Genomic DNA, 57,671 nt, shown 5'->3' on the forward strand with positions numbered 1-57,671 from the left:
CGCTCGGGAATTTCGAAGCCCAATCTGTTCGCGCAGCAGCGGCAGTATTCGTCGTCCACCGCTCACCGACGCCCACGCTCATCATCCTCTGCATGAGCGACGAGAGAGTTCGTCACGGCTGCCCCGGGGTGGTCAGAACATGAAGGAGCTTTCCCCGCAGCTCGGCAACCAGACCCACCGGAATGTCACTGGACGGCGGAAAAGCCGGATGAATATGAGGCAAACTGCTCCAGACGGCCTCGTCATGGGTCAGATGGACATAAACCATGAAAAGCGTCTGAATGTTGACCTCCGCAAGGGCTGTCCGCAGCTCCCCCCGTCCTGGAGCGGCAGCGCGCGATCGTCCTCAGCCCGCTTGATGGCATCTCTTAGCATTCTTCTCTCACCCTCCATGGCCCACCCTTTCCGGTGGCGCCGGACATTTGTTTGTAAGCATACACTAACTTGTTATGTAGGTCTCGTGCTTCTTGCCGAGGGGTTTCCGGATTCTGCTGCTGCGAGAAGCCACCAGCGACAATAATCCGGCTTATGCGTTTTTTCTGACGCCATATACTACGCAAATTGCTTGCATATTGGATTCCATCAGGCTAATGTCGTTTTCACTCGCATCGGCTTGGTACCAAGACAGTCATCGGGAACGCCTCAGCATGCTGACACACCATCGCTTCACGGCCGTAGCCGGGGCAACGCGTCGATGGGTGCTTGCCATCGGGAACTTCGACGGCGTGCACCGCGGGCATCAGGCGCTTCTGTCCCAGGCGGTGGCGACCGCAGCCGGCTTGGCCGCGGGCTCTGCGATCCTGACTTTCTCCCCACACCCGCGCCGCGTCCTCAACCCGGCGTTGGAGCCGCAGGTCCTGACCACGACGGAGGAAAAGCTTCGTCTCGTTGCGCAACATGGCCTGGACGGCACGTTCGTGTGTGCTTTCAATCGTGCAGTCGCCGGCATGCCCGCTGAATTATTTGTGGAGCAGGTGCTCGTGCACGGACTTGGCGTGGTTCATGTCATCGTCGGCGAGGACTACCGCTTCGGCGCACGGCGGATGGGCGACGTCGAGTGCCTGCGACGCTTGGGTGCGGCCCATGGGTTCGGCGTTACCACCGTCGCCCCGGTCCGTGACGAAGACGGGAAGGTCATCTCGTCCAGCCGTGTGCGCGCCGCTCTGAGTGGCGGGCAGGTGGCCGCTGCCACGCAGCTGCTCGGACGCCCTTGGGACATCACCGGTCATGGCGTGCCACTCCATGGCATCCTGTCGATCCCGCTCGGTGATTATCAGCAGCCCGGCGACGGCGTCTATTCGGTGCGCATCGCCGAAGCCTGTGGTGATGCCATGGATTGGGAGGCCGCCCCCGAAAGCTCGGCCTGGATTTCGTCCTCCTCTGGGGACGACCGGCTGCACGTCACACTTCCGGCGAACCTCTTCACGGCGACCGCATTTCGCATCCGTTTCCTCGACCGGCTGTCCAAGGATGCACCTGCCGGCCTCATGGCGAATTCACCGATGGAGACCGCGGGTTCCTGGAGAACCGTGCCGCACGGCCTCATCCACCGGATCAGCCCGCCGAGATCGATGGCCGGCCTCTGAACTCGAGTTTCTCGGTCACACTCTGTCGTTTCCTCCCCAGAGTGTACACTTCGGCCGGGCGCCTAGCGCCCGGCCTTTTTTCGTAATACGCGTAGACAATGCTATTGATTCTTACGCAGATAAGTTTGAATCTGCTGTTCTTCACGTGAAGCACGCAAGATACGAGCGGGGAGGACAGAGGGTGGCATCGGATCGGAAGGTCGCCGTGGTCACCGGCGCAAGCCGGGGCGCAGGTGCAGGCATCGCGCGCGCGCTGGGCGCGGCGGGATTCACAGTCTACGTCACCGGTCGCACCTTGGAAGAGGGGTCTGCGCCGCTGCCGGGAACGATCGGTGCCACGGCCCGGGCGGTTACCGCGGCCGGCGGGCGCGGTATCCCCATGGCAGTGGACCACGCCGACGACGACCAAGTGCGCGCCCTGTTCGAGCATGTGCGCACAGAATCCGGCCGGCTCGATGTTCTCGTGAACAACGTGGCGGACTTGCACGACGCGCTGATCACCCGGGCGGCTTCTGGGAGCGCCCACTTGAACTGGTGAACATCCTCGACGTTGGACTGCGGTCGCACTATGTCGCGAGCTTTTACGCCGCTCCGTTGATGATCCGGACCGGCGGGGCGCTGATTGCCTTCACCTCCTCGTTCGGCTCGGTCTGCTACATGCACGGCCCGGCCTATGGCGCGCAGAAGGCTGGGATCGACAAGTTCGCCGCCGACATGGGCGTGGACCTGAAGGATCACGGTGTCGCCACCCTGTCGATCTGGATGGGCCCGCTGATCACGGAGCGCTCCACCCGCTCCGTGCAGGAGCGCCCCGACCAGTACGTCACCTTTATGGAATCCGCCGAGACGCCCGAATTTACGGGGCGGATCATTGCGGCCGTGCACGCCGATCCTGAACGCATGACTCTCACGGGAAGCACCCAGATCGGCGCCGAACTGGCACGACGGTATGGACTGTCCGACGAAGGGGGCCGCACCCCTCCGTCCTACCGCGATGCGCTCGGCGCACCGCGCGTCCCGCACCCGGCCATCGTGCGTTGACCAGCGAGGGTGATCGATGACCAACCCGACTCTCGAACAGCGCGTCGCAGCACTGGAAGATGTGGCCGCGATCCAGGCATTGAAGTGGCGATACCTGCGCGCCTGCGACGACAAGCGCCCGGACGACGTGCGCGATTGCTTCCTACCCGACGCCGTAATCGACTTCGAAGGGTTTCCGCTCTTCACCAACCGGGAGTCCTTCGTCGACACTTTCCGGCAGCTCGGCTGCCGGCCCAGCATCGTGGACATGCATCACGGGCAGAATCCCGTTGTCGAGTTGACCGGGCCGGACACGGCCCATGGCTTCTTCGACTGTTATTTCTTCCAGATCGACACGGTGACTCGCCGGCTCGTTCAACTCGCCGTGAGCTATGACGATTCTCTCGTCCGCCGCGACGGCCGGTGGTGGATCGCCCGTACGGTCAGCCGCCGCCGGTCAATGCTCGTGCAAGCGATCGGCGAGGACCTTGTCGGCCGTTTCGCCATCGTCGGCCGCTCCGACGAGGCCGGCCCGCCTCCGCCGCCGCGCTGATGCGGGCGTAGCGCAGCGCTTGCCGGCGAAGAGATCGTACAAAGAATGTTCACCACCTCGGAGATGCGGATGCTCATCACTGTACTCCCTGAGTGAGGTGGCTTCACTCAGGGAGGCCCTGAGTATTTTAATTTCCAGAAATCAAGCTGATAAATAGAAACGCTCCCTACTGCTGGTCATATCAAAGATATCACGCTGTTCAGTATGGTGCGGACCAGTTCAGTTTGGCGTGTCACTCCTGTTTTCGAAAATATCGTACGCAGATGTGCGCGTGCCGTATTGCGGCGGATGTTGAGTTGTTCGGCGGCTTCGTCCAGCGACAAACCATTCGCAAGCAACAGCGCCAGTGCCGTTTCCGCAGGCGTCAGGTCGAAGAGTTGGCGCACGATCCGCTCGTAGGACGCCTGCCCACGCCGTTCCGGATCGCGGATGAACAGCGCCGCTGCCGGATATCGCTTGCCCTCGGACCATTCGGTGAGTGGCACGTTGCGGATCAGGATGCCCAGCTTGCCGCGCCCCGATGGGCGCGTGATCGACAGCGCCTCCACCACCGACACGGACGTCGATGCCGAGCGCCCCAGTATTTCGTTGATCAGGCGCTTCAGCTCCTTGTGCTCCTGCCCGGCCTCCGCGGCCAGAGTGCTGCCGCTCAGCCGCAGCCCATCGCGCTCCGAAAGGATGTCCTCGGCGATCCGATTCATACGCAGGATGTTGCCGTTCTCGTCCAGAATCACGGTTCCGATCAAGAGCCGGTCCATGGTGCCCACATACAGGCGCCGTTCGGACTCCAGCGCGTCCAGGCGACTGTGCAGGCTGACAGAGCGCCGCAGGTGCGGCAGCATCAGGCGGCACAGCGCGCGGTCCGCCGCCGAGAAATCCGGCTGCCCGGCCCCGAGCGATACCCGGAACCGGCAATGGATACCCTCGTCCGTATACAGGTCGGCGCCAAGGATGTTGCCGATTCCCAGAGGCTCGAGGTATTCGCGAAAGAAGGCACTGGACCGCCACGCCTGCGATCCGACGATCTCTTCCGCCGTGACCACCGTGTTCGCCGGCAGATTGAGGAAGGGATCAAGCGTAAAATAGGTCTCGTTGTACGCCTCGGTCATCTCGGTGGACACCGCCTCCCCGGAGTTCACCATCAGCCCGCCACCCTTGTCCGTCGGATTGCGCAAAACGAAGGTGGAATAGCGCGCGTTCAGGTCGATCCGGATGCGGTCCAGGAAACTCTTCCACGGAACGGTCTCAATGGGGCCCTTGATAGCACAGTCCGACAAGGTCGCTGAAGGCGTCGAGGGACAACTCGTCAGCGGAGCGCGGTTCGCACACGCGTCCTTCGTCCATGGGTGTCACGTCCTTGAAGCGAACGCCCCGGCCGCACAAAGGCTCAAGGGCGAATGGAACCGGCTGCGAGTGTAGCTGCCTTGTGCGCAGTCGAACAGGTTCAGCATGCCGCATTCGGTTCAGACCATCCTATCCCGTGCCACCGGATAGTCCGCTTGGACGATGATTTCCCGTCCTGATCGATGGGAGAGTCGGGGCGCAGCGGGCCGGCCATCGCCATCGTCCTCAGTATATCGCGCCAAAAGGTTTTTCGGCCGCAGGCAGGACCTCCATGCGGCGATCGGGTCCACTGGCCACCCGACGGCGCCGGAGTTCTCCACACAGGAAGGGTAGGGATCCACAGTGAGCAGCGACAAGAACGGCACGATGTACGACGTGATCGTGGTCGGCTCGGGCGCTGGTGCGCTTCTGGGCGCGATCCGGGCGACCGAGTGCGGCCTCCGAACGCTGGTGATCGAGAAGACCGATCGGGTTGGCGGCACGTCAGCGATCTCCGGCGGCGGCATCTGGATTCCATGCAACGACGATCAGCGAAGCGCCGGCATCGAAGACACGTTGGACGATGCCTTCCGCTATGTGAAAGCCTGCGCGCGCGGCATGGTCAAAGACGACCGAATCCTCGCCTATGTCGAGACGGCGCGGGTGATGGCCCGCTACCTGGGTGAGCTTGGCGTGCCCTATCGCTGCATGCCGCTGTATGCCGACTACTACCCATCCCTTCCCGGTGCCCGCCCCGGCGGGCGGACCATGGACGTCGTGGATTTCGACGCGGCGACTCTGGGGCTCGACGGGCTGGCCCTGCTCCGTCCAGGCAATCCGGGCCAGCAGATGTTCGGGCGCATCAGCCTCAACACGTTCGACGCCCACACCATCCTTTCCCGGGGACCCGGTTCGACCTGGACGGTGGTGAAGAATATTCTGCGCTATGCCACCGACTATCCCTGGCGACGGAAGAGCCGGCTGGATCGCCGCATGACCGGCGGGCAGGCGCTGGTCGCCGGGCTGCTGGCCGTGGCACGGCGGCGCGGGGTGGCGATCCGGACCGGCAGCGCGTTGCGGTCCGTCATCGTCGAGCAGGGCTCCGTCACCGGTGTGATCCTGGACCACGCACACGGCGAGGAACAGGTGCTGGCGCGGCGCGGCGTGCTGCTCGCCGCCGGCGGCTTTGAACGCAACCAGGCCATGCGCGAGCAGTTCCTGCCGAAGCCTACGCAGCAGGGGTGGACGGCCACACCGGTCGGCGGCAACACCGGCGACGCCATCCGTGCCGGCGAAGCGGCTGGGGGGGTGCTGGATCTGATGAATCTGAGCTGGGGGTGCCCGACCATCGAGGTGCCTGGCGAGGAAAAATTCCGCGGTCTCTTCGTCGAACGCTCGATGCCCGGCTGCATTGTCGTCAACGCCAGGGGCGAGCGTTTCGTCAATGAATCCTGCCCCTACCCCGAGTTCCAGCAGGCGATGCTCGCCGACCACGCGACGACGGGTGGCGCCGTGCCGGCCTGGATCGTCTTCGATGCGCGCTTCCGCGCGCGCTACCCGATGGGCCCGCTCATGCCCAAGGCGGCGATGCCGGACGCCCGCGTCCCGAGCCACTGGTGGGGCACGGTTGTCTGGAAGGCGGACACGCTGGAGGCGCTCGCCCGGCAGATCGGCATCGCCCCCGACGGCCTGCGCCACAGCGCCGACCGCATGGCCACATTCGCCCGTAGCGGCGAGGACGAAGACTTCGACCGCGGCGGCAACGTCTTCGACCGCTACTACGGCGACGTCAATGTTCGGCCCAACCCCAACCTCGCACCCGTCGATCAGACACCGTTCTACGCCATGAAGCTGTGGCCGGGCGACATCGGCACCAAGGGTGGCCTGCTGACCGACCGCGACGCCCGCGTGCTCGACCGCGAGGGCCGGGCCATTCCCGGACTCTACTGCGTCGGCAACAACAGCGCGTCGGTGATGGGCCCCTCCTATCCGGGCGCGGGATCGACGCTGGGGCCGGCGATGACATTCGCGTGGCGCGCGGTGGCCGACATGCTTGGCGAGCCGATCCCGCTACAGCGCTCCGATCTGCTTGAGACCAATCTAGAGGCGTGCGCATGAGCACGCGATCCGTGCCAACGGACACCGTCACGGAGATCCTGCCGCCGTTGCTGATCGGGCCGGACGATGACCCGGGGTGGCAGACCGAAGCCGAGGTGGTGGTCGTCGGCTGGGGCGCCGCCGGCGCTTGTGCGGCGATCGAAGCCCGCGATGCCGGGGCGCGTGTGCTGGTGATCGACCGATTCGAAGGCGGCGGCGCCAGCGCCATCTCGGGCGGCGTCGTCTATGCCGGCGGCGGCACGCGTCACCAGCGCGACGCCGGCTACAGCGATACGCCGGAAGCCATGTTCGACTATCTGCGGCGCGAGGTTGACGGGGTGGTCGGCGACGCGACGCTGCGCCGTTTCTGTGATGAAAGCGTCACCAACCTCGAATGGCTGGAGCGACAGGGGGTAATTTTCGGCTCCACAATGCCGCCGTACAAGACCTCCTATCCGCCCGACGGCGCGTTCCTCTATTTCTCCGGCAACGAAGCGGTGCCTGCCTATCGGGGCTCCTATGGAGAGCCGGCGCCGCGCGGCCACCGCGCCGTGGCGCGTGGCCAGTCCGGCGAGGCGCTGTACGCGGCCTTGAAGAAGGCCACGCTGGCGAGCGGTGCCGAGACGATGACCCAGGCCGCCGTGCGCCGCCTGGTGTGCGAACGGACCGTCGACGGCCAGCCGGGGCGGGTGATCGGCGTCGAGGTGATGCGGCTGCCGCCGGGCGATCCACGCAGTCTCCGCCACGCGGCCCTCGAACGGCAAGCCGCGCGCTGGCGGCTCTATCGGCCAGCGAAGGCCGAGGCGTGCCGCCGCGAGGCCGCGCGCATCGAGCGCGAGGCGGCGCGTCCGGTACTGATCCGTGCGACGCGCGCGGTCGTGCTCTCCACCGGCGGCTTCATCTTCAATCCGGACCTGTGGCGCCAGCACGCGCCACACACCATCGGCGGCCTGCCGATCGGCGGGGCCGGCTGCGACGGAAGCGGCCTGCGCCTCGGTCTCTCCGTCGCGGCGGCGGCGCAGGCGCTGGGCAACATCTCGTGCTGGCGTTTCATTACACCGCCCGCCGATTGGCCGAAAGGGATCGTTATCAATGGCCGTGGCGAGCGCTTCTGCAATGAGCAGGTCTACGGCGCCACGTTTGGCCACGCCGTGGTCGAGGAGCAAGACGGCAAGGCGTGGCTGATCATCGACTCTGCGCTGCGGCGCAAGTCGATCCGTCAGTGCCTGTTCGGCGGCCTATGGGGGTTCCAATCGCTGCCGGCGCTGGTGATGATGCTGTTGGGCGCGACCAAGGCCAGGACACCGGAGGAACTCGCCATCCGCATCGGCGCCGACCCGGCAACCCTGCGGGACAGCATCGCCACCGCCAACGCGGCAGCGCACGGCATGACCGAAGACCCCGTGGGGAAATCGGCGGACACGCGCCACGCGTTGAAGGGCACCCTGTACGCCATGGACATCTCGCTGGCTGCGCCGACGCTGCCGATGGCGGTGCTGACGCTCGGCGGGCTGGTGGTCGATGAGGACACCGGACAAGTCTGCGACAAAAGCGGCGGTGGAATCCCCGGTCTCTACGCCGCGGGTCGAACGGCGCTGGGATTGCCATCGTCACGCTACGTCAGCGGGTTGTCGCTGTCCGACTGCGTATTCTCCGGCCGTCGGGCCGGGCGGGCCGCCGCCGTCGCCGACCGCCCGCCCCGGCGCTCCCCCCTGTTTGCCACGACGACGTGAAAGAAGACGCATGTTCCTGAGAGATATCCTGGTGTATGTGGACGATTCGACGGGCGTGTCTGTGCGGGTCGAGACAGCCGCCGCTTTGGCCGCGGCCCACGGCTCGCGCCTTACCGGCTTCCACGTGCGACCGACCATCGAGATCCCCTATCTGGCGCGGTCCTTCAATGGTCCAGGACTGGCAGAGGCGCTGGCCAAGGCGGCCGACACGCTATCCGGCGAGGCCCATGGCCTGTTTACGCGGCATGCCGCCAGCCATTCCGACACCCGCTGGGAAGACCTGACCGGTTCGGTGGTCGATGTGGTGGCCGCCCCGCGCCCGCTGCAGCGATCTGATCGTCCTCGGCCCGTCGGAAATCGATCAGCCGAGCGGCAGGCGTATGAGCGGTCAGATCATCCAGGCGTCCGGTACGCCGGTGCTGATGGTGCCGGAGCGTCCGGCGGTGGCGACGGTGGGGCAGCGCGTGCTGGTCGCCTGGAACTCCAGTCCGGAATCGATCCGTGCCGTCCGCAGCGCGCTCCCGATCTTGAAAGCCGCCGCGTCCGTCGAGGTGCTGGTCGTCCTGGCCGGAGAACCGGATACGGCCTTCCAGATGCCCGGCCGACCTCTGGTGGACTATCTCTCGCAGCACGGAGTCGCCGCGACCGTCAAGGTGATGAAGCTCGACGATGTCCATGGTGTCGGCGGGTCCATCCTGGCGCGCGCCGAGGGCACCGGCGCCGACCTGATCGTTATGGGTGCCTTCGGCCGGTCCCGTCTGCGCGAAGCAATGATCGGCAGCACCACGGGAAGGCTGCTCACCCAGTCCTCTGTTCCGATGCTGGTCGCGCACTGAGGCGGCGCTCGACGGAGCGGAGCCCATCCGTCCACTCCGTCTGCATTTCCCGGTTCAATGCGTGTTGACGCCGTGATAAGTTAGTATTTACTTACAATTGGCGCTGCGCCGTTTCCCGGGACAAATCTCGGCAAGAGTTCTTAAACACGTAGGGGGAAGCATGCCTGACACCACCCTTCAGGAGACCGGCTCTCCTATAACGTTCGGTCACGTCAATCTGCATTACCGCCGCAGGGAGGACGGACCGGCAGCAGCCCGCCTGATGGAAACCCTGGGGCTTACGCTGACCCAGACACTGCCCCTGCCGAACGGCAGCGAGTTCTATCGCTTCACCGTAAACCGTGCGGAGCCCAATCGAGGCGACGGTATCGTTTTTCTCAGTCTCCTGCCCGAACCGTTGGCGGCCCTCATGGACGTCATCCGGCAGAAGCTCGATGTGGGCGGGATCGACGAGCATCCCGCTGTCGCTGCCGCCCGCCAGGGGCAAGCCCGCGATCCCGAGCAGAACCTTCATGTCGGCTTTCTCATTCCCTCGCTCAACGCGGTCGAGGAGCGAATGGCGCAACTGGCACAGCTCGCCGAAACCGATCCGGCGTTGAAGGGCCGCCTGAAGTTCCTGGTCAATCGCGCTCCACCGGGCGACCAGGAGATCGACCGCCGCCTGGATGAATCACCGCTCTACCGAGGGGTCACACGGTACACATTCGGCCGGAACGGGGTGCAGGCTTTCGTTGAAACCGATCTTCTCGTCGGCGGACCGCTGGGCGATGCCTTCGTCTTCGAACTCGATTACGTGTTCCCCGGACACGAATTCCACATCCTCTCCGTGGTCGAGTTGGGCGCAGCGCGCGACTGACCTCTGGACATGAACGAACGGGCATGGGATCGGCCACTGCCGCTTCCTTCTGCCAGCTGGACAAAATCTGGAGACCCCGATGCTGGACACTGCCGAAACGATGGTGGCAGACGATGGCGCTCTGCCCATCAAAGATCATGATGGGCTGCGTAAGAGCCTTCTCGACGCGAACCTCCCCACCCTGCTGATGGTCTACATCACCTTCACCCAGGACGAGGAGTATCTGGAGCGCTTCTCGCCGTACATCCGCTCGATATACTCGCCCGAGCCGACAAATATTCCAGATGGACTCGCCGAGGATCTGCGCCAGCGTCTCTTTGACCTGCTGACCGCCGCGACACCGCCGAAACGAAAGGCACTGGATCGCGAATTCATGCGCAAGATGATGAGCATCAGTGTCGGCGAGGTGGTCGATCCCGAATTCATCCCCGTCCTACACGACCAGATGGGCTTCGAGCCTTCCGTACCGCGCAAGGAATTGCCGGATCGGGTTCATCCACCCTCCGATTTCCACGTTGTCGTCATCGGCGCCGGCATGACTGGCATCGCCGCCGGCGTGAAGCTGGGCGAGGCCGGTTATAACTACACGATTTTCGAGAAAAATGCCGAGGTCGGCGGCACCTGGTGGGAGAATGTCTATCCAGGCGTCGGCGTCGACACGCCGAGCCACTTCTACTCCTATTCGTTCGAACTGAACCCCAACTGGAGCCACTATCACCCCAAGGGACCGGAAATCCACCGCTACCTGACCGGGGTCGCTGACAAGTACGGCATCCGCAAGAACATCCGCTTCGAGACGCGCGTCATCGGCGCCGTCTGGGACGAAGCGGCACATGTTTGGCACGTGTCGATCCGGAACAAGGATGGCGTGGCGACCACGGTCCGGGCGAACGCCGTCATCCTCGCCCACGGCCTGTTGAACCGCTGGTCGATGCCCAAGATTCCCGGGCTCGAAACCTTCAAGGGGCCAGCCATGCATACCGCCGGCTGGGATCCGCGAGTCGACCTCAAAGGCAAGAAAATTGCCGTGATCGGCACGGGCGCCAGCGCCGCGCAGCTTGCGCCCGCCGTCGCACCGATCGCCGAACATGTGACGGTCTTTCAACGCTCCAAGCACTGGGTCCTGAACAACCCGGACATCAATGCGGACGTAACACCGGGTGTGCAGTTCGCTTTGCGCGAAATCCCGCATTATAAGGAATGGTTCCGCTTTCGCGTTTACTGGTTCACCGGCGATGGGCTATACGGCAATGTCTGCCAGGATGACAACTGGCCTGACAAGTCGATGTCAATCTCCGCACAGAACGAAGGTGCGCGGCAGTATGCCTTGGCGTATCTTAATCACAAGCTGGCCGACCGGCCCGATCTGCGGGAAAAGCTCACCCCCGATTATCCGATTTTTGGCAAACGTATTATCCTGGATGCCGACGGCGGTTGGATCGACACTCTGAAACGGCCGAACGTTACGTTGGAAACGCGCGGCATCGATCATATCGAAGAGGATGCGGTCGTCTTGAAGGACGGTACGCGGGTGGCGGCCGACGTTCTGGCACTGGCGACCGGCTTCGATATTGCCAAAATCATCGGCTCCTTGACGATCAAGGGACAGGGTGGTCGCGATCTAGGAGCCGAATGGGGCGACGACAATCCACGCGCCTATCTCGGGGTGGTGGCGCCTGGCTATCCCAACTTCTTCTTCACCCTGGGGCCAAACAGCGCACCGAACCACGCCGCCGGTGTGAATATGGTTATCGAATGCCAGATCAACTATATCATCGAATCCCTGGATCTGATGATTGCCAAGGGCGCAAAGGAGATTGTCCCGACCGAATCTGCGTGCGCGGCATGGAACGAGAAGGTCGAACGTCAGATGACCAAGATGATCTGGACGCATCCGAAGGCCCGCAGCTACTATCTGAACAGCGCTGGACGTAACATTATCTCCTGCCCATTTCGTCTGGTGGATTATTGGACCTGGATGCGCCATCCGGACCTTGAGGCGTTCGAAATCACATAACCATTGGGATCCAGACGCAGCATCGCTCAGCGGCGATAGCAGCGGACATGCCTCATGCTGGGAGCGGCTCGCTCGACGGTAAGTTACCGCTCCCGGCGATTGGGCCAGCGGCGTGGCTTCGACCAGCAGCAGCTGTGTCTGCTGCTTCGAACAGCTCAGGCCATCTGCACGCGTAGCTGTGAAACCTGTTGCCCAGCCGCTCCCAGACACAGGGCTGATCGTCGCCGAAGCCACTGGAGCCGGTGCCGGCTCAATATGCGCCGTCAGCTCCGGCACGGCCTTGAACAGGCGCCCGACAGCGCCTCGACCGAGGCCGAACCGCCTTTGGCGGCGGTCTCGAAGGCGGTGGTGCGGACGGTGACGAGACTTTCACCGGGTAGGATGACGGAGATGGCGGCGACGTCCAGCAGCGCCGCGACGCGCGGCAGGAGGTTCTTGCCGACCGAGGTGGCGCCGGCCAGGACGTGGCCGTAACCGCTCTTGGCGGTGGCGACCACCAGCGGTGGACGATCTCGGTCGCCTTGCCGGCTTCCTTGCACCGCACGGCTTCTTCGACGGCGATCTCGTCGAACGGGTTCATGCTCATCTTCACGTTGTAGTCGACGACCCGCTTCACGGGGACAAGGACCTTTATGGTTTGCATCCTTATGCGGCTCTGATGTCAGCGAGGAAGCGATCGATCTCCTGTTGGAGGTCGCCCGCCTACCGCGCAAGATCGTTGGAGGCGTTCAACACCTCTCCCGCCACGGTCTTGGTGGTGTCGGTCTTCGCCGCGGCGACGACCAGACCGTCATAAGGTGCCAGTATGCCTTGTCCGCCGGAAAAGCGCGGCGTGCTGCGCAGACGTCCATCCTCCCCGACCAGGAAGGTGTCTCCGGTTTCTCCCATGCCATCGCTCGCCTGCATGATGCGGTCGAGCCCACCCGCCTCGATCCGGAACACGAGCGTCGCCAGGATCTGCTGGCTGCCGTCCGGAAGCCGCAAGGCGACCGGTGCCGCCAGAAAGGCGGAGGCGGCTTTGCCGATGGCATGGGGCGAGAAATCGGCGATCATCGCCGCGCCGGCCAAGTCGCCCGCCTTGATGCGGTTCACCAGGACTCACGCCCTGTTCTTTCCCAAATAATTCTTCACTTCGCCGACGATGCCGCGGCGGAAAACGAGGACGCAGACGACGAAGATGCAGCCGATCACCACCGGCACCGGCAGGCTGGTGGCGGCAAGGTAGCTTTCCAGCGTCACCACCAGCCCGGCGCCGACCACCGGCCCGAGCAAGGTGCCCATGCCGCCCAGCAGCGTCATCAGCACCACCTCGCCCGACATCTGCCACGTCACGTCGGTCAGGCTGGCAAGCTGGAACACGATGGCCTTGGTTCCGCCGGCCAGACCCGCCAACGAGGCGGACAGCACGAAGGCGACCAGCTTGTAGCGGTCGGTGCGGTAGCCGAGCGACACCGCGCGCGGCTCGTTCTCGCGGATCGCCTTCAGCACCTGCCCGAAGGGCGAGTGGACGGTACGCCAGATCAGCGCGAAGCCGGCGAGGAAGATCGCCAGCACGGTGTAGTACATGGTCAGCGGCTGCTTGAGGTCGAACAGCCCGAACAGGGTGCCGCGCGGCACGCCCTGGATGCCGTCCTCGCCATGGGTGAAGGGCAGCTGCAGCGCCAGGAAGAAGATCATCTGGCTCAGCGCCAGCGTGATCATGGCGAAATAGATGCCCTGCCGGCGGATGGCGATCAGGCCGAAGACCAGACCCATCGCCCCGGCCACCGCGGTGGCGGCGAGCAGACCGAACTCCGGCGCCCAGCCCCAGACCTTCACCGTATGGGCGGCGATGTAGGCCGCGCCGCCGAAGAAGGCGGCATGGCCGAAGCTGAGCAGGCCGGCGAAGCCGATCAGCAGGTTGAAGGCGCAGGCGAACAATGCGAAGCACAGCACCTTCATCAGGAAGACGGGATACAGCACGAAGGGCGCCGCGACGGCGACCGCCAGCAGGACGGCGGCGATCAGGACGGGGCCGGTGCCGCGGGAGGCCCCGCGCATGGCGATGGTGGTGGCGTTGCTGGCGACGGTCATGGATCAGCGCTCCCGTCCGAAGAGGCCCGCGGGCTTGATGAGAAGAACGATCGCCATCACGACGAACACGACGATGTTGGAGGCCTCCGGATAGAAGACCTTGGTCAGCCCCTCCAGCAGCCCCAGCCCCAGGCCGGTGACGATGGCGCCCAGGATGGAGCCCATGCCGCCGATCACCACCACCGCGAAGACGATGATGATCAGGTTGGTCCCCATCAGCGGCGACACCTGATAGATCGGCGCCGCCAGCACGCCGGCCAGCCCGGCCAGCGCCACGCCGAAGCCGTAGGTCAGCGACACCATCACCGGCACGTTGATGCCGAAGGCCTGGACCAGCGTCGGGTTCTCCGTCGCCGCGCGCAGATAGGCGCCCAACTTGGTGCGCTCGATGGCGAACCAGGTGCCGAAGCAGACGGTGAGCGAGGCGACGACCACCCAGGCGCGATAGTTGGGCAGGAACATGAAGCCCAGGTTCTGCCCGCCCTGGAGGGCGGCGGGGATCGGGTAGGGCTGGCCCGACACGCCGTACTGGTGGCGGAACGCCCCTTCCAGGATCAGCGCCAGCCCGAAGGTCAGCAGCAGGCCGTAGAGATGGTCCAGCTTGTAGAGCCGCGACAGCATCGACTTCTCCAGCGCGATGCCCAGCAGCCCGACCGCCACCGGCGCCAGCACCAGCGCCCCCCAATAGCCGATCCCGGCATAGGTCAGCAGCAGCCACGCCACGAAGGCGCCGACCATGTACAGCGCGCCATGGGCGAAGTTGATGACGTTCAACATGCCGAAGATCACCGCCAGCCCGAGGCTGAGCAGCGCATAGAAGGAACCATTGATCAGGCCGAGCAGAAGCTGCCCGAACAGGACTTGGGGCGGAACGCCGAGGAGCTGGAACATAAGAAAATTCTCCCGCTCATACGCCGAGATAGGTGTGGAGCTTGTCCATGTTGGCTTCGAGCTGGTCGTTGGGGATCATGTCGACCACATGGCCCTCCTCCATCACGTAATGGCGGTCGGCGATGGTGGCGGCGAAGCGGAAGTTCTGTTCCACCAGCACGATGGTGAAGCCGCGCGCCTTCAGCGCCCGCACCGCCACGCCGATCTGCTCGATGATGACCGGGGCCAGACCCTCGGTCGGCTCGTCCAGCAGGATCATGGTGGCGCCGGTGCGCAGGATGCGGGCGATCGCCAGCATCTGCTGCTCGCCGCCCGACAGCCGCGTGCCCTGGGTCGAGCCGCGGCCCTTCAGGTTGGGGAACAGGTCGTGGATCTGCGGGATCGTCATCCCGCCCTCTTTCACCACCGGCGGCAGCGTCAGGTTCTCGTCGACGCTGAGGCTGGAGAAGATGCCGCGCTCCTCCGGCACATAGCCGATGCCCAGCCGCGGGATCCTGTGCTGCGCCATGCCGATCAGCTCCTGCCCCTGGAAGCGGATGGAGCCGGTGCGCTTGCCCATGATCCCCATGATGGCGCGCATGGTCGAGGTCTTGCCGGCGCCGTTGCGGCCCAGCAGCGTCACCACCTCGCCCTGCCGCACCTCCAGGCTGACGCCGTGCAGCACATGGCTTTCGCCGTAATAGCCGTGCAGGTCGGCGATCTCCAGCATCGCCGTTCCGGTGTGGGCAGTCTTCGTCTGCATCCCGTCAGGCATGTCCGGTCCCCATATAAGCTTCCATCACCTGCGGGTTCTTGGAGACGACCTCGTACGGTCCCTCCGCCAGGATTTCGCCGCGGCGCAGCACGGTGATGGTGTCCGACAGGTGGGCGACGACCGACAGGTTGTGCTCCACCATCAGCACGGTGCGGTCGGCGGCGACGCGCTTGATCAGCGCCGCGGTGCCCTCGATGTCCTCATGGCCCATGCCGGCCAGCGGTTCGTCCAGCAGCATCACCTCCGGGTCGAGCGCCAGCGTGGTGGCGATCTCCAGCGCGCGCTTGCGGCCATAGGGCAGCTCGGCGGCGGTGTGGCCGGCCCAGGGGGTGAGGTTCACCGCCTCGATCAGTTCCAATGCCCGGTCGTGCAGGTCGTAGAGCGACGATTCGGACTTCCAGAAATGAAAGCTGGTGCCGAGCGGCCGCTGCAGCGCCACCCGGACATTCTCCAGCACGCTCAAGTGCGGGAAGACGGCCGAGATCTGGAAGGAGCGGACCAGCCCCATCAGCGCGATGTCCGCCGGCTTGGTGCGGGTGATGTCGCGGCCCTTGTAGAGGATCTGGCCGCGGGTGGGGGTGAGGAACTTGGTCAGCAGGTTGAACACCGTGCTCTTGCCGGCGCCGTTCGGGCCGATCAGCGCATGGATGGTGCCGCGGTGAACCTGCAGGTTCACCTCCTTCACCGCCACGAAGCCCTTGAACTCCTTCGTCAGATTGCGCGCCTCCAGGATGATGTCATTGGTTCCGGTGGCCATGCCTATTCCTTCGATCATATTTCCCGTGACGGCATCCGCTGCCGTCATCGTCCAGTGAAGGTCGGCCGCCTTTTGCCCAGCAAGGCGGACACAGCTTCCTTGTGATCGCCTGTCGCATGAGCGAGCGCCTGCATCGCCGCCGACATTTCCAGCAACGCGTTCAGCGATGAGTTGCGCCCCTCCCGCAACAGCCGCTTGGTCATGCGAACGGCATGGGGGGGATTGGCGGCGATGCGCTGCGCCAGCTTGCGCGCATGGCTGAGCAACTCTTCATCCGGAACCACCTGTGACACGAGACCGCAGGCCAGCGCTTCGGCTGCGGTAATCGGGTCGCCCGTCAGGGACATCTCGCAAGCTTTGGAGAATCCGACAACGCGCGGCAGCAGCCATGCACCACCATCACCCGGTACGATCCCGGCCTTGACGAAGCTCTCGGCGAAAATGGCGCTTTGCGCTGCTATGCGGAGGTCGCACATGCAGGCGAGATCGCATCCGGCGCCGATCGCCGGACCGTTGACCGCCGCGATGACCGGAACCTCCAACGCCTCGAAGGCCAAAGGAAGGCGCTGGATGCCGAACTTGTAGTTGCGCCGCGTTTGAGCCGGCAGGGAATCGTTTATGCCGCCATGCTCCCCCATCGTCTTCAGATTGCCACCGGAGGAGAAGCTGGTGCCGACACCCGTCAAGATCGCGACGCGAACCGATACATCACTGTCGATCCGGTCCAGCGCCTGGAGCAAAGCCTCGATCATGTCGGGATCGGATATGGGATTCCGGGTTTCAGGCCGGTTGATCCTCAGCGTGACGATGCCGTCATCATTCTCAAAAAGCACCGGATCTGACATGCTGAAACTCCAAGGTAACCAGTTGCCGCAAGCAAGGATTGTCTAAATCGGGTGGATCAGCGCAGGCCAAGGCCGCGCGCGATGATGCCGCGCAGGATTTCGCGTGTTCCACCCCGCAGGGAGAAGGCCGGCGCGTTGAGAATGGCATATCCCAGTACCGCCGATAGGCTATCGGAGGATCGAAGATCCGGCTCGGTCGCCAAAAGCTGCTGGACGATCTCCGGAATCTCCTGCTCGACGATCGCGCCGAGATCCTTGACGACCGCTGCCTGCAATGCCGGGTTGGAACCGTTTTGAAGCATGCCGGCGACGGAGCGCGACAGGCGACGCAGGACCACCAGATGCGCACCGAGCCGGCCCAGGGCTTCCACCTTCATGTCTGACGACGATTGCCCGCTGATCGCCCGCACCAGCTCGACCAGCAGAACGAAGGTGGACAGGAAGCGCTCGGGACCGCTGCGCTCATAGGCCAGTTCGCTCATCACCTGAGCCCAGCCATTCCCCTCCGGTCCGATCAAGGCGGAGTGAGGGAGGATCACATCCTCGAACACGACCTCGTTGAAATGCCGCGCACCCGACAGATCGGCGATCGGGCGGATGGTAATGCCCGGAATCGTCAGGTCGACCAGGAACTGGCTGGTCCCGCCATGCCGGTCGTCCGCGGAGCCGGTGCGGCAGTAGAGGATCATGGCATGGGCATGATGAGCATAGGTGGTCCAGAGCTTCGTGCCGTTGACCTGCCATCCCCCCTCCACCGGTACGGCGCGTGTCCGTACGGCAGCAAGATCGGATCCGGAATCCGGCTCGCTCATGCCGATGCAGAAGAAATACTCTCCGGCGGCAATTCGCGGCAGGATGGTGCGCTTCTGCTCTTCAGTCCCGACTTTCAGCAGCAGAGGGCCGCTCTGACGGTCGGCGATCCAGTGCGCCGCAACCGGCGCGCCGGCCGCCAGCAACTCCTCGAGCACGACATAGCGTTCGATTGCACTACGCTCATGCCCCCCATACTCCTTGGGCCACGTCATGCCGATCCAGCCGCGCTGTCCCAGCTTGCGGCTGAAGTCGGCGTCGAAGCCGCTCCAGGAGCGGATGCGCTTGGCTGCCGGATAATCAGCCAGCTCGGTGGCCAGGAAGTCCCGGACCTCCGCGCGCAATTCAGCCGTGTCCGGCGCCGTCGGGGGCGCCGGAAATGAAAAATCCTGCATTGGGTTTCTCCGGAAAGAGCGATGCCGATTAAAGAGCTGCGATCAACGGCCAAACACCATCGGCGCCGGCTTTGGCCATCTGCTCTCCGAATTGGCGGTTCCAGTGCGATTCATTCCCGAACTCACTGCGCCAGGACCAGAGGCGCTTGGTCAGGAAATGCAGGCTGTGCTCGTGTGTGAAGCCGATGGCGCCGTGGACCTGGTGGGCAATCGTCGACACGACTCCCGCCGCTTCCCCGGCCCGTGCCTTTCCAACGCCGATGGCCATCGATCCGGCGCGCTGGGACAGCCCTTCGGCGGCGAGATCGGCCGCCCCGGAGGCCGCCGCCGCGTGCCCGGCCATAACAGCCAGAGACTGCTGGACGGCCTGGAATTTGCCAATGGCGCGTCCGAACTGGACGCGTTCGTTGGCATAGCCGATGGTCATCTCCAGAACCCGTCCGATTGCGCCGGCAATCGCCGCGGTGCGCAGAGCCGCACCCATCGCGATCAGGTCGTCCACCCCCCATCCGATGGGAAGCGGCGCCACGGCCTCATCCGGAAGCAGGGCTTCCACGATCACGCTGTCGCGCGGCTCGAAGGCGAGATTCTGGGCTGGTTCAACCCTGATCCGCTCATTGCCGAGCCGCACGACGAAGCACTGCGGACCCATCTCGGCCAACACGACGATCGTCCGGGCCGTGCGTCCCCAGGGAATGCGATGAGCGGTGCCGGACAGGCACCAGCCATCGCTCACCCGTTCCAGAGAGAAGCGGTCCTCGGGACGTACCGGGGCGACAGTCGCCGGTCCGGAAGCCAGCGGGAGTCCGGCGGCGGCCAGGAAACGGTTGGCCAGCATGGTTTCGGCCAAGGGCAGGGGCACAGCCTCGGCGCCGGCGACACGGATCAGCGTCGCGGGCATCGGCGTCGTCAAGCCCGACGCCACCGTCATCCTCGCCAACCATGGCGAAGGGTAGACCCATTTCCTCGATCAACGCCCATTCCTCGCCAGGCCAAGCGCCGGCTTCAGCTTCGAGCAATAGTTTCGGGGAAATCCTGTCCGCGAACAGCCGGCTTGCCGTGTCCTTTACGATCTGACTTGTCTCGTTCACGTCCGTTCTCTTGACAAGGGTGATGGCACTGTGGCGACAACGACCGGCCGCCGCGCAAAAGCGACCTCTATTTCTTGAGAAGGTCGCACTGGCTTTCGGCGACCGGGCGGAATGCCTGCTCTCCCGGCACCTTTCCGATCACCTTGAACAGATCCCAGCTGTCCTTCGATTCTTCAGGCTTCTTGACCTGGACCAGATACATTTCATGCAGCATCCGTCCGTCGGCGCGCACGACACCGCCGGTGGCGAACATATCGTTGACCGGCGTGGCCCGCATGGCCTCCATCACCTTGTCGGCATTGTCGGTCCGCGCCGCCTGAACGGCCTTGAGATAATGCAGAACGGCGGAATAGGTGCCGGCCTGCACACTGGTCGGCCGTTTCCCGGTCTTTGCGTAGAAGCGATCGGACCAAGCCACCGTCTCAGGCGTACGGTTCCAGATGAATCCACTCGACATGAGGATGCCGGCCGCGTCGGAGAGACCGATGGCGCGGATGTCCGGCTCGAAGGCCAGCAACGCCACCACCTTGACCTTGTTGTCATCGAGAATGCCGAACTCTTTCGCCTGCTTGACCGCGGTAATCGTGTCCTGACCGGCGTTGGCCAGCGCGATGACCTTGGCACCCGAAGCCTGGGCTTGCAGCAGATACGAGCTCATGTCCTGGGTTGGAAAGGGGTGGCGGACACTCCCGACCACTTTGCCGCCGTTGGCCTCCACGACCTTCCGCACGTCCTTTTCCAGATCATGGCCAAAGGCGTAATCGGCGGTAATGAAGAACCAGCTGTCGCCGCCATTCTCCAAGGTGGCCTTGGCGTTCACGGTCGCCAGCGAGTAGGTATCGTAGACCCACGACACGCCATAGGGTGAGCATGCCGCGTTGGTCATCGCAGAGGTGCCGGCCCCGGTGTTCAGCGCCACCTTCTTGGAACGCGTCGCCACCTGCTGAAGAGCAAGGCCGACGGACGACGTCACCATATCGGTTATGGCATCGACCTGCTCGGTATCGAACCACTTCTGGACAACGGAGCTGGCGACATCGGCCTTGTTCTGGTGATCGGCCTTTACGATCTCGATCGGAACGCCGTTGACCTTGCCGCCAAAATCTTCCGCCGCCAGTTCGGCCGCAACGACCGAGCCATTGCCCGCGATGTCGGTGTAGACACCCGACAGGTCGGTGATGACGCCGATCTTGACCTTGTTATCCGAAATGTCCTGTGCCCAAGCAACGTGTGTCAGTGCGATCAGCGAAGTGGTCAGGATCGCCAAGGTCTTCATGTTCTGGTTTCCCCGAATCCGGTTTGACTTTTTCAAAGTCGTCGAGCTGGTGAGTGTGTCCGCTCAGTCCGGCAGCCGCGGAGGGGTTACACCCGCAACGTCGCAGGCGTAGTCAAGCAGCGCAGAAAAGTCGCGCGTCGCATAAGCCCCACCCCGGGCCGCGCCGAGGGCACCAGCCGCGGCCAATCCGACCGGAAGGCCAAGCCTCTGCTGAGCCGCCGCCGCAAGAGCGAGCATCAGATCCTTGTGAGCGAGGTCGATGGTGAAGCCGGGCGCCGTGTCACCCTTGAGCACTTTGGTGGCGAAGTTGATCTGGAACTGGCCGTTGGTCGCCGTGGTGCCACCCGAAACCGCCTTCATGACGTCGACAGGCAAACCAAGCTTGGTGCCGAGCAGGATCGCTTCAGCCGTCAACTGCGCGCCGATCACCGCCAGATAGTTGTTCACGATCTTCATCCGGGTGCCGGCACCCTCCGGACCACAACGATGAATCGTTGTTCCCATGGCCTGCAGCAAGGGTTCGGCACGGGTGAAGCCTTCGTCGGTGGCGCCGACCATGAACAGGGACTCTCCGCGTTCGGCATGGCTGACCAGACGGCCCACCGGAGCATCGACGAAGGCGATTCCCTTCTCCCGGCACGCTGCGGCAACGTCGTCCGTGGTCTGCGGATCGACGGTGCTCATATCGATGATCAACGAGCCCGGCCGCAGGTTCGCAAGAACACCGTCGGTCTCCAGGATGACACTGCGCACATGCGGCGGAGCGGGCAGCATGGTGACGACGATGGTCGCCTCCCGGACCGCCGCGGTCACGCTGTCGGCCGAACGCGCGCCGAGCGCCGCCAAGCTGTCGAGCTTGGCCCGATCGAGGTCGAACCCGACCACGGAGAAGTTCTTGCGAACCAAATTGGACGCCATCGGCAAGCCCATGGCACCCAGACCGATGAACGCAATCGTCTCGGACATCACTTCACTCCCATTCAGAATTCGGCCGACCGGCCTTCCGCCGTTCGGCTCTTGATTGATCATCCGGTGATCGATCATCCGGCCGATGTCATCCGGCCAACGTCACCCGGTGATGCCATGATTGATGTACGTGGTCTTTCCCTCGGTGAAGAACTCGACCGCCGCACTGCCCTGCTCGCGCCCGCCATAGCCCGATGGCCCGCGACCGCCGAAGGGAACGTGGTAATCGATGCCGGCGGTCGGAGCGTTCACCATCACGAGTCCGGCTCGCGACCGGCGGCGGAAGATCTCGGCCGCGGCGAGCCCGCGTGTGACGATGCCGCTCGACAATGCATGTTCGCTGTCGTTGGCGATCGAGATGGCATGGTCCAGCCCGTCGGCCGGAATGACGCAGGCCACCGGGCCGAACACCTCGTCGCGGTTGATCCGCATGGTGTTGCTGGTGCCGACGAACAGGGTCGGCTCGAGGAAATAGCCATCCCTGTCGAGGCGCCCACCGCCGAAAGCGAGTTCCGCGCCTTCGTCGCGCGCTACGGTGACGTAGTGCAGGTCTTTCGCGAGCTGCGGCTCGCTGACGACCGGGCCGATGTCGGTGGCGGCTTCAAGCGGGTCGCCGACGCGCAGGGCGGACATTTTAGCCACCAGCCGCTCCACGAAGGCGTCATGCACCCGGCGATCGACGATGATGCGGCTGGTCGCCGTGCAGCGCTGCCCGGTCGAATAGAAGGCTCCCTGGAGGGCGACCTCCACGGCCAGATCGAGATCGGCATCATCGAGAACCACCAGCGGGTTCTTGCCGCCGAGTTCGAGCTGGACGCGTGTCATGCGAGCGACGGACCGCTCCAGGATCGTTCGGCCGACACCGGGCGAGCCGGTGAAGCTGACTGCGTCCGCCCCGTCGACGAGCACGGGGCCCAGCGTCCGGCCATCCCCGTTCACCAGGTTGAAGGCTCCGGCGGGCAGCCCGGCACGGTGCAGGATGTCCGCCAATTCCCAAGCGCAGGCCGGCGTGACCTCCGACGGCTTCAGCACCACGGTGTTTGCCGAAGGCGAGGGCATAGGCGGTCTTCCAGGCAGGAACCGCCATCGGGAAGTTCCAGGGTGTGATCAGGGCGACGACGCCGACGGGTTCACGGCTGACCATCGCGGTCGTACCATCGCGCAGGCCCGGGAGGGCTTCGCCCCCCTGGCGCAACGGCTCCCCTGCCGCGTAGTGGAAAATATGCGCGCTGCGCCGGATCTCACCGATGCCTTCGCGCAGGGTCTTGCCTTCCTCCCGCGTCAGCAGGGCGCCCAGCTCCTCGGCGCGGGCGTTCAGCTCGTCACCGGCCCGCCTCAATATGTCCGAACGGGTCTGCGGATTGCTGGCCGCCCAGCCAGGCAGGGCCTCTCGGGCGGCATCCAGCGCTTCTTGCGCCTGCGCGGCGGAGGCCCAGGCATAGTGGCCGACGACCTCGGCGGGACGCGCAGGGTTGCAGTTCGCCTCCAGGCGAACACCATCGACCTGACGCCCGGCAATCCAATTCCTTCGTTCCATCATTTCTCGCTCTCGCATCTTCCATGCACCAATCCGGGCGCCGACCCGGCGGCACCGGCGGGGTCAAAAGGGGGAAATCGTCAGAGGCGTTCCGCAGTGCCGATCGCACCGCATGCACGTAGAGACTCGATGTCATCTGGAGCGAGGCTCAGCAGGTCGGACAACACCTCGTCCGTCTGCTCGCCGAGACGGGGGGGGCACGCGGCGATAGCTGGCGGGCGTCCTGGACAGGCGTGCCGGAAACCCGACGATCGGCACGGGGGTGCCGCCGGCGGTTTCCAGCTGATGGACCAGCCCACGAGCCACCACCTGGGGATCACTGAACACCTGGTCGATCCGGTTGATCGGACCGGCGGGCACCCCGCCGCCGGCAAGCGCCGCGATCAGATCCGCCGACGCCCACCCGGCCATGCTTTCGGCCAGTGCGGCCTCCAGCTCCACACGGTTGACCTGACGCCCGGGGTTGTTGGCGAACCGTTCATCCGTCAGCAGGTCTTCGCGACCGAGAAGCCGGCATAGCGCCCGGAATTGTCCATCGTTGCCAACGGCGACGATGATATGGCCGTCGGCCGTCGCGAAGCAGCGGTAGGGAACGACGTTGGGGTGGCCATTGCCAAGCCGCTTCGGCACCTGTCCACCCACCAGCCAGTTCATTCCTTGATTGGCAAGTACGGCGATCTGAGTATCGAGCAAGGCGCAATCGATAAGCTGGCCCTCACCGGTACGCTCGCGGTGATGCAGCGCCGCCAGAACGGAAACCGTGGCATAGAGTCCCGTGAACAGATCCGATACCGGCACCCCGACCTTCAGGGGTTCGCTGCCAGGCGTCCCCTCCGGCTGGCCCGTCACGCTCATCAACCCACTCATACCTTGAATCAGGAAATCATAGCCGCCGCGCGATGCATAGGGGCCGGTCTGGCCAAACCCCGTAATGGAGCAATAGATCAAGGCGGGATTTTCCCGCTTCAGGCTCTCATAATCCAGACCGTAGCGGGACAGGCCGTCGACCTTGAAATTCTCCAACACGATATCGCTGACCCGTGCCAGCCGACGGATGAGATCCGCTCCTTCCGGCTTGGCGATGTCGATGGCGAGCGACCTCTTGTTGCGGTTGCAGCTCAAGTAATAGGCGCTGGGCGCATCGTGGCTTTGGTCCCCAGGCGACAGCTGCAGATTGGGCGGTCCCCAAGCGCGAGTGTCATCCCCCTTTTCCGGATGCTCGATCTTGAGAACGTCGGCGCCAAGGTCACCGAGGATCTGGGATGCCCAAGGGCCGGCCAACACGCGGCTCAAGTCGAGCACTCGCAGCCCGGCAAGAGATGCCGGGCCGGGAGCGGGGGAGCTAACCTTTTCGGAAGATGAGTCAAAGATGGTCACAGTGAGCGATCTCCGGCTGCCAAGCCTCGCCGTTCCGGCACGGGAACGGGAGCCTCCCTTTTCACCTCCGGTCCCTGGAAATTGTGCGTCCCAGTCACCCGGCCCATTTCATTGGGTGAAATGGTCATTTCATTATGGATAAGCTACCGGGCGATCTGATAAAAGGCAACCGTCTTTTCAGCCTCACCGAAAAACCGGGATACGGATTGATGGCCCCCTCAATGGAGTGCTGACAGCGCCAGCATCGCTGTCGACCTCGGACCTGGATGCCAAACAAGGAGACGCGACTTCCATGCCGTCCTTTAAGCCGGTAGCAGCCCTCACCCGAGGTTTGGATGTTCTACGTGCGGTAAACGAGTTGCGGGACGCCTCAGTCGCTGCGCTCCATAAGGAGACAGGGCTCGACAAAGCGACCATTGTCCGAATGCTGGAGACGCTTGAGCATGAAGGTTACGTAACGCGCAATCCATTGAACACGGGCTACATCACGACAGGGCGCACGCTTCAACTCAGCCGCGGTTACGATCTGCATCATCGCATCGGGTTATTGTGCGAACCCATTTTGGCAGAGTTCCGTCAAACGATCGGCTGGCCGTCTGATGTGGCGTTGTTTGATCACGACGCAATGATAGTGGTTCAGACAAGCCGCGAGTCCGGCCCTCTGTTCTTCAACCGCCGCCCTGGCTTCAGAGCACCGATCTTGGAAACCTCTATTGGGCGGGCCTATCTTGCATTCTGCGCCGACGGTGAACGGGACCGCATCATCGAGCGACTGAAGTCGCGGACTGACGCTCGCAACGCTCTGGCCCACGACCCTCAACGTCTTGAGTCTATTCTCGCAGAAGTTCGGGCACGTGGTTTTGCCTGCATGGACGATTCCTATAGCGACCGCGAATACTCCGGTCAGCTTTGGGCTATGGCTGTACCGGTGCGTGACGAAGGGGGAATCCTTGCGGCATTGAACATTATGATGCTCCGAAGCGCTGTAACCCCAGAAGCGGCTCAAGAGCGCTTTCTCGGAATGCTAACGGACGTTGCGAAGCGGCTTGCCGTTTCGCTCAGAGGCGACGCCTAACTTCCTTCTGATCGTTACTATTTTGCGATACCTGTTTCCTAGGATGAATATCATGACCCATCTAACAAAATTCAACCAGTATGTAGTCCAAGTATAGCCTCAGCGTTCTCATGATACTTTTAGAATGCGGCTTGCTTGTCCGCTGAAGATGCGGAAAGTTATTCTATAATAATGCTTGTCGCTTTGTCTGATGCCGGGCCGGAACTCGACGCAGGCTGATGCCGATCGCAGTGGTTACCACTGAGCAACTGCTGGATGACCTGCTGGAACCGACACCAGCTTCCTCCATTCCGCCGGCCGGCATCAGCAAGGCTGAAACAGCAGATCCTTCCCGCCAAAGAGGCATCCCAGTCCGAAGGCTGACGCAGCTGATCGGAAAATAACCTTAGCACGTATAGACAAGCGACGTTAGGCGGTGTAGGAACCCGTTTTTTGGTGAGTGATCGCTCACCTGACTTCGCAACTCAGCCAACGGAAGATTGCCATTTATGGCTCCCCGCCTTGATAGCCATGCCCGTCGGCGCGCGATCCTTGATGCTGCCCTACCAGTGTTCGCACAGAAGGGCTTCGCCGCGACCACCACGAAAGAGATCGCGCAGGCCGCCGGGGTGTCGGAAGCACTGATCTTCAAGCATTTCCCGTCCAAGGCCCTGCTGTACGAATCGATCTTCCTCAGCTGCATCGACGGCGACCCGGAATATGAACGGCTGGTCTCCATGCCGCCGGGCACCGACACGCTGGTGCAGATGATCCAGGGGCTGGTGAGCTACTTCGTGATCGAGCTGCCGGCCGACCCCAGCGAACGCGCTCGCCACCGCCTGTCGATCATCAGCCTGCTGGAAGACGGCGAGTTCATGCGGCAGGTATATGAAGGGATCCGCAGCCGGTTCCTGCCCTGCTTCACCGCCTCCATCGATGCCGCCATCGCCGGCGGCGATCTGGTGCCCGGCCCGATCGATGCCGAGAGCGGGCTCTGGCTCGCCGAGCATCTATGCGAGATGATGGCGACCGTCTGCCTGTCCGGCGGAACGGTGGTTCCCTACAGCTGCGGCCGTCCGGAGCTTGCGCGGCGAACCGCATGGTTCATCCTGCGCGGGCTTGGTCTGCGCGACGAGGCCATCGCCGCGCAGGAGCGCAGCGGGCATCTGGTCTTCGTGCCTCCCCCGTCGCCGCCGGAGGGCGGACCCCCGCCGCCGGAGGGCGGACCGACGAATGACGAATCCACACCCGAGAGAGCGGAGTAGCCGATCGTGACCCTGGATCATTCGCCAAAGACCGAGACGTCGTTCGGGCATCCGGCGTCGGAGCCGGGCCACGGCACGCCGCCGTCCCCGCCGCGCCCGCCGCGCAAGCCCGTCACCCGCGGGCGGCTGACCGTGCGCATCATCATCATGCTGGTGGTGCTGGGGCTGCTGGGGGCGGCGCTGTACGGCTTCAACAGCTTCCGCGCCAAGGCCATCGCCGACTTCTTCGCCAACAACAAGCCGCCGCCCACCCCGGTGGCGCTGGCGGAGGCGACGGTGCAGACGGTGCCGAAATACCTGTCCGCCATCGGCACGCTGCAGGCGGCGCGTCAGGTCACGGTGGCGCCCGAGGTCGCGGGACGCGTCGACCGCATCCCCTTCGAATCGGGCGCCCGCGTCAAGGCCGGCGACCCGCTGGTGCAGCTGAACGACGCCACCGAGCAGGCCGACCTGCTGGCCCAGCGCGCCCAGGCGCGGCTGGCGGAGCTGAACCTCGAACGCTACCGCGACCTGCGCCGCAGCCAGGCCACGCCCCAGAGCAACGTCGACCAGTATCAGGCGCAGCTCGACGAGATCAACGCCAACATGAAGCGCACCAGCGCCCTGATCGGCCAGAAGCTGATCAAGGCGCCGTTCGACGGCGACTTGGGCATCCGGCAGGTGAACGTCGGCGACTACGTCAATCCCGGAGCCACCATCGTCACGCTGACCGACCTGTCGCAGCTCTACATCAACTTCACCCTGCCGGAGCAGGCCTTCCCCAGGCTGTCGGTCGGCCAGGACGTGCTGATCAACGTCGACGCCCTGCCCGGCCGCGATTTCGGGGCGAAGATCACCACCATCGAGCCGCAGGTCAGCGCCGACACCCGCGCGGTCAAGGTGCAGGCGACCATGGACAACCGCGAGCGCCTGCTGCGGCCGGGCATGTTCGCCAACGTCCGCGTCGTCCTGCCGCCGCAGCCCAACACCCTGACCGTGCCGGAAACCGCGGTGGACTACACCGTCTACGGCGATTCCGTGTTCGTGGCGTCGTCGCAGAAGACCCCGGACGGCAAGGAGCAGCTGGTGGTGGAACGCAAGGCGGTGAAGACCGGCGACCGTCTGGCCAACCGGGTGGAGATCCGCAGCGGCATCAACCCCGGCGACCGCGTCGTGGTGTCGGGCCAGCTGAAGCTCGCCAACGGTGCCGCCGTCGTCCCGGCCGAGAGCAACCCGCTGACCCCGCCGCAGTCCCTGCCGCAGAACTGAGGCCGACGCCATGGGCAATTTCACCGACATCTTCATCCGCCGGCCCATCCTGTCCGTCGTGGTCAGCCTGCTGATCCTGCTGGTCGGCGCCCGCGCGATGCTGGAGCTGCCGATCCGGCAGTATCCCCAGCTGCAGAACACGGTCATCACCGTCACCACCAGCTATCCCGGCGCCTCACCCGAACTGATGCAGGGCTTCATCGCCACGCCGATCGAACAGGCGGTGTCCTCGGCCGAGGGGCTCGACTACCTGACCTCCTCCTCCACCCAGGGGCAGAGCGTCGTCACCGCCTATGTCCGGCTGAACTTCGATCCCAACGTCGCGATGACCGACGTGATGGCGAAGGTCAACCAGGTCAAATACCAGCTGCCGCGCGAGGCCAACGACCCGGTCATCCTGAAATCGACCGGCGAGACGACCTCGATCCTCTACATGGGCTTCTCCAGCCCCGACCTGTCGGGGGCGGCGATCTCCGACTATCTGACCCGCGTCGTGCAGCCGGTGCTGTCCACGGTGGACGGCGTGGCGCGCGCCCAGATCCTGGGCGGCCAGACCTTCGCCATGCGCCTGTGGCTGGACCCGGTCAAGATGGCGGCGCGCGGCATCTCGCCCGCCGACGTGTCGGCCGCGGTCACCGCCAACAACTACCAGTCGGCGCCCGGCCAGACCAAGGGCGTCTTCGTCATCTCCAACGTCACCGCCAACACCGGCCTGACCGACGTCGAGCAGTTCCGCGACATGGTGGTGAAGGCCAAGGACGGGGCGCTGGTGCGCATGCGCGACATCGCCACGGTCGAACTCAGCTCCCGCAGCTTCGACGCCAGCGTGGCGATGAACGGGCAGCAGGCGATCTTCATCGGCGTCGACGCCACCCCCACCGGCAACCCGCTGAACATCGTCGCCGACATCCGCAAGATGGAGCCGGACCTGCGGCGCAACCTGCCGCCGGACATGAAGATGGAGATCGTCTACGACAGCACCCGCTTCATCCAGGCGTCCATCGACGAGGTGGTGAAGACGCTGCTGGAGGCGGTCGCCATCGTCATCGTCGTCATCTTCCTGTTCCTGGGGTCGTTCCGGTCGGTGCTGATCCCGATCGTCACCATCCCGCTGTCCATCATCGGCGCCGCCAGCTTCATGCTGGCGATGGGATTCTCGCTGAACCTGCTGACGCTGCTGGCGATGGTGCTCGCCATCGGCCTCGTGGTGGACGACGCCATCGTGGTGGTGGAGAACATCCACCGGCATATCGAGCACGGAAAATCGGCGGTCGCCGCTTCGCTGATCGGCGCGCGCGAGATCGTCGGGCCGGTCGTCTCCATGACGATCACGCTGGCGGCGGTCTATGCGCCCATCGGCCTGCTGGGCGGCCTGACCGGCGCGCTGTTCCGCGAGTTCGCCTTCACGCTGGCCGCGGCGGTGATCGTGTCGGGCGTCGTGGCGCTGACGCTGTCGCCGATGATGTGCTCCGTCATCCTCAAGGAGGGCGGGTCCCAGGGCCGCTTCGCCGCCTTCCTCGACCGCCGGTTCGAGAAGCTGGCGGACTGGTACGAGCGTCGGCTGCACGGCACGCTGGACTACCGGGCGGCCACGCTGCTGTTCGCGGTCGGCATCCTGGCCAGCGTCGGCTACCTGTTCGCCAACACCATGTCGGAACTGGCGCCGGAAGAGGACCAGGGCATCCTGTTCGGCATCTCCAAGGCGCCGCAATACGCCAACCTCGATTACATCGACAGCTTCGGGAAGCAGATCGACGAGACCTTCGCCAGCTTCCCCGAGACCGACACCCGCTTCGTCCTGACCGGCATGCCGACCCTGAACCAGGGCTTCGCCGGCATGATCCTGAAGCCGTGGGACGAGCGCGAGCGGTCGGCCAAGGAACTGCAGCCGCTGGCCCAGGCGGAGCTGAGCAAGGTGACGGGCATCAACGTGTTCCTGGTGTCGCCCCCTGCCCTGCCCGGCTCCACCGGCGGCCTGCCGGTGCAGATGGTGATCTCCAGCCCCGGCGATTACCGGACGATCTACGACGCCATCGAGCGGATCAAGGACGCCGCCACCAAGAGCGGCATGTTCATCATCACCGACAGCGACCTGCAATATGACAGCCCGGTCGTCCGGCTGAAGATCGACCGCGCCAAGGCGGCCGACCTCGGCCTGACCATGCAGTCGGTGTCGAGCACGCTGTCGGTGCTGGTCGGCGGCAACTACGTCAACCGCTTCAACCTGAACGGCCGCTCCTACGAGGTCATCCCGCAGGTGCCGCGGGCCGACCGCCTGACGCCGGAATCGCTGACCGGCTATTACGTCACCTCAGGTTCCGGCGCCCAGATCCCGCTGTCCACCGTGGTGTCGGTGGAAACGGCGGTGGAGCCCAATGCGCTGAACAAGTACAACCAGCTCCCCTCGGCCACCTTCTCCGCCGTGCCGATGCCGGGCGTCTCCATGGGGCAGGTCGTCGACTTCCTGGAGGAGCAGGCGCGCATCCACCTGCCGGCCGGCTTCAACCACGCCTACCTGTCGGAATCGCGGCAGTTCGTGACCGAGGGCAGCCAGCTGATGGTCACCTTCGCCTTCGCGCTGGTCGTCATCTATCTGGTGCTGGCGGCGCAGTTCGAATCGCTGCGAGACCCGCTGGTGATCCTGGTGTCGGTGCCGATGTCGATCTGCGGCGCGCTGCTGCCGCTGTTCTTCGGCCTCGCCACCATGAACATCTACACCCAGGTGGGTCTGGTGACGCTGATCGGCCTGATCTCCAAGCACGGCATCCTGCTGGTGGAGTTCGCCCGCGAGATGCAGTTGAACGAGGGCGTGGACCGCCGCACCGCGATCGAGCACGCGGCCCGCGTCCGCCTGCGCCCGATCCTGATGACCACCGCGGCGATGGTGGTGGGCCTGCTGCCGCTGCTGACCGCGGCGGGTGCCGGTGCCGCCAGCCGCTTCTCCATCGGCCTCGTCATCGTGGCCGGCATGCTGATCGGCACGCTGTTCACGCTGTTCGTCCTGCCGGCGGTCTACACCCTGCTGGCCAAGGACCACTATGCCGCCTCGCGCTCCACCCGCGCGGAGGAGCTGCGCAGCATGACCTGACGCACCGTCGGTCTTCAGTGCCGGGAAAAGTGAAGGCCCCTCTCCGACCGGGAGGGGCCAATCTTTTTGGAGCGCCCCCTATATCCCGGATCAGAAAAAGCGAGCACATAGCTCCTACTCATAAAATTTTCAACAGTATTAGACCATGCCTCTCACCGCATCAGTAAAACAATTTTTGTGTGCTTCTAACATACTATGGCATACGGAAGTGGTAATTATTTGGTATTTGGGAAATGATATAGGTGCGCTCAATCTCCTTACGCCAGTTTTGATCAATTTTTGCGTTGATCATCTGAATCGTCGATATGGAGAGGATTCCCGCAATGAACAGCAACAGCGCCGAACGAACAGTTTTCATTCGATCTTCTCCCAGGAGCAAAACCGAGGCTCAAGGAAGAATGATATCTCGACACCTTCCCAACATCGTCCATACGGACTATCTGTATCACTAATAATTTGTTCATCGCCCAAACTGGCAGAAGACGGTTATGTCAAATCCTGCGGAGTGGAATTCGCGGAGAGCGGTGTTCTGAGCCCCCCCCTTTCGGCGAGGAGACACACCGATTTTGCCCGACCGGGGTAGCCCAGCGCACGAGCCTCGCGCCACAGTTCCATTCCATTCTCGCAACCTGCAGCCACACGCGCCGTCAGATGCGGGATGAAGGGGTCCAACGCGCTCGGTCCCGGAGCCCTCAATGCGCGTTCCGGAATGCTCTGTGCTTGCACGTACTTACGGACCGTTCCCCGCGCCAGGCCCATCGACCGGGCAATGCCCAGCAGTATCTCGCCAGCGGCATGGCGGCACCGGACCTCTTTATGGACGGCCAGCCACTGCTCGTGGCTTGCGACGCTCGCCACTCTCTCGGCACGCGGACGCGGAAAGGCTCGGGTGCGTCGGGGTGCGATGGCCGTCGCGTCGGTGAGGACCGGCGGCAACCGGCGAAGCCGACCATGGACGGCGAAGAGCCAGCGTTCAAGCATCTGGCGCGTGTCGGCGAGCAGGTGCTACCGGTCGGCAACCTGGGTCGCCTGACCAGCGCCGTTGGTGGGAGGCACGAGCATATTCGGCGGAGCGATCCCGTGCCACTACGGCGATGCCGGGGTGGTCACGCAACCAGCCCGCAACGGTGTTGGCGGATCGATCGGCCAGCAGGTCAAGAACACGACGACGTTCCAGGTCGACCAGGATGGTGCCATAGGTCCGCCCCTTGCGCAGCGCCCAGTCATCCACGCCGACGACGCGTGGCGGTTCAACGGCCGGCAAGGGCAATGTCCGGATGACACGTAGCAGGGTGTCCCTGCTGACTGGCATTCCAAGCCCAAGGGCGAGCCGCGCCCCCGCAGCGCCCCCGAGAGCAATCCCGACCCGGCCCAGCGCCTTGGCCAGCCGCCGGGTGCGTCGGGCGTGAGGGGCTACAGCGCCGGCAAAGCGTTCGGCGAACGTGCGTTTGGGGCAGGTCGCTTGCCGGCAATAGAACCGCCGGACGAGCAAGGCAACACGGAGCTCATGCCCAAAGGCCGGGAGGTCGGCAGGAGATCGCCGGTACCGGCTGTGAACCAAGCGGCTGACGGCGCCACAGTGCGGGCAACGAGCACTGCCTCGGCGATTATTTGCGAGAATGACAAGGGAGCCGCGGATGACGCGCTCGATCTGAAGCACGCGGCAGCCCGGAAGGAAAGAGAACTTCTGCATGTTCCTTCCATGTGGGCAGTACCCGGTCTGCTCGCTACCGCAACCCAGACCATCCACGCAAAGTGCGCAAGAACCACCGAACCGGGGCAAGATCACTTGCCGCCCTCGCGAAGCGGCTCAACGATACGCTACGCCGCTGCCTTGACTACAGGACGCCAGCCGAAGTCTTTGCGACCAATCTGGCGGCTCTGGCGGCTTCGAAGACGGGGTGGTAGATACCAGCAACGATGAAATGGCCTGAGAGGCCGAGAAGCCAGCAGCTCTCCCCTGCCTCGCCGCTCGCACCGGTGGGTCCACAGGCTTGATCCGTCATCGCGATGGAAGCGGGCGGATCAAGCCTGTGGACGACCGGCAGGAGATCTCCTCCCATAACGCAATGGATAAAATGCAGGCGAACAGATCAATGGAAACGTATTGTCGCACTTCAGCTTGATTCCGCCCATGAATTAAAATTTCTCAATGAAAAGGCGGCGATCTACTCTTTTGTTCTAGCTATTGCCGCATTAACCGTGCTGGTAATTGCATCTATGCGCTCGTGGATAGCCTCGCGATATTCAGTTTCAGCTTCATGTGAATCTGCTTGAATGCGATAAACATTGGCAGATGCGTGTCCACTATCTGCGAGAGCCGCGAGAGCGGCGATGGGGTTGTCATATTGAAGCAAGTGATCGACAGTAACCAGGGAGAGCATGATTCTAATGGCATGAAGATCTGCCGCGAACTTATCTTCAAAACTGATAGACATAGCACCTCCCCTTATTCAGCAATGAGGTTATCCAAACCAAAGGCGCCGCACAGTAGTTATTGCCGCAGCCCATTCGCAGGCAATTTAGGTATCCGTCTTATCTCAGCTTCGCTGTTTGTAAGAATATTATTTAGAATGATCTATCGCATCGTCTGAACGGACTAGGAGGCTGCTGAAAAACATCCTTCCCGGCGCGGCACGGTTGTGATTCGCTACTCCGGTATTGGTAAGGCCAGGTCACGGGGATGTGCGGGAGGCAGTCGCTTCAGGGCGGGCGTTGTCAAGGGAACGGTGGCGGCGCGCCCGTTGCGGCATTATCTTGCTCGGATGTCGCCGTCAGTTTCCGCCCGCGATCATCCATTCGGCGCCACGCTGTGGAAGGCCACCTTGGTGCCATCGGCCGAAATGAAAAGCCCCATGGTCAGCTCGGTGTCGGCATAGCCCTGAGTGCCAACGGCGGTGGTGCTGGCACGGGTGACATCCAGAACGGTAAGATTGCTCATCACAGTTGCTCCACCATTACCCGCCGTGTGCCTTGCAGATGACTACGTCTCCGCAATCTCGACTATTGTTGCCGTTCACCGTATCTAAGCGCGTGGCGCCGTAGCGGGGTCAGGCGGGCACGATGGCCGAACGCCAGGATCCGCTGTGCCCAATAACGTGCCGCACGCCTCCATGCTGACCAATCAGGGGGGCAGATCCCGGGAACAGCTCTCCACGACATCGCACTGGAACTGGCGGCGAACAACCTCTCGGCCGGTTTCGTCGACCCCATGGACCTGAAAGACCTGCGTGGCAAAGCCCAGACCGACAGAGACAATGCTCATGTGGACAGCCCCCCTGATGTGACGTTCGACACCGACCACTTTATGGCCAGTTCAGGCCGGTGGGCAGCAATCGTCCACCCCGTCAACCAAGTTGGCCTCCGGAAAGCCTGGCGCGGTTCAACCCGGCGCAACCAGCACGTCTCTGCGGCGCAGCAACGGGCGATCCATATCCAGAGAGTCGCTGCTCTGCGCGACATGCTCGCCGTCGCCCAGCCCACCGCGCCGATAGCCGGCCGCTCCGCGCCAAATCGCCAGTCCTGGCGCGAGAGCTGACGAAACCTCAATCCGCCACAGTGCCAAAGACAGCCTGGGCTCGCCAACTTCGTGGTTTACGTGACAATGCACAGTCGCGCCCTGCCTGATCAATGGGGCGCCAGACTGACGAACTTCACTTGCTCGAATGCCTGGAATCCCTCGGTTCCGCCCTCCAGCCCGATGCCGCTGTCCTTGATACCGCCGAAGGGTGTTTCCGGGTGCGACACCACCCAGTGATTGACCACGACGTTCCCGCACTCGATTTCCGCCGCAAGCCGGTCGGCCAGTGCGAGGTCACGGGTGAAGACGTATGATGCCAGCCCGAGCGACAGGCGGTTCGCCAGAGTGACAGCCTCGTCCGGATCGCGGAAAGAGGCAATCAGCGCCAACGGCCCGAACGGCTCTTCGGCGGCGGCTCGGCAGGCGTCGGTGACGCCGGTCAGCACCGTCGGCTGGTAGAAGAAGCCGGGCCGGTCGATACGGGCACCGCCGGCTGCGACCGTGGCGCCGTGGCGCCGGGCATCCTCCACCAGGGCGTCAATCGCTGCCAGCCGGCGGGAGTTCTGCACCGGACCCATTTGCGTCGCGGGATCGAAGGGATCGCCGACGCGGATCGCAGACGCAGCCTCGGCGAAGGCGGCGGCAAAGCGGTCATGGATCGATTCATGCACATAGAAGCGTGTCGGCGACGTGCAAACCTGCCCGGAACTCCTGAACTTGGCGGCTGCGGCGCTGCGGGCCACCCCTTCGACATCCACATCGGGAAAGACCAGCACCGGAGCGTGGCCGCCCAGCTCGAACACGCCGCGCTTCATTGTCCGCGTCGCCAGGACGGCCAGATGCTTGCCGACCGGGATCGAGCCGGTGAAGGACACCATGCGGACCGCCTCGGCCTCCAGCAGCCGGTCCGCAACCGCACCAGGATTGCCGAACAGCATGTTGGCGACGCCGGCCGGCAGACCGGCTTCGGCCAGCGCGCGGGCGATGAAGAGGGCGGCTGCCGGCGTCCCTTCCGACGGCTTGATGACAATGGAGCAGCCCGCCCCGAGTGCGCCCGCGATCTTGCGGGCCGGCGTTATCGCCGGGGCGTTCCAGCCGCTGAAGGCTGCCACCGGCCCGACAGGCTCTCGCATTACCATCAGCCGGTGGCCTGGCGTGCGGGGCGGAATGATACGGCCATAGGACCGGCGGCATTCCTCGGCCGCCCAATCGAACATGGCGGCCGCCGTCTCAACCTCGCGCGCGGCCTCGCCGACCGGCTTACCCAGCTCAAGCGCAATCAGAGTGGCGAGGCCGCCCGCTTCCGCCCGCATCAGGTCGGCCGTGCGGCGCAGCAGTGCCGATCGCTCGACCGCGCTGGTCCGCCGCCAGCCCCGAAAGCCCTCGCCCGCGGCAGCGACCGCTGCATCCACGTCGCCGATGGTCGCATGGGGCAGCAGGCCAAGCGTCGCGCCGGTCGCCGGATTGATGACCGGTTCACAGGTCCGGTCCCCGGTTTCGATCCAGCGCCCACCGATCCACAGGCGAAGGTCAGGATAGGTGGTGTTCGTCATTGTCGCCTCTATCGAGCCATGTTTGATGGAATCAGGCGGCGGAAAGCACACCTGGATCGCAGAGCCGGAAGCCCGACCCGCCGAGCCCTCCCAGTCGCGCCAGCTCGGCCCTGAGCCATGCCGGATCCTGGCGGCCGGCCCAGAACAGCGGCCCGCCCTCCCAAGCCGGGAAGCCATAACCGTTGACCAGCACGAGGTCGATGTCCGACGGGCGGGTGGCGACCCCTTCGGACAGCAGGCAGGCGGCCTCGTTGACCATGGTCAGCAGCACCCGGGTGACGATCTCCTCGTCGGAAACGGCAGCGCGGGTGATGCCCTTGGCAGCCGACGCCGCTTCGATCAGCGCGGTCACTTCCGGATCCGGTTCGCCACGCTTGGCACCGGGCGGATACCGGTAATAGCCGGCCCCGGTCTTGCGGCCGAGCCGTCCGGCCTCGCACAGCCGGTCGGGAATCTCGACATAGCGGGCAGCCGGATCGCGGGTCGCCGCCTGCTGCCGACGCATGCGCCAAGCAATGTCCAGTCCCGACAGATCGGCGACCGCGAACGGCCCCATGGCGAATCCGAACCGTTCCAGGGCGGCGTCGACCTGGGTCGGCAGGGCGCCCTCTTCGATCAGGAATTCGCATTGGCGGCGGTAGGCGGCATAGATGCGGTTGCCGATGAAGCCGAAGGCATTGCCGGCCACCACCGGGAGCTTGCCCAGCCGCCTCGCCAGCGCGAAGCCGGTGGCGAGAACGTCGGGCGCGGTCTTCGCCCCGCGGACCAGCTCCAGCAGGCGCATGACGTTGGCCGGGCTGAAGAAATGCAGTCCCACCACGTCCCGCGGACGGCCGGTCGCCGCCGCGATGGCGTCGAGGTCCAGGTAGGAGGTGTTCGACGCCAGCACCGTTCCCGGCGCCAGCACGGCGTCCAGCCGGCGGAACAGATCCTGTTTGACCTCCAAATCCTCGAACACCGCTTCGATCACCAGATCGGCGGTGGCAAGCCCCGCCATGTCGGTGGTGGGATCGAGTGCCGCAAGCCGTTTGCCGGCCGCCTCTGCGCTCATCTTCCCAGCATCCACCCGACGGACATAGTGATCGCGCACCCGGGCCAATCCGGAGTCCAGCGCCCCGGCGTCGCGTTCCAGCAGCGTAACCGGCAGGCCGGCATCCAGCGCGGCGATGACGATGCCGGTTCCCATGGTGCCGGCGCCGACCACGCCGATCCGTTCCAGCCGTCGCGGCGCCACGCCCTCCAATTCGGGAAGGCGTGCCGAGTCCCGCTCCGCGAAGAACAGGTGACGGCGGGCGAAGGCTTCCGTCTCCAGGCGCAGTCGTTGGAAGACCGCACGCTCCTCCGCCAGCGCCTCGTCCAGCGGACGTTCGGCCGCAGCACGGACGGCACGGATCGCCTCCACCACCGGCGGGCGGCGCCGGCCGGCACGCAGGGCGGCGCCGGCGGCGGCCTCGATACGCTCGGCCGGCTCGGCCGGTACAGGGCGGTCGGCCACCCGGATTTTGCCGCCAGCCAGCTTCCGCGCATGCGCGATGGCGGCGGTGCGCAACGCCTCCACCCCCTCGCCCTCCACCAGCGCGTCGATCAGCCCGAGTGCCAGCGCGTCGGCTGCGGCCACCCGACGGCCTTCGCAGATCAGGCCGATGGCGGTGGAGATGCCGACGAGACGCGGCAGGCGCTGGGTGCCGCCGGCGCCGGGGATCATGCCCAGCGTCACTTCCGGCAGACCCACCCGCGTGCCGGGTGCCGCAACGCGGGCATCGCAGCCCAGCGCCAGCTCGAACCCACCACCCAGAGCCGCACCGTGCAGGGCGGCGACCACCGGCTTTGCACAGGCCTCGATGGCGGCGATGACGGCGGGAAGCTGCGGCTCCTCCAGCGGCTGGCCGAACTCGCGCAGATCGGAGCCGGCGATGAAGGTTTTGCCGGCGCCGATCAGCACCGCCGCTTCCAGATCGGGATCCGCCGCGACCGTCGCGACGGCGTCGAGCAACCCGCGGCGCACGGCGGTGGACCCGGCGTTGACCGGCGGGTTGTCGATGACGATCACCGCCACCCCGCCGTCGCGCTCCAGCCGGACCGTTCCGCCGGTCCGGTCATCCGGCCTGCCGGTCACTTCGTCACCAACGGGCAGCCACCCTGATCCATCGGACGGAAGGCCTTGTCGCCGGACACCGTCTCCAGGACCTTGTAGTAGTCCCACGCGCCCTTGGACTCAGACGGCTTCTTCACCTGCATGAGATACATATCGCGGATCACCCGGCCGTCGGGACGGATGGAGCCGTTCTTGGTGTAGAAGTCGTCGATCGGCGTCTTGCGCATCTGTTCGGCCACTTTGGTGGCGTCGTCGCTGTCGATCGCCTGGATCGCCTTCAGGTAATGGGTGACGGCACCATAGACCGCCGCCTGCAGGCCGCCGGGCGCCCGGCCGTTGAAGCGGTCCATGAACCGCTTGCTCCAGGCCCGGGTCTCGTCGTTCATGTCCCAATAGAAGCTTTCGGCGAAGGTCAGATCCTGCGCGCTCTCCAATCCCAGGGCATGGATGTCGGGCAGGTTGACCAGCAGCGCCGCCATCGTCTTGCCGCTGGCGGTGATGCCGAACTCGTTCGCCTGCTTGACCGCGTTGATCATGTCGGCACCGGCGTTCGCCAGCCCGATCACGCTGGCCGTGGATGACTGCGCCTGCAGCAGGTAGGAGGAGAAGTCCGCCGTGTTGAGCGGTGCCCTCACCGCCCCGGCGACGTTGCCGCCGTTGGCCTTGACCACGCGGGTCGCCTCGCCTTCCAGCGCGTGGCCGAAGCTGTAGTCGGCGGTCAGGAAATACCAGTCCTTCAGGCCGCGCTTGACCAGGGCGGTGGTGGCCACCGTCGGCAGGGCGTAATTATCGTAGGCCCAGTGCACGCCGACCGGCGAGCAGGCCTTCCCGGTCAGCTCCGGCGTGCCGGGGCCGGTCGCCAGGAACATGCGGTTCTTGTCGCGCGAGATGCCCTGGACGGATAGCGCCACTGCGGACGACACCACCTCGGTGATCGCATCGACACCCTCGACGTCATACCAGCGTCGGGCGATGCCGGACCCCACGTCCGCCTTGTTCTGATGGTCGGCCGAGACGATCTCGATCGTCGCGCCACTGACCGTGCCGCCAAAGTCCTCCGCCGCCATTTGAGCGGCCAGCACGGCGCCGGCGCCGACATTGTCGGAATATGGGCCGGACATGTCGGTCAGCACGCCGATCTTCACCGTCTTGCCGGAAATCTCGGCGGCCGCCCCTCCGGCCATACCGATGGTCAGCGCGGCGACGGCCGTGGCGGTCAGCGCCCGCAGACCGGGCACCCGAACAGTGATAGCACGCATGAAGAATCCCTCCCCGGGGAATTGGCGGCCACCGCCTTCGTCGTGGGCGGCGGCCGGTTATTGTCGAAGCGCCGGCAACTGGATGCTTGCCGTCGGAACGGCGCTCAGCGGTGGGCGATCTCGCTCAGGACCGGCAGCAGATGGGCGATGAAGCCTTCCGGATCCTCGCTCATCGGGAAATGTCCCAACCCCGGCATGATCGACACGGTGGCGCCGGGAATGCAGGCCGCGGTTTCCAGCGTGTCCGACGGCGAGCAGGAATAGTCGTATTCGCCGGTCAGCAGATAAAGCGGACAGCGGCTGGTGTCGATCTCGCTCAGCCGGTGGCGGATGTCGCCATCCACCTTGTAGAAATAGAGGTCGCCTTTGAAGATGCCTGGACCGCCCTGCATGTAGTGCCAGACCGTCTCCCAGCGATGGACGTCGGGCGCGTTCGGTCCGACCAGCCCGGCGGCGATGGCGGCGCAGACCTCTCCGCCATGCACGTCCGGATGATGCAGCCAGGTGGTGTCGTAATAGGGATGGACGTGAGCGGAGGATTGCAGCCCGATGATGGCGCGGAACTCCTCGGCATGCTCCATCGCCAGATGCAGCGCGATGCGCCCGCCGATGGAACAGCCCATCGCCACCGGCCGGTCCAGCTCCAGCGCCCGGCAGACCGTCAGGATGATGTCGGTGTAATCAGCGCTGGTCAGCTGATAGTCACCCTCCTGCCAGCCGGCGGGCGGTGAGGATTTGCCATGCCAGGGCAGATCGAAGGCGATGACGCGGTAATCGCGGGTGATGCGCGGGTCGTTCAGGATGCCGCGGAACTGGCGGCCGTCCGATCCGGCGGTGTGCAGACAGACCAGCGGAATGCCCTGCCCGGCCTCTTCGAAATAGATCCGGTGCTCGCGGCCCTTGTGATCCAGCCGCATGTAACGCCCGGTGATGGATTCGATCGTCGCACGCATCAGGCGGTTTCCTTCGGGCTGCGCAGGCTGGCCATCACATCCTTGATGTAGAGGAGATTGGCCATGAAGGGTTGCAGATTGCCGGACAGGGTCAGCTCCCCCCGCCGCAGCAGGGCGAACAGGTCGTGGAACCCCGGCGGCGGCAAGGGCTGCCAGAAGCGCTCCAGCGCATCGGGTCCGCAGGACAGGCCGAAGGTCCAGGACGGCATGACGAACGGCCCCTTGCGCACGTCGGCGATCCGTCCGCGGTCGATGGAAATCAGATAGGCGTCGGCGCCGATGTCCAGCCGCATCACCGCGGTCAGGAAGCGGCCGCGATGGACCAGCCGATCATTGGCGTTCACAAGCTCCGGCAGAGAGAGCACATCCGGCCTGGGCATCATCGGTTCCTCCCGGAACGGTTTTCTGGGTCGTTTTCTTTGGATTGGACAGGCTTGCGGAGTTCGGTGGCCGCATCCGTCGCCGCGAGCTGAACCAGGGCATCGACCGCCACCGCTCCCTGCCCGTCGGCCATCACCATCAGCGGGTTGATCTCCGCCTCCAGCACGGTCACGTCCTCGAGCAGGGCGAGGCGGGAGACGGCGACCAGCGCATCGGCGACGGCGCCGAGGTCGCCGGCCGTCCGGCCGCGATAGCCGGCCAGGGCCTGGAGCGCCTTCACCTCGGCGATCATCTCCAGCGCGGTGTCGCGGTCCACCGGGGCCAGCCGCAGGGCGCGGTCGCGGTAGATTTCGGTCAGCACGCCACCGGCGGCCAGCATCACCACCGGCCCGATCTGGTGATCGCGGCGCAGCCCGACCAGCACCTCGCCCACGCCGCGGGTCATCGGCTGGACCAGGATGTTCCGCACGTCCACACCCGGCCGCGCGGCCTCGACCCGGTCGCGGATCGCGCCCATGGCGGCGGACAGCGCGGCGGCATCGGCGATGTTCAGCACGACGCCGCCGACGTCGGTCTTGTGGGCGATGTCCGGATGCAGGACCTTGGCGACCACCGGATAGGCGAAGGGAAGTTCCGGCACCGGCTCGCCGACCGTCAGCACCGCGACCGGGGCATGGGGAACGCCGACGCGGGCAAACAGCCGGTAGGCCTCGGCCTCGTCGATGGACCGCCCGCCGCCGGGATGGACAGGTGCCGACGGTGCCGAAAGCTCGGGACGCGGCATCCGGCGGCCGAGCGCGGCGGCGATCACATCGCCGCAGGATTCCGGCGCGCGGAAACAGGGAATGCCGGCGGCGTTCAGGCGCAGCAGCGCTTCCGGCGCCTCCGGCACGATGAAGGCGGCCAGCGGCTTGTCATGCTCGCGCGCGCTGTCGATCACCGGCGCCACCGCCAGATCAGGCTGGAAGCGGGCGGAGGAGCCGACGGTCGCCAGCACCAGGTCGAATTCCGGCGCGGTCTGCAACACGCCCAGCGCGGCCTTCATCACGTCGTAGCGGGTGCCGGCCAGCGTCAGATCGACCAGACGCCCCTCACCCGCCGAGATTCCGACCTCGGCAAGACGGCGCACGGTTTCGGGGCTGGGGGCGGCGACCTGCACGCCGCGGATGGCAAGCTGGTCGATGGCCATGGCCGCGCCACCGCCGGTGGTGGTGACGACGCCGACGGCGGGCCGCCGACCGGCCACGGACGGCGGCCGGGGCGGCATCCGGTTGAGCAGAGGCATCACCTCGAGCAGCCCGTCGAAGGACTCCACGCGGGCGATCCCGCAATCGCGCAGGAAGGTGTCGGCGACGTCATCCTCCCCGGCAAGAGCGCCGGTGTGGGAAACCGCCAGTTCCGCCGCCTCCGCCGAACGGCCCAGCTTGTAGGCCGCCACCGGCTTGCCGCGCTCCGCCGCCGCCAGGGCGAAGCGGCGCAGCGCGTCGGCGTTGCGCATCGATTCCAGGAAGAGCAGATAGCCGCCGATCTTCGGATCGTCGAGCGTCGCCTCGCAAATTTCTCCGACCGACAGGTCCACCTCGCCACCGACCGACACCAGCCCGGCGAAGCCGACGCCGCGCGCCTTGCCGCGCGACAGCAGGGCGCCGATCAGGCTTCCGCTGTGCGAGGCGACGAACACCCCGCCCTCCGGCAGGTCGGGCTCGGCGAAGGCGGCGTTGGCGGTCAGGACCAGCCGCTCATGCACATTGACCACACCGATGCTCGACGGTCCGAGCACACGCACGCCGTAGGACCGCCCGATCTCGGCCAGCCGCCGTTCGCGCTCGGCGCCGGCGCCGCCCGCCTCGGAAAAGCCGCCGGCCAGGACGGTGGCGACCGGAATGCCCAGACGCCCGCATTCCTCCAACGCGGCGATGGCCGCGTCGGTGCCGGTCAGGATGAAGGCATGGTCCGGCCGTTGCGGCAGGGCCGACAGCGAGGCGAAGGCCGGCTCGCCCTGCACGGTGGCGCGGGTGGGATTGACGCTGTAGACCTCGCCGCCATAGCCGGCCCGGCGCAGGAAGCGCAGCGGGCGGGCGGCGGTCTTGGCGGCGTCGTCCGACACCCCCACCAGCGCCACCGAACGCGGCCGCAACAGGGCTTCGGCCAGGGCGGAACCCGTGCAGCCCTTGAGGGCGGCGCCGCTCACGACCGGCTCTCCCGCGGTGGACGCTGGTCGAAGCGGCGCTCGAACAGCTCTTCGGCGATGCGGTTCTTCAGGATTTCGATGGAGCCGCCGGCGATCATCCAGCCGCGCGTCCGTTTCACGCAATACTCGACCAGCGCTTCCTGGCTGTAGCCGGTGCCGCCCATGATCTGCAGGGCCTCGTTCGCGACCTCGAAGCCGGCGAGGTTGCAGGACAGCTTGGCGATCGAGGTTTCATAGGCCGACGGCAGGCCGTTGTCGGCATTGGTGGCGGCGCGGTAGAGCAGCAGCTGCGCGCTTTCCAGCTTCAGCGCCATGTCGGCGAACTTCCACTGGAGCCCCTGGAACTCGCACAGCGGGCGGCCGAACTGGATCCGCGTCTCGGCGTGCTCTTTGGCGAGGTTGAAGGCATGGCGGCCCAGCGCCAGCGCCCGCGAGGCATTGCCGATGCGCTCCACGTTGAAGCCGGAAATCTGCTTCTTGAAACCGCCCGGCCCCAGCAGGACATTGGCCTTGGGAATGCGGCAGTCCTCGAAATAGAGCTGGCACCATTCCTCGCCGCTCATGAAGGCGGAGGGCTGTCCAACGGTGAAGCCGGGGGTGCCGCGTTCGATCAGCACCGAACCGATGCCGCCGACGCCGGGGGCGAAGCGGACATAGATCAGGAACAGGTTCGCTTCCGGGCTGTGGGTGGAAAAGACCTTCGACCCGTTGATGACGTAGTGGTCGCCATCCTCGCGGGCGCTGGTCTTCAGATCGGTGACGGCCGACCCGGCATCGGGCTCACTCATGCCCAGCGCCAGCAGGTTGCGCCCGGCGAGCAAGTCGCCCAGCCAGCGCTCCTTCTGCTCGGGGCTGGCATATTCGGCGAAGGTGCGGATCGGCCCGAAATTGCCCGCCTGGACGACGTCGGCGCTCTTGGGGCAGACCAGGGCCAGCTCCTGGATGGCGATCACCGCGTCCATCAGCGTGCCGCCGATCCCGCCATCCTCCTCGCGGATGGTGATGCCCAGCAGGCCCATCTCCGACAGTTTGGCGGCCACGTCCCACGGAAAGGCCGGGGAGTGAGCGCGCTTCAGCGCGTCGGCGGCCAGCTCGGCGCGGGCAAAGCGGCGCACGGAGTCGGCGAAGGCGCGCTGTTCCTGGTTGAGTTGAAAGTCCATGGCTCCGACGGGGCTATCGATTTGCGTTGCAGACAATCAATCTCATTGACGAACAAGCGACAACTTCCTAGTTGTTAGCCTCCCATAACCTTTTGTAATGGTCCCCAGACGGTGCGCCCGATCCCTCCGCTCAATCCGCTCCACGTCTTCGAATGCGCCGCCCGGCACGGCAGCTTCACCAAGGCGGCGGAAGAACTGAGCGTCACCCAGCCCGCGGTCAGCCGGCAGGTCGCCTTGCTGGAGGATTACCTGGGGGTTCGGCTGTTCCACCGCGAAACCCGCGGACTGACCCTGACCACCGAGGGCAAGCGATACGCGTCGCAGATCGCCCCGGCTTTCCGCTGCATCGCGGAAGCGACGGACGAGCTGGTGTCCGCCCGTGCCGCCGCTCCCCTGAAGCTGCAGGTCTACGCAACCTTCATGGCGAAATGGCTGATGCGGCGCCTGCCGCAGCTGCAGACCAACCACCCCGATCTGCGGCTGCGCACCCGGACGGCGGTGACGCCGGTCGATTTCGCCCGCGACAATGTCGACGCCGCGATCCAGCTCGGCACCGGGGATTGGCAGGGCATGGAATCCGTCTTCCTGTTCGCCGATGAAATCCTGCCGGTGTGCAGTCCTGCCCTTCTGGCTGGAGGACCGCCGGTGAAAGCTCCGGCGGATCTGCTGCGCTACCCGCTTCTGCACTCCCACTACCGGCGGCGGGACTGGCCCGACTGGCTTGAGGCGGCCGGCGTGTTCCTCGACGAAACCCAGGAACCGCTGATGTTTCCCAGTTCGCTGCTGACCTATCAGGCCGCTCTCGACGGGCTGGGCATCGCGATGGGACAGCCGGCCATGCTGGAAACGGAGCTGCGAAGCGGCAGTCTGGTCCGTCCGATCGAACGGCCGCTGCGCCGCAATCTCGGTTATTACTTCGTGGTCCCGCCCAACCACCAGGACCGCGCGCGCATTGCGAAGGTGCGCAACTGGCTGCTGGAACAGGTGGCGGCGGGCTGACACCGACAGCCGACCCATTACCGCTGGTTATGCTTCGCCAAGTTTATGTCAGTTGCCGCATCCGTCCTGGCTTCCGATAGTCGGGGCTGCGGCCGGCCGCGTCACCGCTGCCGCGTTGCACCGCCATCATTCCGCCCACCAACGCGCCCGTTTCGCCCCCGGGGCGGCGGGCACCGGAAGGTCCAGTCCATGACCGAAGCATTTCTGTGCGACGCCGTACGCACGCCGATCGGGCGTTACGCCGGCGCGTTGGCGCCGGTGCGCGCCGACGACCTCGCCGCCATACCCTTGCGGGCATTGCTCGACCGCAACCCGTCCCTGGATACGTCGGCGATCGACGACGTAATCCTGGGCTGCGCCAACCAGGCGGGGGAGGACAATCGCAACATCGCACGCATGGCGGTTCTCCTGGCCGGCCTGCCCGAAACGGTGCCGGGAACGACGGTGAACCGTCTTTGCGGGTCGGGACTCGACGCCATCGCGCTCGCGGCGCGCGGCGTGCGCGCGGGCGAACAGTCGCTGCTGCTGGCCTGCGGCGCGGAGAGCATGTCGCGCGCGCCTTTCGTGATGGGCAAGGCCGATGGTGCCTTCTCCCGCGCGATGCGGCTGGAAGACACGACAATGGGCTGGCGCTTCGTCAACCCGCGTCTGAAGGCGTCGCACGGCGTGGACACCATGCCGGAGACCGCCGAGGCGGTGGCAGAGCGGTACGGCATCGAGCGCGAGGACCAGGACGCCTTCGCCCTGCGCTCGCAGCAGCGCGCCGGCGCTGCCCAGCGGAGCGGGCGCTTCGCCCGCGAGATCGTTGCCGTGCCCGTCGCCGGTAGCAAGGGCGCGATCACCGAAGTGACCGCCGACGAGCATCCGCGGCCGGAAACCACGCTCGATCAGCTTGCGACACTCAAACCGGTGGTTCGCGTCGGCGGCTCGGTGACTGCCGGGAACGCATCCGGCATCAACGACGGCGCGGCGGCGCTGATCGTCGCCGACGAGGCAGCGGCCAAACGCCATGGCCTGACGCCGCGTGCCCGCATCGTCGGCGCTGCGGTGGCCGGGGTCGAGCCGCGCGTGATGGGCATCGGGCCGGTTCCCGCGGTGCACCGCCTGCTCGACCGCTGCGGCGTGGCGCTCGACCGCATCGATGTGATCGAACTGAACGAAGCGTTCGCCGCCCAGGGCCTTGCCTGTCTCCGGGAGCTTGGACTGGCAGACGACGACCCGCGGGTGAACCCCAATGGCGGCGCGATTGCGCTCGGCCATCCCTTGGGGATGTCCGGTGCGCGGCTGGCCACGACCGCGCTGATCGAGCTGGAGTTGCGCGGCGGACGGTACGCCCTTTGCACCATGTGCATCGGCGTCGGCCAGGGCATCGCGCTGCTGCTGGAACGGGTGTAGCAAGGGCGCATGCCCGGATGAAGGAAAGGGCGGCCTCCCGATTGGGGGCCGCCCTTTTTGCTGCGCGGTGGCGCCGCACTCACAGCGCCTGCTGCAGCTCCGGCATTGCCTTGAACAGGTCGGCGACGAGGCCGTAGTCGGCGACCTGGAAGATCGGCGCCTCCTCGTCCTTGTTGATGGCGACGATCACCTTGCTGTCCTTCATGCCGGCCAGATGCTGGATGGCGCCGGAGATGCCGACGGCGACATAGAGGTCCGGCGCAACGATTTTGCCGGTCTGCCCGACCTGATAGTCGTTGGGCACGAAGCCGGCATCGACGGCGGCCCGGCTGGCGCCCACCGCCGCGCCCAGCTTGTCGGCGATGGACTCCAGCAGGTGGAAGTTGTCGCCCGACTGCATGCCGCGCCCGCCGGAAATCACGATGCGCGCCGAGGTCAGCTCCGGCCGCTCCGACTTCGACAGTTCGGCCGAGACGAAGCTGGACAGGCCGGGGTCGGCCACGGCGGCGACACTCTCGACCGGGGCGGCGTTGGTGGTGGTGGCGGCCTCGAAGGCGGTGGTGCGGACGGTGATCACCTTCACCGCGTCGGCCGACTGCACGGTGGCGATGGCGTTGCCGGCGTAGATCGGCCGCTCGAACGTATCAGCCGAGACCACGGCGGTGATCTCGGAGATCATCGCCACGTCGAGCAATGCCGCGACGCGCGGCAGCACGTTCTTGCCCACCGAGGTGGCGGCGGCGAGGACATGGCTGTAGCCGGGGGCGAGCGAGACCAGCAGGGCCGCCACCGGTTCGGCCAGGGCGTGTTCGTAGGCGGCATCGTCGGCGAGCAGCACCTTGGCGACGCCGGCCAGCTTGGCGGCCTGATCGGCGGCGGGAGCGGCGTTGCGGCCGGCGACCAGGACGTGGATGTCGCTGCCGAGTCTGGCGGCGGCGGTGACTGCGTGGGCGGTGGCGGGCTTGAGGCTGACGTTGTCGTGGTCGGCGAGGATCAGGATGGGCATGGCGGATTCCTCTGTCGGGCGGGGTGTGGGAGTGCAGTCACTTGCCCCCACCCCGACCCTCCCCCGCTCTCGGCGGACCGAAGGTCCGTCCGATGCGGGGGAGGGGGTAAGTGCTGATGCGGGAGGGTGGCGGAGTTCCCTCCCCTGCGGAGCGGGGGAGGGTTAGGGTGGGGGCACCGAAGCCGGCGCTCAGATCACCCGCGCCTCGTTCTTCAGCTTGTCGACCAGCGTGGCGACGTCCGGCACCTTGATGCCGGCCTGACGCTTCGCCGGCTCGGCGACCTTCACCGTGGTCAGGCGCGGCGTCACATCGACGCCCAGGCTGTCCGGCGTAACCGTCTCAAGCGGCTTCTTCTTCGCCTTCATGATGTTCGGCAGGCTGGCATAGCGCGGCTCGTTCAGGCGCAGGTCGGCGGTGACCACCGCCGGCAGCTTCAGCTCGACCGTCTCAAGGCCACCGTCGATCTCGCGCGTCACTGCGACCGTACCCTCACCGGCAACGACCTTCGAGGCGAAGGTGCCCTGGCCCCAGCCCAGCAGAGCCGCCAGCATCTGGCCGGTCTGGTTGCAGTCGTCGTCGATCGCCTGCTTGCCGAGGATCACCATCCCCGGCGCCTCCTTTTCGACCAGCGCCTTGAGGACCTTGGCGACGGCCAGCGGTTCGGTCGTCACGTCGGTCTGCACCAGGATGGCGCGGTCGGCGCCCATGGCGAGAGCGGTGCGCAGCGTCTCCTGCGCCTGGGTCGGGCCGACGGACACGACGACGATCTCGGTCGCCTTGCCGGCCTCCTTCAGGCGGACGGCCTCTTCGACGGCGATCTCGTCGAAGGGGTTCATGCTCATCTTCACGTTGGCGGTCTCGACGCCGCTGCCATCCGCCTTCACGCGGATCTTCACGTTGTAGTCGACAACCCGCTTCACGGGCACCAGTACCTTCATGACTTGAATCCCTATGCGGCTCTGATATCGGCGAGGAAGCGATCGATCTCCTGTTGGAGGTCACCCGCCTGCCTTGCAAGATGGTTGGAGGCGTTCAGAACCTCCCCCGCCGCTGTCTTGGTGGTATCGGCCGAGCGGGCCACATTGTCGATGATCGCGGTGACCGACCGGGTGGCGCTGGCGGCTTGGGCAGCGTTGGTCGCGATCTCGGCGGTCGCGGTTTCCTGCTCCTCCACCGCTTCGGCGACGATGCCGGAGATGCGTCCCAGATCCTGGATAACCGTGACGATCTCGGCGATGGCGGCCGCGGCTCCGTCGGTCACCGACTGCATGCTCCCGATCTGGGTGCCGATCTCGTCGGTTGCCTTCGCGGTCTGGGCTGCCAGATGCTTCACCTCGCCGGCGACGACGGCGAAGCCCTTGCCGGCCTCCCCTGCCCGCGCCGCTTCGATAGTGGCATTCAACGCCAGCAGGTTGGTCTGTGACGCGATATCATGGATCATCTGGATCACCGCGCCGATACGTCCGGCCGTTTCCACCACCACACGCATGGTCTCGCCGGCTTGCGCCGCCGCTCCGACGGCCGCCTCGGTGACGCGGCCGGATTCATCGATGTATCGGCTGATGTTGGCGATGGAGGCGCTCAGCTGGTTGGCTGCCGATGCCACCGTCCCGACGCTGGCGGAGGTTTCGTCGGCCGCAGCGGTAACGCCGTTCGCTTCGCCCAGCGTGCGGTCGGCACCGACACTCATCGACCGTGCCGTTGTCTCCAGCCCTTCGGCCGCCTCGGTCACGACCCGGACGATTCCGCCAACCCGGCGGTCGAAGTCCTGCATCATCCGTTCGAGCTCATGCGCCCGCTCGTCGCGCAGGGTGCGAACCCGTTCCTGCTCGGCATGAAGGCCGTCGGCACGAACGATCGCCTCCTTGAACACCTGCATCGCTCCGGCCATCTGGCCGATCTCGTCGCTCCGCTCGGTCGCGGGAATCGCCAGTTCGCGGTCCCCCTCGGCAAGGCGCTGCATCACCGTGCACATCGCCGTCAATGGACGGATGATGCCGCGGGCGAGAAGAATCCCCGCCAGGCTGATGACCAGCAGCAGAGCCGCTCCCACCCCCATCATCTGATTGCGCATGGCGCGGACGGGAGCCAGGATTTCCTCGACCGAAGCCTCGGCCAGGACCAGCCATTGCAGTCCCTCGTGGTCCACCGGCCGATAGGCGGTCAGCGTGGGCGATGTCCCGCCGAAGCGGGTCGCTTCCATCACGCCACTGCGATCCGAACTCGACCTGGCGATGGCGACGATGCCACCGCCATAGGGCGACAGGACCGTCAGACCGCCGGAAAAGCGCGGCGTGCTGCGCAGACCGCTATCCTCTGCGACCAGAAAGGTGTCTCCGGTCTCTCCCATTCCGTCGCTCACCCGCATGATGCGGTCGAGCCCGGCATACCCGATCCGGAACACGAGCGTGGCCAGATGCTGTTGGCCGCCATCGGGCGACCGCAGGACGATCGGCGCCGCGAGGAATGCCGAGGCATCGCCGCTGGCGGCAGGATAGGCCGTGAAATCCGCAAGAGTCGCCACGTCGGGACGGACATCGGCGCCGATCCCCTCCACCAGCCGGCGCAACGCGCCGTCGGCCATCGGCTTGGCGAAATCCTCGCCCTTGGCGGCGCTGTAGAGGATGGTGTTGTCCGGCGTCACCAACAGCACGTCGGCCAGCCCGCGCCGCTGCATCAGGTCGCTCATCCAGCCATGCAGGCGCAGATGTGCCATGTCGTACATGGCATTGTCGGCCGACTTCTCCAGCTTGTAGCGCTCGGCGGCCGGATAAGGGTTGTCGTCGACATAACGCTTGCGAAGTGAGGCGGTGACATCGCCACGGTCGGCTTCGATCCGCCATCCGCTGGTGAGCGCCACCACCGCGTCGCGCATGGATCGGGTGTTGGCGGTCAGCACGACATCGCCTTCCAACCCGTCGATGTACGACCGCACGCTGGCGGCGCGGGCATCGGCCAGCGCCACAAGCTTTTCGCCAGCCGCCACCCGCAGGCGGCTCGACGCGGCGGAATAGGCGAACCCGCCGAGCAGGATCGCCGTGACCACCGCGGCGCCGATCAGCGCTCCGGGGATCTTGTGGCGCAGCAGCAGATGCACGCCATTGATGCCGGCCATCAGAGACCTCCCTTTCCCGGCAGGCGGTGCAGGATTTCGCCGACGATGCCGCGGCGGAAAACGAGGACGCAGACGACGAAGATGCAGCCGATCACCACCGGCACCGGCAGGCTGGTGGCGGCAAGGTAGCTTTCCAGCGTCACCACCAGCCCGGCGCCGACCACCGGCCCCAACAGCGTGCCCATGCCGCCCAGCAGCGTCATCAGCACCACCTCGCCCGACATCTGCCACGTCACGTCGGTCAGGCTGGCGAGCTGGAAGACGATGGCCTTGGTTCCGCCGGCAAGGCCCGCCAGCGAGGCGGACAGCACGAAGGCGACCAGCTTGTAGCGGTCGGTGCGGTAGCCGAGCGACACCGCGCGCGGCTCGTTCTCGCGGATCGCCTTCAGCACCTGCCCGAAGGGCGAGTGGACGGTGCGCCAGATCAGCGCGAAGCCGGCGAGGAAGATCGCCAGCACGGTGTAGTACATGGTCAGCGGCTGGTTGAGGTCGAACAGCCCGAACAGGGTGCCGCGCGGCACGCCCTGGATGCCGTCCTCGCCATGGGTGAAGGGCAGCTGCAGCGCCAGGAAGAAGATCATCTGGCTCAGCGCCAGCGTGATCATGGCGAAATAGATGCCCTGCCGGCGGATGGCGATCAGGCCGAAGACCAGACCCATCGCCCCGGCCACCGCGGTGGCGGCGAGCAGACCAAACTCCGGCGCCCAGCCCCAGACCTTCACCGTATGGGCGGCGATGTAGGCCGCGCCGCCGAAGAAGGCGGCATGGCCGAAGCTGAGCAGGCCGGCGAAGCCGATCAGCAGGTTGAAGGCGCAGGCGAACAATGCGAAGCACAGCACCTTCATCAGGAAGACGGGATACAGCACGAAGGGCGCCGCGACGGCGACCGCCAGCAGGACGGCGGCGATCAGGACGGGGCCGGTGCCGCGGGAGGCCCCGCGCATGGCGATGGTGGTGGCGTTGCTGGCGACGGTCATGGATCAGCGCTCCCGTCCGAAGAGGCCCGCGGGCTTGATGAGAAGAACGATCGCCATCACGACGAACACGACGATGTTGGAGGCCTCCGGATAGAAGACCTTGGTCAGCCCCTCCAGCAGCCCCAGCCCCAGGCCGGTGACGATGGCGCCCAGGATGGAGCCCATGCCGCCGATCACCACCACCGCGAAGACGATGATGATCAGGTTGGTCCCCATCAGCGGCGACACCTGATAGATCGGCGCCGCCAGCACGCCGGCCAGCCCGGCCAGCGCCACGCCGAAGCCGTAGGTCAGCGACACCATCACCGGCACGTTGATGCCGAAGGCCTGGACCAGCGTCGGGTTCTCCGTCGCCGCGCGCAGATAGGCGCCCAACTTGGTGCGCTCGATGGCGAACCAGGTGCCGAAGCAGACGGTGAGCGAGGCGACGACCACCCAGGCGCGATAGTTGGGCAGGAACATGAAGCCCAGGTTCTGCCCGCCCTGGAGGGCGGCGGGGATCGGGTAGGGCTGGCCCGACACGCCGTACTGGTGGCGGAACGCCCCTTCCAGGATCAGCGCCAGCCCGAAGGTCAGCAGCAGGCCGTAGAGATGGTCCAGCTTGTAGAGCCGCGACAGCATCGACTTCTCCAGCGCGATGCCCAGCAGCCCGACCGCCACCGGCGCCAGCACCAGCGCCCCCCAATAGCCGATCCCGGCATAGGTCAGCAGCAGCCACGCCACGAAGGCGCCGACCATGTACAGCGCGCCATGGGCGAAGTTGATGACGTTCAACATGCCGAAGATCACCGCCAGCCCGAGGCTGAGCAGCGCATAGAAGGAACCATTGATCAGGCCGAGCAGAAGCTGCCCGAACAGGACTTGGGGCGGAACGCCGAGGAGCTGGAACATAAGAAAATTCTCCCGCTCATACGCCGAGATAGGTGTGGAGCTTGTCCATGTTGGCTTCGAGCTGGTCGTTGGGGATCATGTCGACCACATGGCCCTCCTCCATCACGTAATGGCGGTCGGCGATGGTGGCGGCGAAGCGGAAGTTCTGTTCCACCAGCACGATGGTGAAGCCGCGCGCCTTCAGCGCCCGCACCGCCACGCCGATCTGCTCGATGATGACCGGGGCCAGACCCTCGGTCGGCTCGTCCAGCAGGATCATGGTGGCGCCGGTGCGCAGGATGCGGGCGATCGCCAGCATCTGCTGCTCGCCGCCCGACAGCCGCGTGCCCTGGGTCGAGCCGCGGCCCTTCAGGTTGGGGAACAGGTCGTGGATCTGCGGGATCGTCATCCCGCCCTCTTTCACCACCGGCGGCAGCGTCAGGTTCTCGTCGACGCTGAGGCTGGAGAAGATGCCGCGCTCCTCCGGCACATAGCCGATGCCCAGCCGCGGGATCCTGTGCTGCGCCATGCCGATCAGCTCCTGCCCCTGGAAGCGGATGGAGCCGGTGCGCTTGCCCATGATCCCCATGATGGCGCGCATGGTCGAGGTCTTGCCGGCGCCGTTGCGGCCCAGCAGCGTCACCACCTCGCCCTGCCGCACCTCCAGGCTGACGCCGTGCAGCACATGGCTTTCGCCGTAATAGCCGTGCAGGTCGGCGATCTCCAGCATCGCCGTTCCGGTGTGGGCAGTCTTCGTCTGCATCCCGTCAGGCATGTCCGGTCCCCATATAAGCTTCCATCACCTGCGGGTTCTTGGAGACGACCTCGTACGGTCCCTCCGCCAGGATTTCGCCGCGGCGCAGCACGGTGATGGTGTCCGACAGGTGGGCGACGACCGACAGGTTGTGCTCCACCATCAGCACGGTGCGGTCGGCGGCGACGCGCTTGATCAGCGCCGCGGTGCCCTCGATGTCCTCATGGCCCATGCCGGCCAGCGGTTCGTCCAGCAGCATCACCTCCGGGTCGAGCGCCAGCGTGGTGGCGATCTCCAGCGCGCGCTTGCGGCCATAGGGCAGCTCGGCGGCGGTGTGGCCGGCCCAGGGGGTGAGGTTCACCGCCTCGATCAGCTCCAGCGCCCGGTCGTGCAGGTCGTAGAGCGACGATTCGGACTTCCAGAAATGAAAGCTGGTGCCGAGCGGCCGCTGCAGCGCCACCCGGACATTCTCCAGCACGCTCAAGTGCGGGAAGACGGCCGAGATCTGGAAGGAGCGGACCAGCCCCATCAGCGCGATGTCCGCCGGCTTGGTGCGGGTGATGTCCCGGCCCTTGTAGAGGATCTGGCCGCGCGTGGGCGTCAGGAACTTGGTCAGCAGGTTGAACACCGTGCTCTTGCCGGCGCCGTTCGGGCCGATCAGCGCATGGATGGTGCCGCGGCGAACCTGCAGGTTCACCTCCTTCACCGCCACGAAGCCCTTGAACTCCTTCGTCAGACCACGCGCCTCCAGGATGATGTCGTCGTTCGGTGCGGTGGTCATTCCTGTCCTTTCCTGGTCTCGGACCGGCCGTTCGGCGGCGGGCCGACATAGCGCGATGTTGGCCGCAGCATCCGTCCGGTGCGTTCCTGCTCGCGCACATGGGCCGCCCATCCGGCGGTACGGCTGGCGGCGAAGAGCGGCGTGAAGCCGGCACGCGGGATTCCGAGCGCCTCCAGCAGCAAGGCGGCGTAGAATTCCACATTGGTGTTCAGGGTGCGGTCGGGACGACGTGCCGCCATCACCGACAGAACCGTCCGCTCGACCGCTTCGGCGAAGGCGAGCCGACCCTCGGGGGCCCGGCTCGCCCCGGATCGCTGCAGCGCCAGGAGGGCGTCCTTCATCACATCCGCACGCGGATCGCGGATGTGATAGGCACGCGACCCGAAGCCCATCAGCCGTTCACCGCGGGCCAGCGCCGCGCCGACCCACTCCTCGCAGCTTCCAGCCTCGCCGATGGCATCCAGCATGTCGAGAACCAGGCCCGGTGCGCCGCCGTGCAGCGGTCCTTCCAACGCGCCTAGAGCCGCCACCGCGGCGGCCGTCAAACCGCCTCCGGTCGACGCGACCACGCGGGCCGTGAGGGTCGAGGCATTCACACCATGATCGACCATGGCGACCAGATAGCGGTTCAGTGCCCGTTGTTCCGCACCATCGACCTCCGCGCCACGGAGCATGCGCAACAGGTCGGCGGCGTGCGGCTGGGACAAATCCGGGGCTATGGGAGCCTGGCCGTCAGCCAGACGAACGGCCGAAGCGGCGGCGACCGCGGTCCCCGCCACCAGCAGCAGCGGCGTCATCGCGGCTCCCGGCAGCGAAGCGAGCAGAACACGCTGTCGCTCGATCACCGTGAGACCGGAGGGCAACGCCGCGAAGAGGGGAGACAGCCGTGTGAAGGCCTCGCACCGTGCCGCCGCCAGCGCCTCCCGGCTCATCGATCCCAGGATTTCCGTTTCCCAAAGGATCGCCACGACCTCTTCATAGGGCCGGTCGATCAGGTCGGGCAGTCGATGCCCGCGCATCACCATCTCGCCCGTCGCCGGGTCGCCCCCGCTCAGGCTGGTTTCGGCGGCCGATATCCGCTCCATCGTCATGCAGTCCGGTAAGGGGTGGGGGCGCCGCCGCCGGAAGGGCCGCGGCGGATTTGATGAAATCCTAAGCAATCGGCCCCCCGGCTCAACTTCGTTTATGTAAGCGGGGCATTACCATCGGTTATGGGTCGCCGGAGTGCCGGGCCCCAGGCGGGCGGCCCGGCACCCCGGCGGGCGCCGCTCACATCTTCTTGACCGACGGGCAGTCGCTTTCCGACAGCGGCCGGTAGGCACGCTCGGCGGGAATGCTGCGGACCAGCTTGTAATAGTCCCAGGGCGCCTTGGACTCGGCCGGGGGCTTGACCTGGAACAGGTACATGTCGCGCAGCACCCGGCCGTCCTCGCGCACGGTGCCGTTCTTGGTCATGAAGTCGTTCACGGGGGTCGCCTTCATCGTCTTCATGACGCTGGGAGCCGCGTCGGTCCCGGCGGACTTGATGGCTTTCAGGTAATGGCTGACTGCGCCATAGACGCCGGCCTGATAGAAGGTCGGCATCGCCTTGCGTTCTTCGAAGAAACGTTTGGAGAAGGCGCGCGTCTCGTCGTTCATGTCCCAGTAGAAGGGCGTCGTCAACATGATGCCCTGCGTCGAGGGCAGGCCCAGCGCATGGACCTCGCTGATGGCGAGCAGCAGCGCCACGATGTTCTTGCCCGACTGGCCGAGGCCGAATTCCGCCGCCTGCTTGATGGCGTTCTGGGTGTCCGCCCCGGCGGTTGCCAGCGCCACGACCTTGGCCGGCGACGCTTGTGCCTGCAGCAGGAAGGACGAGAAGTCGGCATTGTTGGCTGGCATCCTGACGCTTCCCAGCACCTTGCCTTTCTGGCTTTCGACGACGGCGCCGGTGTCGCGCTCCAGCGCATGGCCGAAGGCATAATCGGAGGTCAGGAAGTACCAGCTGTCGAAGCCGGAGGCGACCACCGCCTCGCCGGTCACATGGGCGAGCGCATAGGTGTCGTAGGTCCAATGAAGCCCATTCGGCGTGCAGGCCTTGCCGGTCAGGTCGGAACTGGCCGGCGATGAGAAGATGGCGACGCGATTCTTCTCCTTGGTGATCTGCTGCACCGCCAGCGCGACGGCGGAGTTCGGCACGTCGATGATGGCGTCGACCTGATCGACGTCGTACCAGCGCCGTGCCGTCGAGGCGCCGATGTCGGCCTTGTTCTGGTGGTCGGCGAAGATCAGTTCGACGGGCGTGCCGTTGACGGCCCCGCCGGCATCCTTGACCGCCATCTGCGCGGCGACGATCGAACCTTGTCCGGTGCTGTCGGACAGCTGGCCCGATAGATCGGTCAGAATGCCGATCTTGATCTTGCCGTCGCTGTAGGCGGCGCTTTGCGCAAGCGCCGGCTGATGCAAGGCATGGGCGAGCAGACAGGCGGCAACAGCCGCCGTCACGGCGTAACGGTTCATGAGATCCTCCCTGGGGATTTTTTATGGATGGTCAGCCGGCGTCCCTGGACGCGGCGGCATGCTGGGCGGCCAATCGACCGAACACGGCACCGCGCAGGACCGAGGTCGAGCCAGTATAGACTTGGTGGTAGAGGCCCACCGTCTCGCCCGCCGCATAGAGGCCCGGCATCGGGCGGCCGTTGCCGTCCAGCACGCGGGCATCGACATCCACCTTCAATCCGCCGAAGGTGAAGCAGTTGGCCGACACGATGGGGAAGGCCCTGAATGGTCCCTTGACCAGCGGACGCGCCCAGTTGGTCTTGGCCGGGACCAGGCCGGTGGTCGCCAGACCGTCCACCCGTGTCGGGTCGAATCCGGCGGCATCGGCCGGACAGGCCGCGTTGTAGGCGGCGACCGTCGCCATCGTGGCGTCGGGCGGCAGTCCAAGCTTGTCGACGAGGGCTTCCAGCGTCGGCGCTTCGATGGCCGGCACGTCGCTGCGGATGCTGGCGCGCCAGCGCGGGATGTCCTCCACCTGATCGTCGAACAGGACATAAGCGATCCCGTCCGGTTGGTCGGCGACGATGCGGGTGATGTGATCGTAGGTGGCGTCGGCGGTGCCCGGCGCCTCGTCGAGGAAGCGCTCGCCGCGCTTGTTGACCAGCACGCCATAGGGCCAGATGAAGATTACCGCTTCCGGCTGGCGCGACCGCGGGTCGACCGGTTCGGCATGGT

At 65.6% G+C, this 57,671-nt stretch carries 50 protein-coding genes and 3 pseudogenes (1 of these 53 running past the window's edge); 17 read left to right on the forward strand and 36 right to left on the reverse strand.

The window, feature by feature from the left end; all coding sequences use genetic code 11:
- Positions 1-647: 647 nt before the first annotated feature.
- From F1643_RS15165 to F1643_RS15175, 4 genes are all read left to right on the forward strand, one after another.
- Positions 648-1,586: a hypothetical protein gene (locus tag F1643_RS15165; protein WP_194914037.1), complete on the forward strand. Its 939-nt coding sequence runs from the start codon at positions 648-650 to the stop codon at positions 1,584-1,586.
- Between the two features lie 181 nt (positions 1,587-1,767).
- Positions 1,768-2,124, forward strand: coding sequence for an SDR family NAD(P)-dependent oxidoreductase (locus F1643_RS24945; protein ID WP_206692505.1), 357 nt, complete (start codon positions 1,768-1,770; stop codon positions 2,122-2,124).
- On the forward strand, positions 2,121-2,627 hold the full coding sequence (locus F1643_RS21765) for an SDR family NAD(P)-dependent oxidoreductase (protein ID WP_206692506.1): 507 nt from the start codon (positions 2,121-2,123) through the stop codon (positions 2,625-2,627). Before F1643_RS24945 ends, F1643_RS21765 begins: the two co-directional genes overlap by 4 nt.
- 16 nt (positions 2,628-2,643) lie before the next feature.
- Positions 2,644-3,159 carry a nuclear transport factor 2 family protein gene (locus tag F1643_RS15175; RefSeq protein ID WP_194914038.1) on the forward strand — a complete coding sequence of 172 codons (516 nt, stop codon included), beginning with the start codon at positions 2,644-2,646 and terminating at the stop codon, positions 3,157-3,159.
- A gap of 176 nt (positions 3,160-3,335) precedes the next feature.
- Here F1643_RS15175 and F1643_RS15180 read toward each other — a convergent pair whose 3' ends face one another.
- Positions 3,336-4,436 (reverse strand): LuxR C-terminal-related transcriptional regulator, encoded by a 1,101-nt coding sequence (locus F1643_RS15180; protein WP_206692507.1) that lies wholly within the window; start codon positions 4,434-4,436, stop codon positions 3,336-3,338.
- Between the two features lie 409 nt (positions 4,437-4,845).
- Here F1643_RS15180 and F1643_RS15185 point away from each other — a divergent pair, with 409 nt between their 5' ends.
- The 5 genes from F1643_RS15185 (at position 4,846) to F1643_RS15205 (ending at position 12,021) form a co-directional block, all read left to right on the forward strand.
- On the forward strand, positions 4,846-6,600 hold the full coding sequence (locus F1643_RS15185; protein ID WP_206692508.1) for an FAD-binding protein: 1,755 nt from the start codon (positions 4,846-4,848) through the stop codon (positions 6,598-6,600).
- A complete protein-coding gene (locus tag F1643_RS15190; protein ID WP_194914039.1) occupies positions 6,597-8,312 on the forward strand; it encodes an FAD-binding protein in 1,716 nt (571 codons plus the stop codon). Before F1643_RS15185 ends, F1643_RS15190 begins: the two co-directional genes overlap by 4 nt.
- Before the next feature lie 380 nt (positions 8,313-8,692).
- Complete coding sequence (locus tag F1643_RS15195) at positions 8,693-9,148, forward strand: universal stress protein (RefSeq protein ID WP_194914041.1); 456 nt, start codon at positions 8,693-8,695, stop codon at positions 9,146-9,148.
- Positions 9,149-9,308: 160 nt separating this feature from the next.
- On the forward strand, positions 9,309-10,004 hold the full coding sequence (locus F1643_RS15200; protein WP_194914043.1) for a hypothetical protein: 696 nt from the start codon (positions 9,309-9,311) through the stop codon (positions 10,002-10,004).
- Between the two features lie 79 nt (positions 10,005-10,083).
- Positions 10,084-12,021 carry an NAD(P)/FAD-dependent oxidoreductase gene (locus F1643_RS15205; RefSeq protein WP_206692509.1) on the forward strand — a complete coding sequence of 646 codons (1,938 nt, stop codon included), beginning with the start codon at positions 10,084-10,086 and terminating at the stop codon, positions 12,019-12,021.
- Between the two features lie 263 nt (positions 12,022-12,284).
- Here the strand turns inward: F1643_RS15205 and F1643_RS15210 are convergent, their stop codons facing one another.
- The 15 genes and pseudogenes from F1643_RS15210 to F1643_RS15275 all read right to left on the reverse strand — a co-directional run bounded on the left by F1643_RS15210 (position 12,285) and on the right by F1643_RS15275 (position 24,793).
- Positions 12,285-12,560 (reverse strand): hypothetical protein, encoded by a 276-nt coding sequence (locus F1643_RS15210; protein ID WP_370540626.1) that lies wholly within the window; start codon positions 12,558-12,560, stop codon positions 12,285-12,287.
- Positions 12,527-12,655: pseudogene (locus tag F1643_RS23430) on the reverse strand (electron transfer flavoprotein subunit beta/FixA family protein); the annotation flags it as partial. The gene F1643_RS15210 and the pseudogene F1643_RS23430, both read right to left, overlap by 34 nt.
- 68 nt (positions 12,656-12,723) lie before the next feature.
- Positions 12,724-13,113: a cache domain-containing protein gene (locus F1643_RS15220; protein ID WP_194914044.1), complete on the reverse strand. Its 390-nt coding sequence runs from the start codon at positions 13,111-13,113 to the stop codon at positions 12,724-12,726.
- Between the two features lie 6 nt (positions 13,114-13,119).
- Positions 13,120-14,061 (reverse strand): branched-chain amino acid ABC transporter permease, encoded by a 942-nt coding sequence (locus F1643_RS15225; protein WP_255542847.1) that lies wholly within the window; start codon positions 14,059-14,061, stop codon positions 13,120-13,122.
- A 36-nt stretch (positions 14,062-14,097) separates the two neighbouring features.
- Positions 14,098-14,985 carry a branched-chain amino acid ABC transporter permease gene (locus tag F1643_RS15230; RefSeq protein WP_194914046.1) on the reverse strand — a complete coding sequence of 296 codons (888 nt, stop codon included), beginning with the start codon at positions 14,983-14,985 and terminating at the stop codon, positions 14,098-14,100.
- A 16-nt stretch (positions 14,986-15,001) separates the two neighbouring features.
- Positions 15,002-15,739, reverse strand: a complete 738-nt coding sequence (locus F1643_RS15235; protein ID WP_194913552.1) for an ABC transporter ATP-binding protein — start codon at positions 15,737-15,739, stop codon at positions 15,002-15,004.
- Positions 15,732-16,496, reverse strand: a complete 765-nt coding sequence (locus F1643_RS15240; RefSeq protein ID WP_194914047.1) for an ABC transporter ATP-binding protein — start codon at positions 16,494-16,496, stop codon at positions 15,732-15,734. The genes F1643_RS15235 and F1643_RS15240 overlap by 8 nt, the downstream gene beginning before the upstream one ends.
- Positions 16,497-16,540: 44 nt before the next feature.
- Entirely contained in the window at positions 16,541-17,341 is an 801-nt protein-coding gene (locus F1643_RS15245; RefSeq protein WP_194914048.1) for a crotonase/enoyl-CoA hydratase family protein, read from the reverse strand.
- 56 nt (positions 17,342-17,397) lie between these two features.
- Positions 17,398-18,546 carry an acyl-CoA dehydrogenase family protein gene (locus tag F1643_RS15250; RefSeq protein WP_194914049.1) on the reverse strand — a complete coding sequence of 383 codons (1,149 nt, stop codon included), beginning with the start codon at positions 18,544-18,546 and terminating at the stop codon, positions 17,398-17,400.
- A 28-nt stretch (positions 18,547-18,574) separates the two neighbouring features.
- Positions 18,575-19,477 (reverse strand): acyl-CoA dehydrogenase family protein, encoded by a 903-nt coding sequence (locus F1643_RS15255; protein ID WP_194914050.1) that lies wholly within the window; start codon positions 19,475-19,477, stop codon positions 18,575-18,577.
- Between the two features lie 227 nt (positions 19,478-19,704).
- Entirely contained in the window at positions 19,705-20,913 is a 1,209-nt protein-coding gene (locus tag F1643_RS15260; protein ID WP_194914052.1) for an ABC transporter substrate-binding protein, read from the reverse strand.
- A gap of 63 nt (positions 20,914-20,976) precedes the next feature.
- Positions 20,977-21,957, reverse strand: coding sequence for an NAD(P)-dependent oxidoreductase (locus F1643_RS15265; protein ID WP_255542843.1), 981 nt, complete (start codon positions 21,955-21,957; stop codon positions 20,977-20,979).
- A 24-nt stretch (positions 21,958-21,981) separates the two neighbouring features.
- Positions 21,982-22,938, reverse strand: a complete 957-nt coding sequence (locus tag F1643_RS15270) for an aldehyde dehydrogenase family protein (protein ID WP_255542844.1) — start codon at positions 22,936-22,938, stop codon at positions 21,982-21,984.
- Positions 22,939-22,981: 43 nt separating this feature from the next.
- A pseudogene (locus tag F1643_RS23435) lies at positions 22,982-23,434 on the reverse strand (aldehyde dehydrogenase family protein); the annotation flags it as partial.
- A gap of 114 nt (positions 23,435-23,548) precedes the next feature.
- Positions 23,549-24,793: a CaiB/BaiF CoA transferase family protein gene (locus F1643_RS15275; protein ID WP_370540627.1), complete on the reverse strand. Its 1,245-nt coding sequence runs from the start codon at positions 24,791-24,793 to the stop codon at positions 23,549-23,551.
- A 292-nt stretch (positions 24,794-25,085) separates the two neighbouring features.
- On the opposite strand from F1643_RS15275, the gene F1643_RS15280 reads away from it, so the two are divergent.
- From F1643_RS15280 to F1643_RS15295, 4 genes are all read left to right on the forward strand, one after another.
- Complete coding sequence (locus F1643_RS15280; RefSeq protein WP_194914054.1) at positions 25,086-25,868, forward strand: IclR family transcriptional regulator C-terminal domain-containing protein; 783 nt, start codon at positions 25,086-25,088, stop codon at positions 25,866-25,868.
- Between the two features lie 548 nt (positions 25,869-26,416).
- Positions 26,417-27,112, forward strand: coding sequence for a TetR/AcrR family transcriptional regulator (locus F1643_RS15285; protein ID WP_370540628.1), 696 nt, complete (start codon positions 26,417-26,419; stop codon positions 27,110-27,112).
- 6 nt (positions 27,113-27,118) lie between these two features.
- Positions 27,119-28,360: an efflux RND transporter periplasmic adaptor subunit gene (locus tag F1643_RS15290; RefSeq protein WP_370540629.1), complete on the forward strand. Its 1,242-nt coding sequence runs from the start codon at positions 27,119-27,121 to the stop codon at positions 28,358-28,360.
- 10 nt (positions 28,361-28,370) lie between these two features.
- A complete protein-coding gene (locus F1643_RS15295) occupies positions 28,371-31,448 on the forward strand; it encodes a multidrug efflux RND transporter permease subunit (RefSeq protein ID WP_194914059.1) in 3,078 nt (1,025 codons plus the stop codon).
- A 973-nt stretch (positions 31,449-32,421) separates the two neighbouring features.
- Here F1643_RS15295 and F1643_RS24950 read toward each other — a convergent pair.
- A complete protein-coding gene (locus tag F1643_RS24950; protein ID WP_194914061.1) occupies positions 32,422-33,141 on the reverse strand; it encodes an ISL3 family transposase in 720 nt (239 codons plus the stop codon).
- A gap of 53 nt (positions 33,142-33,194) precedes the next feature.
- Here F1643_RS24950 and F1643_RS24955 point away from each other — a divergent pair.
- A pseudogene (locus F1643_RS24955) lies at positions 33,195-33,513 on the forward strand (hypothetical protein); the annotation flags it as partial.
- A gap of 103 nt (positions 33,514-33,616) precedes the next feature.
- On the opposite strand, the gene F1643_RS15310 reads toward F1643_RS24955, so the two are convergent.
- Together F1643_RS15310 and F1643_RS15315 are read right to left on the reverse strand one after the other, a co-directional pair.
- Positions 33,617-33,886: a hypothetical protein gene (locus F1643_RS15310; RefSeq protein ID WP_194914063.1), complete on the reverse strand. Its 270-nt coding sequence runs from the start codon at positions 33,884-33,886 to the stop codon at positions 33,617-33,619.
- A gap of 353 nt (positions 33,887-34,239) precedes the next feature.
- On the reverse strand, positions 34,240-34,389 hold the full coding sequence (locus F1643_RS15315) for a hypothetical protein (RefSeq protein WP_194914064.1): 150 nt from the start codon (positions 34,387-34,389) through the stop codon (positions 34,240-34,242).
- Positions 34,390-34,659: 270 nt separating this feature from the next.
- Here F1643_RS15315 and F1643_RS15320 point away from each other — a divergent pair, with 270 nt between their 5' ends.
- Positions 34,660-34,986, forward strand: coding sequence for a hypothetical protein (locus F1643_RS15320; RefSeq protein WP_194914066.1), 327 nt, complete (start codon positions 34,660-34,662; stop codon positions 34,984-34,986).
- 89 nt (positions 34,987-35,075) lie between these two features.
- Here the strand turns inward: F1643_RS15320 and F1643_RS15325 are convergent, their stop codons facing one another.
- The 7 genes from F1643_RS15325 to F1643_RS15355 all read right to left on the reverse strand — a co-directional run bounded on the left by F1643_RS15325 (position 35,076) and on the right by F1643_RS15355 (position 44,560).
- Positions 35,076-36,521, reverse strand: a complete 1,446-nt coding sequence (locus F1643_RS15325; protein ID WP_194914068.1) for an NAD-dependent succinate-semialdehyde dehydrogenase — start codon at positions 36,519-36,521, stop codon at positions 35,076-35,078.
- A gap of 31 nt (positions 36,522-36,552) precedes the next feature.
- Positions 36,553-38,637, reverse strand: a complete 2,085-nt coding sequence (locus F1643_RS15330) for a 3-hydroxyacyl-CoA dehydrogenase NAD-binding domain-containing protein (RefSeq protein ID WP_194914070.1) — start codon at positions 38,635-38,637, stop codon at positions 36,553-36,555.
- The gene (locus F1643_RS15335; protein ID WP_194914071.1) at positions 38,634-39,875 is read right to left on the reverse strand and encodes an ABC transporter substrate-binding protein; all 1,242 of its coding nucleotides are present in this window, start codon (positions 39,873-39,875) and stop codon (positions 38,634-38,636) included. Before F1643_RS15335 ends, F1643_RS15330 begins: the two co-directional genes overlap by 4 nt.
- Positions 39,876-39,979: 104 nt before the next feature.
- A complete protein-coding gene (locus F1643_RS15340; protein WP_194914072.1) occupies positions 39,980-40,828 on the reverse strand; it encodes an alpha/beta fold hydrolase in 849 nt (282 codons plus the stop codon).
- Complete coding sequence (locus tag F1643_RS15345; protein WP_194914073.1) at positions 40,828-41,211, reverse strand: hypothetical protein; 384 nt, start codon at positions 41,209-41,211, stop codon at positions 40,828-40,830. The genes F1643_RS15340 and F1643_RS15345 overlap by 1 nt, the downstream gene beginning before the upstream one ends.
- A complete protein-coding gene (locus F1643_RS15350; RefSeq protein WP_194914074.1) occupies positions 41,208-43,400 on the reverse strand; it encodes an acetate--CoA ligase family protein in 2,193 nt (730 codons plus the stop codon). Before F1643_RS15350 ends, F1643_RS15345 begins: the two co-directional genes overlap by 4 nt.
- Positions 43,397-44,560, reverse strand: a complete 1,164-nt coding sequence (locus F1643_RS15355; RefSeq protein ID WP_194914075.1) for an acyl-CoA dehydrogenase family protein — start codon at positions 44,558-44,560, stop codon at positions 43,397-43,399. The genes F1643_RS15350 and F1643_RS15355 overlap by 4 nt, the downstream gene beginning before the upstream one ends.
- Before the next feature lie 111 nt (positions 44,561-44,671).
- On the opposite strand from F1643_RS15355, the gene gcvA reads away from it, so the two are divergent.
- Together gcvA and pcaF are read left to right on the forward strand one after the other, a co-directional pair.
- Positions 44,672-45,559, forward strand: a complete 888-nt coding sequence (gene gcvA, locus F1643_RS15360; RefSeq protein ID WP_194914077.1) for a transcriptional regulator GcvA — start codon at positions 44,672-44,674, stop codon at positions 45,557-45,559.
- 189 nt (positions 45,560-45,748) lie between these two features.
- Positions 45,749-46,954, forward strand: a complete 1,206-nt coding sequence (gene pcaF / locus F1643_RS15365) for a 3-oxoadipyl-CoA thiolase (protein WP_194914079.1) — start codon at positions 45,749-45,751, stop codon at positions 46,952-46,954.
- Between the two features lie 79 nt (positions 46,955-47,033).
- Here pcaF and F1643_RS15370 read toward each other — a convergent pair whose 3' ends face one another.
- The 10 genes from F1643_RS15370 to F1643_RS15415 form a co-directional block, all read right to left on the reverse strand.
- Positions 47,034-47,960, reverse strand: coding sequence for an electron transfer flavoprotein subunit alpha/FixB family protein (locus tag F1643_RS15370; RefSeq protein ID WP_194914081.1), 927 nt, complete (start codon positions 47,958-47,960; stop codon positions 47,034-47,036).
- A 189-nt stretch (positions 47,961-48,149) separates the two neighbouring features.
- Positions 48,150-48,899, reverse strand: coding sequence for an electron transfer flavoprotein subunit beta/FixA family protein (locus F1643_RS15375; protein ID WP_194914082.1), 750 nt, complete (start codon positions 48,897-48,899; stop codon positions 48,150-48,152).
- A gap of 11 nt (positions 48,900-48,910) precedes the next feature.
- Positions 48,911-51,076: a methyl-accepting chemotaxis protein gene (locus tag F1643_RS15380; RefSeq protein WP_194914083.1), complete on the reverse strand. Its 2,166-nt coding sequence runs from the start codon at positions 51,074-51,076 to the stop codon at positions 48,911-48,913.
- Positions 51,076-52,020, reverse strand: a complete 945-nt coding sequence (locus tag F1643_RS15385; protein ID WP_255542850.1) for a branched-chain amino acid ABC transporter permease — start codon at positions 52,018-52,020, stop codon at positions 51,076-51,078. The genes F1643_RS15380 and F1643_RS15385 overlap by 1 nt, the downstream gene beginning before the upstream one ends.
- 36 nt (positions 52,021-52,056) lie before the next feature.
- Positions 52,057-52,944: a branched-chain amino acid ABC transporter permease gene (locus tag F1643_RS15390; protein WP_194914046.1), complete on the reverse strand. Its 888-nt coding sequence runs from the start codon at positions 52,942-52,944 to the stop codon at positions 52,057-52,059.
- Positions 52,945-52,960: 16 nt separating this feature from the next.
- Entirely contained in the window at positions 52,961-53,698 is a 738-nt protein-coding gene (locus tag F1643_RS15395; RefSeq protein ID WP_194913552.1) for an ABC transporter ATP-binding protein, read from the reverse strand.
- Entirely contained in the window at positions 53,691-54,458 is a 768-nt protein-coding gene (locus tag F1643_RS15400) for an ABC transporter ATP-binding protein (RefSeq protein ID WP_194914085.1), read from the reverse strand. Before F1643_RS15400 ends, F1643_RS15395 begins: the two co-directional genes overlap by 8 nt.
- Positions 54,455-55,543 carry a citrate synthase gene (locus F1643_RS15405; RefSeq protein WP_206692510.1) on the reverse strand — a complete coding sequence of 363 codons (1,089 nt, stop codon included), beginning with the start codon at positions 55,541-55,543 and terminating at the stop codon, positions 54,455-54,457. Before F1643_RS15405 ends, F1643_RS15400 begins: the two co-directional genes overlap by 4 nt.
- 184 nt (positions 55,544-55,727) lie before the next feature.
- Positions 55,728-56,957 (reverse strand): ABC transporter substrate-binding protein, encoded by a 1,230-nt coding sequence (locus F1643_RS15410; RefSeq protein ID WP_194914088.1) that lies wholly within the window; start codon positions 56,955-56,957, stop codon positions 55,728-55,730.
- 31 nt (positions 56,958-56,988) lie between these two features.
- Positions 56,989-57,671: the 3' end of an FAD-dependent oxidoreductase gene (locus F1643_RS15415; protein WP_194914091.1), read on the reverse strand. It continues 784 nt past the right edge of the window; only the last 683 of its 1,467 coding nucleotides appear in the window; the start codon falls outside the window, past its right edge; its stop codon occupies positions 56,989-56,991.

It is taken from the genome of Azospirillum sp. INR13 (assembly GCF_015390205.1).
Lineage (GTDB): Bacteria > Pseudomonadota > Alphaproteobacteria > Azospirillales > Azospirillaceae > Azospirillum.

What these genes read in the sequence shown, in the direction of transcription:
- F1643_RS15165 (WP_194914037.1), top strand. Translation starts at nt 648, where the DNA reads ATGCTGACACACCATCGCTTCACGGCCGTAGCCGGGGCAACGCGTCGA.
- F1643_RS15175 (WP_194914038.1), top strand. Translation starts at nt 2,644, where the DNA reads ATGACCAACCCGACTCTCGAACAGCGCGTCGCAGCACTGGAAGATGTG.
- F1643_RS15190 (WP_194914039.1), top strand. Translation starts at nt 6,597, where the DNA reads ATGAGCACGCGATCCGTGCCAACGGACACCGTCACGGAGATCCTGCCG.
- F1643_RS15195 (WP_194914041.1), top strand. Translation starts at nt 8,693, where the DNA reads ATGAGCGGTCAGATCATCCAGGCGTCCGGTACGCCGGTGCTGATGGTG.
- F1643_RS15200 (WP_194914043.1), top strand. Translation starts at nt 9,309, where the DNA reads ATGCCTGACACCACCCTTCAGGAGACCGGCTCTCCTATAACGTTCGGT.
- F1643_RS15205 (WP_206692509.1), top strand. Translation starts at nt 10,084, where the DNA reads ATGCTGGACACTGCCGAAACGATGGTGGCAGACGATGGCGCTCTGCCC.
- F1643_RS15225 (WP_255542847.1), bottom strand. Translation starts at nt 14,061, where the DNA reads ATGCGCGGGGCCTCCCGCGGCACCGGCCCCGTCCTGATCGCCGCCGTC.
- F1643_RS15230 (WP_194914046.1), bottom strand. Translation starts at nt 14,985, where the DNA reads ATGTTCCAGCTCCTCGGCGTTCCGCCCCAAGTCCTGTTCGGGCAGCTT.
- F1643_RS15235 (WP_194913552.1), bottom strand. Translation starts at nt 15,739, where the DNA reads ATGCCTGACGGGATGCAGACGAAGACTGCCCACACCGGAACGGCGATG.
- F1643_RS15240 (WP_194914047.1), bottom strand. Translation starts at nt 16,496, where the DNA reads ATGGCCACCGGAACCAATGACATCATCCTGGAGGCGCGCAATCTGACG.
- F1643_RS15245 (WP_194914048.1), bottom strand. Translation starts at nt 17,341, where the DNA reads ATGTCAGATCCGGTGCTTTTTGAGAATGATGACGGCATCGTCACGCTG.
- F1643_RS15250 (WP_194914049.1), bottom strand. Translation starts at nt 18,546, where the DNA reads ATGCAGGATTTTTCATTTCCGGCGCCCCCGACGGCGCCGGACACGGCT.
- F1643_RS15255 (WP_194914050.1), bottom strand. Translation starts at nt 19,477, where the DNA reads ATGACGGTGGCGTCGGGCTTGACGACGCCGATGCCCGCGACGCTGATC.
- F1643_RS15260 (WP_194914052.1), bottom strand. Translation starts at nt 20,913, where the DNA reads ATGAAGACCTTGGCGATCCTGACCACTTCGCTGATCGCACTGACACAC.
- F1643_RS15265 (WP_255542843.1), bottom strand. Translation starts at nt 21,957, where the DNA reads ATGATCGATCACCGGATGATCAATCAAGAGCCGAACGGCGGAAGGCCG.
- F1643_RS15270 (WP_255542844.1), bottom strand. Translation starts at nt 22,938, where the DNA reads ATGCCCTCGCCTTCGGCAAACACCGTGGTGCTGAAGCCGTCGGAGGTC.
- F1643_RS15280 (WP_194914054.1), top strand. Translation starts at nt 25,086, where the DNA reads ATGCCGTCCTTTAAGCCGGTAGCAGCCCTCACCCGAGGTTTGGATGTT.
- F1643_RS15295 (WP_194914059.1), top strand. Translation starts at nt 28,371, where the DNA reads ATGGGCAATTTCACCGACATCTTCATCCGCCGGCCCATCCTGTCCGTC.
- F1643_RS24950 (WP_194914061.1), bottom strand. Translation starts at nt 33,141, where the DNA reads ATGCAGAAGTTCTCTTTCCTTCCGGGCTGCCGCGTGCTTCAGATCGAG.
- F1643_RS15310 (WP_194914063.1), bottom strand. Translation starts at nt 33,886, where the DNA reads ATGTCTATCAGTTTTGAAGATAAGTTCGCGGCAGATCTTCATGCCATT.
- F1643_RS15315 (WP_194914064.1), bottom strand. Translation starts at nt 34,389, where the DNA reads ATGAGCAATCTTACCGTTCTGGATGTCACCCGTGCCAGCACCACCGCC.
- F1643_RS15320 (WP_194914066.1), top strand. Translation starts at nt 34,660, where the DNA reads ATGGACCTGAAAGACCTGCGTGGCAAAGCCCAGACCGACAGAGACAAT.
- F1643_RS15325 (WP_194914068.1), bottom strand. Translation starts at nt 36,521, where the DNA reads ATGACGAACACCACCTATCCTGACCTTCGCCTGTGGATCGGTGGGCGC.
- F1643_RS15335 (WP_194914071.1), bottom strand. Translation starts at nt 39,875, where the DNA reads ATGCGTGCTATCACTGTTCGGGTGCCCGGTCTGCGGGCGCTGACCGCC.
- F1643_RS15340 (WP_194914072.1), bottom strand. Translation starts at nt 40,828, where the DNA reads ATGCGTGCGACGATCGAATCCATCACCGGGCGTTACATGCGGCTGGAT.
- F1643_RS15345 (WP_194914073.1), bottom strand. Translation starts at nt 41,211, where the DNA reads ATGATGCCCAGGCCGGATGTGCTCTCTCTGCCGGAGCTTGTGAACGCC.
- F1643_RS15355 (WP_194914075.1), bottom strand. Translation starts at nt 44,560, where the DNA reads ATGGACTTTCAACTCAACCAGGAACAGCGCGCCTTCGCCGACTCCGTG.
- pcaF (WP_194914079.1), top strand. Translation starts at nt 45,749, where the DNA reads ATGACCGAAGCATTTCTGTGCGACGCCGTACGCACGCCGATCGGGCGT.
- F1643_RS15370 (WP_194914081.1), bottom strand. Translation starts at nt 47,960, where the DNA reads ATGCCCATCCTGATCCTCGCCGACCACGACAACGTCAGCCTCAAGCCC.
- F1643_RS15375 (WP_194914082.1), bottom strand. Translation starts at nt 48,899, where the DNA reads ATGAAGGTACTGGTGCCCGTGAAGCGGGTTGTCGACTACAACGTGAAG.
- F1643_RS15380 (WP_194914083.1), bottom strand. Translation starts at nt 51,076, where the DNA reads ATGGCCGGCATCAATGGCGTGCATCTGCTGCTGCGCCACAAGATCCCC.
- F1643_RS15385 (WP_255542850.1), bottom strand. Translation starts at nt 52,020, where the DNA reads ATGCGCGGGGCCTCCCGCGGCACCGGCCCCGTCCTGATCGCCGCCGTC.
- F1643_RS15390 (WP_194914046.1), bottom strand. Translation starts at nt 52,944, where the DNA reads ATGTTCCAGCTCCTCGGCGTTCCGCCCCAAGTCCTGTTCGGGCAGCTT.
- F1643_RS15395 (WP_194913552.1), bottom strand. Translation starts at nt 53,698, where the DNA reads ATGCCTGACGGGATGCAGACGAAGACTGCCCACACCGGAACGGCGATG.
- F1643_RS15400 (WP_194914085.1), bottom strand. Translation starts at nt 54,458, where the DNA reads ATGACCACCGCACCGAACGACGACATCATCCTGGAGGCGCGTGGTCTG.
- F1643_RS15405 (WP_206692510.1), bottom strand. Translation starts at nt 55,543, where the DNA reads ATGGAGCGGATATCGGCCGCCGAAACCAGCCTGAGCGGGGGCGACCCG.
- F1643_RS15410 (WP_194914088.1), bottom strand. Translation starts at nt 56,957, where the DNA reads ATGAACCGTTACGCCGTGACGGCGGCTGTTGCCGCCTGTCTGCTCGCC.